The sequence below is a fragment of the Tardiphaga sp. OK245 genome (assembly GCF_900108575.1).
GTDB classification, from domain to species: Bacteria; Pseudomonadota; Alphaproteobacteria; order Rhizobiales; family Xanthobacteraceae; genus Tardiphaga; species Tardiphaga robiniae.
Genome location: NZ_FNWZ01000004.1, coordinates 704,811 through 762,481, shown reverse-complemented (window position 1 = coordinate 762,481; position 57,671 = coordinate 704,811). Strand labels below are relative to the sequence as shown.

At 62.1% G+C, this 57,671-nt stretch carries 51 protein-coding genes (1 of these 51 only partly in view); 32 read left to right on the top strand and 19 right to left on the bottom strand.

Annotation, left to right across the window (positions count from 1 at the left end; genetic code table 11):
- From BLW80_RS22215 to BLW80_RS22190, 6 genes are all read right to left on the bottom strand, one after another.
- On the bottom strand, positions 1–260 hold the 5' portion of the coding sequence (locus BLW80_RS22215) for an ABC transporter ATP-binding protein (protein ID WP_093759658.1). The gene continues 451 nt to the left of window position 1, outside the view; the window shows 260 of its 711 coding nt (coding positions 1–260); its start codon is at positions 258–260; its stop codon lies off the left edge, out of view.
- Positions 253–1,032: an ABC transporter ATP-binding protein gene (locus tag BLW80_RS22210; RefSeq protein ID WP_093759656.1), complete on the bottom strand. Its 780-nt coding sequence runs from the start codon at positions 1,030–1,032 to the stop codon at positions 253–255. The genes BLW80_RS22215 and BLW80_RS22210 overlap by 8 nt, the downstream gene beginning before the upstream one ends.
- Positions 1,029–1,967: a branched-chain amino acid ABC transporter permease gene (locus BLW80_RS22205; protein WP_093759654.1), complete on the bottom strand. Its 939-nt coding sequence runs from the start codon at positions 1,965–1,967 to the stop codon at positions 1,029–1,031. The genes BLW80_RS22210 and BLW80_RS22205 overlap by 4 nt, the downstream gene beginning before the upstream one ends.
- Positions 1,964–2,830 (bottom strand): branched-chain amino acid ABC transporter permease, encoded by an 867-nt coding sequence (locus tag BLW80_RS22200; RefSeq protein ID WP_093759652.1) that lies wholly within the window; start codon positions 2,828–2,830, stop codon positions 1,964–1,966. Before BLW80_RS22200 ends, BLW80_RS22205 begins: the two co-directional genes overlap by 4 nt.
- Before the next feature lie 6 nt (positions 2,831–2,836).
- Positions 2,837–3,997 (bottom strand): ABC transporter substrate-binding protein, encoded by a 1,161-nt coding sequence (locus BLW80_RS22195; RefSeq protein WP_170849760.1) that lies wholly within the window; start codon positions 3,995–3,997, stop codon positions 2,837–2,839.
- 110 nt (positions 3,998–4,107) lie between these two features.
- Positions 4,108–4,539 carry a nuclear transport factor 2 family protein gene (locus BLW80_RS22190; RefSeq protein WP_093759648.1) on the bottom strand — a complete coding sequence of 144 codons (432 nt, stop codon included), beginning with the start codon at positions 4,537–4,539 and terminating at the stop codon, positions 4,108–4,110.
- 268 nt (positions 4,540–4,807) lie between these two features.
- Here BLW80_RS22190 and BLW80_RS22185 point away from each other — a divergent pair, with 268 nt between their 5' ends.
- A complete protein-coding gene (locus BLW80_RS22185; protein ID WP_093759646.1) occupies positions 4,808–6,043 on the top strand; it encodes an amidohydrolase family protein in 1,236 nt (411 codons plus the stop codon).
- A gap of 32 nt (positions 6,044–6,075) precedes the next feature.
- Positions 6,076–7,260, top strand: a complete 1,185-nt coding sequence (locus BLW80_RS22180; protein ID WP_093759644.1) for an amidase — start codon at positions 6,076–6,078, stop codon at positions 7,258–7,260.
- Positions 7,261–7,354: 94 nt separating this feature from the next.
- On the opposite strand, the gene BLW80_RS22175 is transcribed toward BLW80_RS22180, so the two are convergent.
- Complete coding sequence (locus BLW80_RS22175; RefSeq protein ID WP_170849759.1) at positions 7,355–9,697, bottom strand: Tex family protein; 2,343 nt, start codon at positions 9,695–9,697, stop codon at positions 7,355–7,357.
- Between the two features lie 239 nt (positions 9,698–9,936).
- Here BLW80_RS22175 and BLW80_RS22170 point away from each other — a divergent pair, with 239 nt between their 5' ends.
- The 20 genes from BLW80_RS22170 to BLW80_RS22075 all read left to right on the top strand — a co-directional run bounded on the left by BLW80_RS22170 (position 9,937) and on the right by BLW80_RS22075 (position 34,335).
- A complete protein-coding gene (locus tag BLW80_RS22170; RefSeq protein ID WP_093759642.1) occupies positions 9,937–11,190 on the top strand; it encodes an Hsp70 family protein in 1,254 nt (417 codons plus the stop codon).
- Between the two features lie 94 nt (positions 11,191–11,284).
- Positions 11,285–11,866, top strand: a complete 582-nt coding sequence (locus BLW80_RS22165) for a TetR/AcrR family transcriptional regulator (RefSeq protein WP_089262610.1) — start codon at positions 11,285–11,287, stop codon at positions 11,864–11,866.
- A gap of 115 nt (positions 11,867–11,981) precedes the next feature.
- Positions 11,982–13,322, top strand: coding sequence for an MFS transporter (locus tag BLW80_RS22160; protein ID WP_093759641.1), 1,341 nt, complete (start codon positions 11,982–11,984; stop codon positions 13,320–13,322).
- A gap of 117 nt (positions 13,323–13,439) precedes the next feature.
- Positions 13,440–14,546, top strand: a complete 1,107-nt coding sequence (locus BLW80_RS22155) for an efflux RND transporter periplasmic adaptor subunit (protein ID WP_093759640.1) — start codon at positions 13,440–13,442, stop codon at positions 14,544–14,546.
- A 27-nt stretch (positions 14,547–14,573) separates the two neighbouring features.
- Complete coding sequence (locus BLW80_RS22150) at positions 14,574–17,714, top strand: efflux RND transporter permease subunit (RefSeq protein ID WP_093759639.1); 3,141 nt, start codon at positions 14,574–14,576, stop codon at positions 17,712–17,714.
- Positions 17,715–17,733: 19 nt separating this feature from the next.
- Positions 17,734–18,333, top strand: coding sequence for a TetR/AcrR family transcriptional regulator (locus BLW80_RS22145; protein WP_093759638.1), 600 nt, complete (start codon positions 17,734–17,736; stop codon positions 18,331–18,333).
- Between the two features lie 36 nt (positions 18,334–18,369).
- The gene (locus BLW80_RS22140) at positions 18,370–18,993 is read left to right on the top strand and encodes a flavin reductase family protein (protein WP_089262600.1); all 624 of its coding nucleotides are present in this window, start codon (positions 18,370–18,372) and stop codon (positions 18,991–18,993) included.
- 235 nt (positions 18,994–19,228) lie between these two features.
- On the top strand, positions 19,229–21,505 hold the full coding sequence (locus BLW80_RS22135; RefSeq protein WP_093759637.1) for an acyl-CoA dehydrogenase: 2,277 nt from the start codon (positions 19,229–19,231) through the stop codon (positions 21,503–21,505).
- A 13-nt stretch (positions 21,506–21,518) separates the two neighbouring features.
- Positions 21,519–22,802, top strand: coding sequence for an acetyl-CoA C-acetyltransferase (locus BLW80_RS22130; protein WP_093759636.1), 1,284 nt, complete (start codon positions 21,519–21,521; stop codon positions 22,800–22,802).
- A 7-nt stretch (positions 22,803–22,809) separates the two neighbouring features.
- Entirely contained in the window at positions 22,810–24,906 is a 2,097-nt protein-coding gene (locus tag BLW80_RS22125; RefSeq protein ID WP_093759635.1) for a 3-hydroxyacyl-CoA dehydrogenase NAD-binding domain-containing protein, read from the top strand.
- 27 nt (positions 24,907–24,933) lie between these two features.
- Positions 24,934–25,365, top strand: coding sequence for an acyl-CoA thioesterase (locus tag BLW80_RS22120; protein ID WP_093759634.1), 432 nt, complete (start codon positions 24,934–24,936; stop codon positions 25,363–25,365).
- An 86-nt stretch (positions 25,366–25,451) separates the two neighbouring features.
- Positions 25,452–25,646 carry a hypothetical protein gene (locus tag BLW80_RS22115; RefSeq protein WP_093759633.1) on the top strand — a complete coding sequence of 65 codons (195 nt, stop codon included), beginning with the start codon at positions 25,452–25,454 and terminating at the stop codon, positions 25,644–25,646.
- Between the two features lie 115 nt (positions 25,647–25,761).
- A complete protein-coding gene (locus BLW80_RS22110) occupies positions 25,762–26,580 on the top strand; it encodes a DeoR/GlpR family DNA-binding transcription regulator (protein WP_244528382.1) in 819 nt (272 codons plus the stop codon).
- Positions 26,581–26,719: 139 nt separating this feature from the next.
- Complete coding sequence (glpD, locus tag BLW80_RS22105; RefSeq protein ID WP_093759632.1) at positions 26,720–28,264, top strand: glycerol-3-phosphate dehydrogenase; 1,545 nt, start codon at positions 26,720–26,722, stop codon at positions 28,262–28,264.
- Positions 28,261–29,349, top strand: a complete 1,089-nt coding sequence (locus tag BLW80_RS22100) for an ABC transporter ATP-binding protein (protein ID WP_093759631.1) — start codon at positions 28,261–28,263, stop codon at positions 29,347–29,349. Before glpD ends, BLW80_RS22100 begins: the two co-directional genes overlap by 4 nt.
- Position 29,350: 1 nt before the next feature.
- Positions 29,351–30,436, top strand: a complete 1,086-nt coding sequence (locus BLW80_RS22095; protein ID WP_093759630.1) for an ABC transporter ATP-binding protein — start codon at positions 29,351–29,353, stop codon at positions 30,434–30,436.
- Entirely contained in the window at positions 30,436–31,338 is a 903-nt protein-coding gene (locus BLW80_RS22090; protein ID WP_093760069.1) for a carbohydrate ABC transporter permease, read from the top strand. The genes BLW80_RS22095 and BLW80_RS22090 overlap by 1 nt, the downstream gene beginning before the upstream one ends.
- Entirely contained in the window at positions 31,338–32,144 is an 807-nt protein-coding gene (locus BLW80_RS22085) for a carbohydrate ABC transporter permease (RefSeq protein WP_093759629.1), read from the top strand. The genes BLW80_RS22090 and BLW80_RS22085 overlap by 1 nt, the downstream gene beginning before the upstream one ends.
- Positions 32,145–32,153: 9 nt before the next feature.
- Entirely contained in the window at positions 32,154–32,483 is a 330-nt protein-coding gene (locus BLW80_RS22080) for a DUF2160 domain-containing protein (RefSeq protein ID WP_093759628.1), read from the top strand.
- A 61-nt stretch (positions 32,484–32,544) separates the two neighbouring features.
- On the top strand, positions 32,545–34,335 hold the full coding sequence (locus tag BLW80_RS22075) for an ABC transporter substrate-binding protein (protein WP_089262580.1): 1,791 nt from the start codon (positions 32,545–32,547) through the stop codon (positions 34,333–34,335).
- Between the two features lie 216 nt (positions 34,336–34,551).
- Here BLW80_RS22075 and BLW80_RS22070 read toward each other — a convergent pair whose 3' ends face one another.
- The 5 genes from BLW80_RS22070 to BLW80_RS22050 form a co-directional block, all read right to left on the bottom strand.
- The gene (locus BLW80_RS22070) at positions 34,552–35,652 is read right to left on the bottom strand and encodes an alkene reductase (protein WP_093759627.1); all 1,101 of its coding nucleotides are present in this window, start codon (positions 35,650–35,652) and stop codon (positions 34,552–34,554) included.
- 180 nt (positions 35,653–35,832) lie between these two features.
- The gene (locus BLW80_RS22065; RefSeq protein WP_093759626.1) at positions 35,833–36,336 is read right to left on the bottom strand and encodes a DUF1993 domain-containing protein; all 504 of its coding nucleotides are present in this window, start codon (positions 36,334–36,336) and stop codon (positions 35,833–35,835) included.
- Between the two features lie 188 nt (positions 36,337–36,524).
- Complete coding sequence (locus BLW80_RS22060; RefSeq protein ID WP_093760067.1) at positions 36,525–37,745, bottom strand: lytic murein transglycosylase; 1,221 nt, start codon at positions 37,743–37,745, stop codon at positions 36,525–36,527.
- 125 nt (positions 37,746–37,870) lie between these two features.
- A complete protein-coding gene (locus BLW80_RS22055) occupies positions 37,871–38,383 on the bottom strand; it encodes a GNAT family N-acetyltransferase (protein WP_093759625.1) in 513 nt (170 codons plus the stop codon).
- A gap of 41 nt (positions 38,384–38,424) precedes the next feature.
- Complete coding sequence (locus tag BLW80_RS22050; protein WP_093759624.1) at positions 38,425–39,870, bottom strand: helix-turn-helix domain-containing protein; 1,446 nt, start codon at positions 39,868–39,870, stop codon at positions 38,425–38,427.
- Positions 39,871–40,081: 211 nt separating this feature from the next.
- Here BLW80_RS22050 and BLW80_RS22045 point away from each other — a divergent pair, with 211 nt between their 5' ends.
- Positions 40,082–40,291 (top strand): DUF4170 domain-containing protein, encoded by a 210-nt coding sequence (locus BLW80_RS22045; RefSeq protein ID WP_068733054.1) that lies wholly within the window; start codon positions 40,082–40,084, stop codon positions 40,289–40,291.
- 250 nt (positions 40,292–40,541) lie between these two features.
- Entirely contained in the window at positions 40,542–41,090 is a 549-nt protein-coding gene (locus BLW80_RS22040) for a hypothetical protein (protein WP_093759623.1), read from the top strand.
- Positions 41,091–41,095: 5 nt separating this feature from the next.
- Here the strand turns inward: BLW80_RS22040 and BLW80_RS22035 are convergent, their stop codons facing one another.
- Positions 41,096–41,980, bottom strand: coding sequence for a metallophosphoesterase family protein (locus BLW80_RS22035; protein ID WP_093759622.1), 885 nt, complete (start codon positions 41,978–41,980; stop codon positions 41,096–41,098).
- A gap of 138 nt (positions 41,981–42,118) precedes the next feature.
- Here BLW80_RS22035 and BLW80_RS22030 point away from each other — a divergent pair, with 138 nt between their 5' ends.
- Together BLW80_RS22030 and BLW80_RS22025 are read left to right on the top strand one after the other, a co-directional pair.
- The gene (locus BLW80_RS22030) at positions 42,119–42,607 is read left to right on the top strand and encodes an NUDIX domain-containing protein (RefSeq protein WP_093760065.1); all 489 of its coding nucleotides are present in this window, start codon (positions 42,119–42,121) and stop codon (positions 42,605–42,607) included.
- 57 nt (positions 42,608–42,664) lie between these two features.
- On the top strand, positions 42,665–43,177 hold the full coding sequence (locus tag BLW80_RS22025; protein WP_093759621.1) for a GNAT family N-acetyltransferase: 513 nt from the start codon (positions 42,665–42,667) through the stop codon (positions 43,175–43,177).
- A 144-nt stretch (positions 43,178–43,321) separates the two neighbouring features.
- Here BLW80_RS22025 and BLW80_RS22020 read toward each other — a convergent pair whose 3' ends face one another.
- The 6 genes from BLW80_RS22020 to BLW80_RS21995 all read right to left on the bottom strand — a co-directional run bounded on the left by BLW80_RS22020 (position 43,322) and on the right by BLW80_RS21995 (position 53,316).
- Positions 43,322–45,676 carry a TonB-dependent receptor gene (locus BLW80_RS22020; protein ID WP_093759620.1) on the bottom strand — a complete coding sequence of 785 codons (2,355 nt, stop codon included), beginning with the start codon at positions 45,674–45,676 and terminating at the stop codon, positions 43,322–43,324.
- Positions 45,677–45,799: 123 nt separating this feature from the next.
- Positions 45,800–46,177, bottom strand: a complete 378-nt coding sequence (locus BLW80_RS22015) for a DUF2946 family protein (RefSeq protein WP_093759619.1) — start codon at positions 46,175–46,177, stop codon at positions 45,800–45,802.
- Positions 46,178–46,481: 304 nt separating this feature from the next.
- On the bottom strand, positions 46,482–48,545 hold the full coding sequence (locus tag BLW80_RS22010) for a hypothetical protein (RefSeq protein WP_093759618.1): 2,064 nt from the start codon (positions 48,543–48,545) through the stop codon (positions 46,482–46,484).
- A gap of 9 nt (positions 48,546–48,554) precedes the next feature.
- Entirely contained in the window at positions 48,555–51,368 is a 2,814-nt protein-coding gene (locus BLW80_RS22005; RefSeq protein WP_093760063.1) for a DUF4159 domain-containing protein, read from the bottom strand.
- Entirely contained in the window at positions 51,368–52,312 is a 945-nt protein-coding gene (locus tag BLW80_RS22000) for a DUF58 domain-containing protein (protein WP_093759617.1), read from the bottom strand. The genes BLW80_RS22005 and BLW80_RS22000 overlap by 1 nt, the downstream gene beginning before the upstream one ends.
- Positions 52,312–53,316: an AAA family ATPase gene (locus tag BLW80_RS21995; protein WP_093759616.1), complete on the bottom strand. Its 1,005-nt coding sequence runs from the start codon at positions 53,314–53,316 to the stop codon at positions 52,312–52,314. Before BLW80_RS21995 ends, BLW80_RS22000 begins: the two co-directional genes overlap by 1 nt.
- 261 nt (positions 53,317–53,577) lie before the next feature.
- Here BLW80_RS21995 and BLW80_RS21990 point away from each other — a divergent pair, with 261 nt between their 5' ends.
- From BLW80_RS21990 to BLW80_RS29990, 6 genes are all read left to right on the top strand, one after another.
- Positions 53,578–54,189: a DUF1285 domain-containing protein gene (locus BLW80_RS21990; RefSeq protein WP_093759615.1), complete on the top strand. Its 612-nt coding sequence runs from the start codon at positions 53,578–53,580 to the stop codon at positions 54,187–54,189.
- A gap of 35 nt (positions 54,190–54,224) precedes the next feature.
- Entirely contained in the window at positions 54,225–54,890 is a 666-nt protein-coding gene (locus BLW80_RS21985) for a CoA pyrophosphatase (protein WP_093759614.1), read from the top strand.
- Positions 54,887–55,150, top strand: coding sequence for a DUF6111 family protein (locus tag BLW80_RS21980; protein ID WP_093759613.1), 264 nt, complete (start codon positions 54,887–54,889; stop codon positions 55,148–55,150). Before BLW80_RS21985 ends, BLW80_RS21980 begins: the two co-directional genes overlap by 4 nt.
- Positions 55,147–56,400: a CCA tRNA nucleotidyltransferase gene (locus BLW80_RS21975; RefSeq protein WP_093759612.1), complete on the top strand. Its 1,254-nt coding sequence runs from the start codon at positions 55,147–55,149 to the stop codon at positions 56,398–56,400. The genes BLW80_RS21980 and BLW80_RS21975 overlap by 4 nt, the downstream gene beginning before the upstream one ends.
- A 125-nt stretch (positions 56,401–56,525) precedes the next feature.
- Positions 56,526–56,738: a hypothetical protein gene (locus BLW80_RS29995; RefSeq protein ID WP_139285881.1), complete on the top strand. Its 213-nt coding sequence runs from the start codon at positions 56,526–56,528 to the stop codon at positions 56,736–56,738.
- Positions 56,728–57,564, top strand: a complete 837-nt coding sequence (locus BLW80_RS29990) for a hypothetical protein (RefSeq protein WP_139285880.1) — start codon at positions 56,728–56,730, stop codon at positions 57,562–57,564. The genes BLW80_RS29995 and BLW80_RS29990 overlap by 11 nt, the downstream gene beginning before the upstream one ends.
- Positions 57,565–57,671: the final 107 nt, after the last annotated feature.

Sequence of the window (57,671 nt, the reverse complement as noted above, 5' to 3'; positions counted from 1 at the left end):
ATCCGACGACCTTCGGGGCAGTGTGCGAGGCCGGCCCCGACAATGGTTTCCACGGCCGTGCCATGAATGTTTTCGCCTTTCCACGAGATCGTGCCGGATGTCGGTCGCAGCAGGCCGGAGATGGTGCTGAGCGTCGTGGTCTTGCCGGCGCCGTTGCCCCCGATCAAGGCGACGATCTCGCCCATCTCGACGCTCAGGGAAATGCCGTTCAGCACTTCGATGTGGCCGTAGGAGACGCGAAGATTGTCGATCTTAAGCATGGCGATGCCGCCTGCCGAGATAGGCCTCGATCACCAACGGGTTGCGCTGCACCTCGGACGGCGCGCCTTCTGCGATCTTCTTGCCGAAATCGAGGACGGCAACGCGGTCGCTGATCCCCATTACCAGTCGCACATTGTGTTCGACCAGCAACACGGTGATGCCCTTGCCCTTCAGTTTCGCGATGGTGTCGAGCAGTGTCATGCTCTCGGTCATGTTCATGCCGGCGGCGGGCTCATCCAGCAGCAACACCTTCGGTTTCGATGCCAGTGCGCGGGCGATTTCCAGCAGGCGTTGCTGCGCATAGGGCAACTGGGTCGGGCGATCGTCCGCGCGTGCGGCGAGGCTGACGATCTCCAGCGCTTCGCGCGAGGTGCTCTCGATCTCAGCCTCGCGTTGTCGCTGCGTGCCGTTCGACAGCATGATGTTGAGCATCGACATGGGCGTGTTGCAGGCTGCAGCGACTTTCACATTTTCCAGCACGGTGAGATTGGAGAACACCCGGATGTTCTGGAACGTGCGTGCCAGCCCGAGCCGCGCGATGCGGTTGGGCCTGAGGCGGAAGATCTCCTTGCCGTCGATGCGGATCGAACCGGCATCGGCATGTGAGGCGCCGGACAGCGCATTCAGCAGCGTGGTCTTGCCCGAGCCGTTGGGGCCGATGATCGCCTGCACGATGCCTCTGGGCACATCGAGATCGACACCATCAAGCGCGACGAGGCCGCCGAAGCGCCGCGTCACGCCACGCGCAGTGATGATCGTTTGATCCGTCATCGCGCCCCTACCCAGCGCGGCAGTCGCGCAGCCAGCGAAGCAAGACCGCCGGGCGCCAGCACGATCACGGCGATGACGCCGAGGCCGTAGAGCACGAGGTACCATTGCCCGAGAAACCGCAACGCCTCCGGCAGAATGGTCAGGCCGACGGCGCCGATGATGCAGCCGGGGATCGAGCCCATGCCGCCGACGATCAGCATGGTCATCAGCAGGATGGCCTGAGTGCCGGAGAAACTGTCCGGGCTGATGAAGCGGATCGAGGAGGCGTAGAGGCAACCCGCGAGGCCGGCATAGACCGCACCGATCATGAAGGCGATCAGCTTGGTACGCGTGGTGTCGACGCCGCTCTGTTCGGCGGCGATCTCGGAATCTTTGGTGGCGATCATGGCGCGGCCGAGGGACGACTGCCTGATCCGAGCGGCCACGAGAACCGCAATCGCCAGCACGGCGATCAGCAAATAGTAATGCTGGATCTGCCCCTGCGGGCTGATGCCGAATACGCTGATCCCCGGAATGGTGCGCAAGCCCGAGGTGCCGCCGGTCACCGGTTCCCAATGCACGATGATCAACCGGACAATCTCGCCGAAGCCGATCGTCGTCATTGCGAGATAGTAGGTGCGCAGCCGTAAGGTGGGCAGCCCGAGCACGAGGCTCACCGCCATCACGATGACCATCGACAGGAACGGCGTCGTAATCCAGGGCAAACCGGCCTTGGTGGCGATGCCCGTCGTATAGGCGCCGAGGCCGTAGAATGCAGCCTGGCCGAAATTGATCTGGCCAACCCAGCCGGTGGCGAAGTTCAAGCCGAGCACGACGATGGCGTTGAGAATGGCAATGTTGAGGAGCTGGATGACATAGTTGTCCCGGGTCACTGCCGGGATCAGCAGCGCCACCACAACGCCAAGCGCGAGCGGAAACCAGTGTTTCACTGTCATACCTTCTCGCTGATCTTCTCGCCGAACAGTCCGCGCGGCCAGGCCACGAGCACGGCGATCATCACGATGAAGGCATAGGCATCGCGGAAATTCGAGGAGATGTAGCGCGCGCCGAAGGTTTCGATGAGGCCGAGAAACAACCCGCCGATCACCGCGCCCGGCAGATTGCCGAAGCCGCCGATCACGCTGACGACGAAACCCTTGAGACCTAAGCTGCCACCCATGGTCGGTTCGGCAAGAAAGATCGGCGCAACCAGCAGGCCAGCGATGCCCGACAGGATCGCGCCAAAGGCAAAGGCGACGGCGATGGTGCGGTTGACGGGAATCCCAACCAGCCGCGCGGTGTGCAGATCCTGCGCAGTCGCCTGCATCAGGATGCCGAAGCGCGTTCTGGTGAGCATCAGATATTGCAGCAGCAGGATCACGGCCAGCGTACAGAAGATGAAGAGCTGGTGCATCGAGATGACAAGGCCGGCAAAACGCAGCGGCGGACCGCGCACCGGCGAGGGCAGCGACACCGGCAGCGGCCCCCAGACGATCAGCGCGATGTTCTCCAACACGATGCCCATCGCGATGGTGGTGAGGATCACCAGGAATGGTGGCCGCCCGCGCAAGGGGAAATAGACCAGCACCATGAAGACGATGCCGATCAGCGCCATCGCCAGCATGGTGGAGGCCCAGGCCAGCGCCATCGGCAGTTCATGCGTCACCGCGCCCGAAATGCCGATAAAGGCACCGAGCATCAACAACTGTCCCTGCGCGAAATTGACGATCTGAACGGTGTTGAAAATCAGCAGCAGACCGAGCGCCACGAGAGCGTAGATGCTCCCGAGCGCCAGACCGTTGACGACGAGCTGGCCCATGAAATCTTAGAACCCGCTCTCTTTGATCGGCCCGGTGAATTCGGGGGTCTTGCCCTTGTTGCGGTAGATGCCGAGCGTATGGGTAAGATCGCCATTGGCGTCGGCCTGGTAGGAGATCAGCATGCCCTTGAAGTCCTTGGTGGCTGCAAGGGCATCACGGATCGCCGGCTTGTCGCAGCCGACTTTCTCAATGATCGACTTCAGCATGAAGACCGAGTCGTAATAGGAGACGGTGAAGTTGTCGGCCGGCACCTTGTATTTGTCCTGCACGCGCTTTGCCCAATCCAGAATTTTCGGATCGGTCGAGGTTTGGGGGATCATGCCCCCGATCGCGTAGTTGCCGTCGGCTTCGGCTGCGGACAGATTGTTCAGGGTGGTCTGCGCGACAATGCTGGTATTGCCGATGGTGGTCAGCTTGATGCCGAGATCGCCCATCTGCTTCAGCACCAGCGTGATGTCGGAGGGACGACCGAACAGGATCAGGCTGTCGGCGCCCTTGTCCTTGATCTCCAGAAGCTGCGCGCTCATGTCCTTGTCGGACGGGGCATAAGAGGCCGTCGCGGCCGGCGTGACATTGAGTTTGGCGAGTGCCGCCTGAATGCCCTTCGACGCGCCGAGACCGTAATCGTCGGCAACGACGAGAATGCCAGGTTTGGTCTTCTTCAGCGACTTCACGAGATATTCGGGGATCAGGTCGGCGAGTTGACCGTCATGGGCGTGGGTGCGGAACAGCCACCTGGAGCCCTGCGCGGTTACCTTGGCATTTGTCGCGCCGACGATGAACGGCGTCTCGGACTTGTTGACGCTCTCGGTCTGCGCGAACACATGCGGCGAGATCATCGACGACATGATGACCAGCGGCTTGCTCTCGATGATGCGGTTCATCGCATTCAGCGCGTCGGTCGACGAGGCGCCGGTATCCTCGGTGGTGAGCGCGATCTTCTTGCCGGAAATGCCGCCGGCGGCGTTGATCTCGTCGACAGCGAATTCAGCGCCGTTGCGGGCTTGGGTGCCGAGCAATGCAAGGTTACCAGTCAGCGGCGTGGTCAATCCGAACGGGATCGTCGCTGGGCAGGCCGCTGCATCGGCCTTGGCAGTGTTGGTGACAGCGATCAGGCACAGCAGCGCCGCGCCTGTCATCATGGTCTTGGAGAATCCCTGCAACATCGACGTTCCCTGGTTACACTCGGCTTGCATTGTGTATGCAAACCGAGTGCCAGATCGTCGACATTTCGAGATGCTGAACGCCGGCCCGCGATCAAGCCGCCGTGTTTGCGCTAAGCTTCGATATCCATGCGCACGAGAATGCGCTCGGCGCTGTCGTTCCAGACATCCATCCTCACGATCTTGCCGTCCCGCACCACGAAGCGATCGACATAGCGATTGCCTTCGAACGCCGTGCCGTCATGCCATTCGCCATAGAGCGTACCGGTATTGTAGACGATGGTCTCGCCATTCCCCGGCGATACGTCGGTGCGCTCCATCTTCTTCTTCACCCATTTGTAGCGCATCGCGTTGAACGCGGTGGCATCGCGCGGATGCTTGAACTTGCGACCGCCGGTGAAGGTGATCGCGACGTCGGCCGACATGAAGGTGCCGGCGGTTTCCGGGTCCGGCACCATGGAGGCGACGAGAAACCGCTCGACGAGGTCGGCAGCCTGGGCGGTTTCATCGGTGACGGGCGCAAGCGCGGTGGGGGATTGCGACATCGGGTTTCTCCTGCGGGCAGATGCTGGCGCCATCATAGCAAAACCGGTGCCCGAATTGTATTCGGTAGATGCATCAGATCGTATACAATTCTTGTGTGACGCGCCTCATTATTGGGCGTTCCTTGAAGCAAGATTTGAAGATATTGTCTTATTTTCAGATAGTTAATCAGAGGTTGAATCGCATGCGCCTTGGCACATGCCTTGCTTGCCTGCGCATATGCTTTCGCTACGTCCCGCTCGGTGGCGTGGCCTCGCCAGGAGTCCTCCCATGACCTTCGATCTCATCCTGCGCAACGCGCGCATTGCCGACCGGCCTGATGGCCCGGTGGATATCGGCATTCGCGGCGGGCGGTTCGAGGCCATCGAGATCGGCCTGCCGCGCGGCGTGGCGCCGGATCAGGATGTCGGCGGCCGGCTGCTGGTGCCGGGCTTCGTGGAGACGCATATCCATCTCGACAAATCCTGCCTCCTCGGCCGCTGCAATTGCGCGAAGGGTACGCTCGCGGAGGTGATCAGCGAAGTCTCGCGGGCCAAACGCGACTTCACCGAAGAGGACGTCTATGCACGCGCATTGCAGACGCTGGAGAAAGCGATCAAGCACGGCACCAACCGCATGCGCACGCATGTGGAGGTCGATCCGCGTATCGGGTTGACCAGTTTTCGCGCGCTGAAGAAGTTGAAGCAGGACTACGCCTGGGCGGTCGATGTGCAGCTCTGTGTGTTTCCACAGGAGGGTCTGCTGGATGATCCCGGCTGCGAGGACATCCTGCTGCAGGCGATGCGGGAGGGCGCCGATCTGATCGGCGGCGTGCCCTATATCGACAAGGATTCGAACGGCCAGATCGCCAGGATCTTCGGCGTCGCGCAGGAGTTCGGCGTCGATATCGATTTCCACCTCGATTTCGATCTCGATCCAACGCGGTCGGACTACGAAGAGGTCTGCCGCATGACCGAGGCGACCGGCTGGGGCGGTCGCGTGGCCATCGGTCATGCCACAAAGCTGTCGGCGATGCCGCCAGCGGATTTCGAGGCGGCCGCGAAACGGCTCGCCGATGCCGGCGTCGCGGTTACGGTGTTGCCTGCGACCGACCTGTTCCTCACTGGCCGCGACCACGATCACAATGTGCCGCGCGGCGTCACCTCGGCGCACAGACTCCGTGCGCTTGGCGTGAACGCCAATATCTCCACCAACAACGTGCTCAATCCGTTCACGCCGTTCGGCGATGTCTCGCTGATCCGCATGATCAATCTCTACGCCAATGTGCTGCAGGTCGGCGCCATCGACGATCTCGCCGGATGTCTTGATCTGGTGACATCGGCATCCGCCAAGCTGCTCAACCTGAAGCACTACGACATCGCCGTCGGCAATCCCGCCGATCTCGTGGTGCTCGATTGCGAGACCAAGGCAGAGGCGGTATGCGAGATCGCGCAGCCGCTGTTCGGTTTCAAGAATGGCATCAGGACCTTCATCAGGCCGGCTGCGAGTCTGCTCAAGCCCCACTGAAGCGGGCGTCCTTTTGTCGTACGGAGACTTCGATGCCGATCAATGACACGCTCAACGCCTTTGTGGATCATGGCCACATCGAAGTGCAGACCACGACAGAGGGGCCTCTCGCGGGTTTCACCTTTGCGCTGAAGGATTTCTTCGATCTCGCCAATGTGCCAACCGGCGCCGGCAGCCCGGAATGGCTGGCGACACATCCGGTGCCGACAAAATCGTCGCCGGTCGTCGATCGCCTGCTCAATGCCGGAGCGAAGTTGGTCGGCAAGACGCACACCGATGAACTGGCCTGGAGCCTGAATGGCGAGAACGCGCATTACGGCACGCCGATTAATCCGGCTGCGCCCGGCCGCATTCCCGGTGGCTCGTCCAGTGGTTCCGCTGCAGCGACCGCTGGTGCGCTGGTCGATTTCGCCATCGGCTCCGACACCGGTGGTTCGGTGCGTTTGCCCGCCAGCTATTGCGGTGTCTACGGCATTCGCACCACGCATGGTCGCATTCCGCTCGATGGCGCGGTGCCGCTGGCGCCGAGCTACGACACCGTCGGCTGGTTCGCGCGCTCGCCCGAATTGATGGTCGAGGTCGGCAAGGTGTTGCTCGACAAGGCGCGTGCCCCGCGCCGGGTGAAGAAGGTTCTGATCGCAAGCGACCTGTTTGGCGCTGTCGATGAGAAGGTTCGCAACCTGCTGCAGCCGTCGATCGATCGCATCAAGGCGCTGGTTGGCGCGAGCGAGGAGGTGGATGTCGCGAGCGGTGAACTCAACGCTTGGCGCAACACCTTCCGTGTAGTTCAGTCAGAAGAAGCCTGGGCCGCGCAGGGCGAATGGATCAAGGCGACGCAGCCGAAGCTCGGCCCCGGCGTGAAGGAGCGTTTCGCTGCTGCGGCGGTTCTCGATCCCGCCGAGATCGCGGCTGCGCAGGCCATTCGCAAGACGATCGTTGAACGCGTGCTGTCGCTGCTGACGGCCGATACGGTCATGCTGTTGCCGACAGCACCCGGTATTGCGCCGCTGCGCAATACACCGGATGCGACGCTCGACGTATTTCGTGCCCGCGCGATCGAACTGCTGTGTGTGTCCGGCCATGCCGGCACGCCGCAGGTCTCACTGCCTGTCGCCAAGCTCGACGATTGCCCGATCGGGCTGTCGATCATGGGCGCGCGTGATTGCGATGAGGATATTTTGCAGTTGGCTGTGGAGTTGGGGGAGGCGCAGGCCTAACAGCCGTCATTGCGAGGAGCATTTGCGACGAAGCAATCCAGACTTCGCTTTTGGCTACTGGATTGCTTTGCTTCGCTCGCAATGACGGGGAGAGTTACTTCGCCTTCCCCGCGCCCTTCTCGGCCGCGCGGCGCAATGCTTCCGCAAATGCACCACCGCCACTGCTCTCTTGCTTCGCCGGAGCACGCGATGTCATCTGGCGCTCGTTGAAGCGCGGGCCGCGATCGGCTTGCGGGCGATCGGCCTTGGCTCCGACGGGATCGTCCATGCGCAGCGTCAGCGCGATGCGTTTGCGGGCGACTTCGACTTCAAGCACCTTCACCTTGACGATGTCGCCTGATTTCACGACTTCGCGCGGATCCTTGATGAAGGTCTTGGACATCGCCGAGATGTGCACCAGACCATCCTGATGCACGCCGATATCGACGAAGGCGCCGAAAGCAGCGACGTTGGTCACAGTGCCTTCGAGTACCATGCCGGGTTTGAGGTCGCTCAGCTTCTCGACGCCTTCCATGAACACCGCAGCCTTGAAGGCGGGGCGGGGGTCGCGGCCGGGCTTTTCGAGTTCTTTCAGAATGTCGGTGACCGTCGGCAGACCGAAGGTGTCGTCGACGAAGGTCTTCGGCTGCACCTTGCGCAGGATCTCGGCATTGCCGATCAACGCCTTGATGTCGCTCTTGGTAGCTTCGAGAATCTTGCGCACCAGCGGATAGGCTTCCGGATGCACGCCGGACTTGTCGAGCGGATCCTCGCCGTCATTGATGCGCAGGAAGCCGGCACATTGTTCGAATGCCTTCGGGCCAAGCCGCGGCACTTCCTTGAGCGCCTTGCGTGACTTGAACGGGCCGTTGGCGTCGCGGTGCTGCACGATGCTCTGTGCCAATCCGGTTCCGATGCCCGACACGCGCGCCAGCAGCGGCGCCGATGCGGTATTCACATCGACGCCGACGCCGTTCACGCAGTCTTCCACGACGGCATCGAGCGACCGCGCCAGTTTGCTCTCGCCGAGATCGTGTTGGTACTGGCCGACGCCGATCGCCTTTGGATCGATCTTCACCAGTTCGGCCAGCGGATCCTGCAGGCGGCGCGCGATCGACACCGCGCCGCGCAGCGTGACGTCGAGCTCGGGCAGTTCTTCAGAAGCGAAGGCCGAGGCCGAATAGACCGAGGCGCCGGCTTCCGACACCACGATCTTCGACATCTTCAAATCCGGCAGCAGCTTCACCAGCTCCATCGCCAGCTTGTCGGTCTCGCGCGAGGCCGTCCCGTTGCCGATGGCGATCAGGTCGACCTTGTGCTGGACGGCGAGCTTGCCGAGGATCGCCAGCGACGCATCCCACTGGCGCTGCGGCTCATGCGGATAAATCGTGGTCGTTGCGACGACTTTACCGGTGGCGTCGATAATCGCGGTCTTCACACCCGAACGGAAACCGGGATCGAGACCCATGGTGACGCGCGCGCCGGCAGGCGCTGCGAGCAGGAGATCGCGCAAATTGGAGGCGAACACGCGGACGCCTTCTTCTTCGGCCGCAGTCCACAGCCGCATGCGCAGGTCGATGTTGAGATGCACCTGGATCTTAGTGCGCCAGGCCCAGCGGGTGGTTTCGGTCAGCCACTTGTCGCCGGGGCGGCCCTGATCGGAGACGCCGAAGCGGTTCATGATCTTCAGCTCATAGGAGCTGGGTGTGGTTGTCGGAGCAGGCGTCGCCGGTACCGGCTCGGGCTGCATCGCGAGATCGAGGATCTCTTCCTTCTCGCCGCGGAACAGCGCCAGAATTCTGTGCGACGGCAGCTTGTGCAGCGGCTCACTGAAGTCGAAATAGTCCTTGAACTTCTCGCCCTCGGTCTTCTTGCCGGTGCGCACGGTCGAGGCCATCAGTCCATTCGACCACATCTGCTCGCGCAGCGCGCCGATCAGATCGGCATCTTCGGCGAAGCGCTCGACAAGAATGGCGCGCGCGCCGTCGAGCGCAGCGGCGACATCGGCGACGTTCTTCTCGGCATTGACGAAAGCTTCGGCAACTTTCTTCGGATCGTTCTGCGGCTCGGTGAGCAGCAGTTCCGATAGCGGTTCAAGGCCGGCTTCCTTGGCGATCTCGGCCTTCGTGCGGCGCTTCGGTTTGAACGGCAGATAGATGTCCTCGAGACGGCCCTTGGTGTCGGCGGTCATAATCGCCGTTTCGAGCGCGGCATCGAGCTTGCCCTGTTCGCGCACCGATTCCAGAATCACGAGGCGGCGTTCTTCGAGTTCGCGCAGATAGGTCAGGCGTTCTTCCAGCGTGCGCAGCTGCGCGTCATCGAGACCGCCGGTGATTTCCTTGCGGTAGCGTGCAACGAAGGGCACCGTCGCGCCGCCGTTGAGCAGTTCTACCGTCGCCGCGACCTGCTGTTCGCGCACGCCAAGTTCGTCTGCGATCTTCTGATTGATGTTTGCCACGCGTAGAGATTCCTTCGAAATTCCGTGGCGGGTCATACCGCCGTCGCAAAACGCTTATGGACCGATGCCGCACGATTCATCAACCCCGGCGGATGCAGTCGATTGTTCTGTGGATCGCGTTGTTTTGCTTCGAAAATTGCAGTGTTCGATGCGCTTCATGACAGCGCGGCTGTGCAAAAATATAATGCTAGATCGCGGCCGGCGAACTGTGTAGACGGACGTTCCTTTCGGGAGCGGCAATGTCGGTTTGTGGTCTGGATTTTGGGACGTCGAACACGACGCTAGGCACGGTCATCAATGATGTTCCGGTGCTGGCGGCGCTCGAAGACTATCATGCCACAATTCCGAGTGCGATCTTTTACAAGGCCGATACCGGCGCCTTCATCGGCCGGAAGGCGATCGAGGCCTATGTCGAGGGCGCTCCTGGCCGCCTGATGCGCAGCCTTAAATCCGTGCTTGGCACGTCGCTGATCGACGAGACGACGCGCGTCGGCCGCGAACGCGTCAGCTTCCGCAATGTCATCGCCTATTATCTCGGTGCGGTGAAGCGGCGTGCGGAACAGGCCACAGGGCTTGAACTCCGCCAGGTCGTCCATGGCCGTCCCGTCCATTTCGTCGACGACAATCCGGCGGGCGATGCCAAGGCCGAAGCTACGCTGCGCGCCATAGCGAAAGACGTCGGCTTCGAGGACGTCACGTTCCAGTTCGAGCCGATTGCCGCGGCGCTGGATTACGAGCGCCAGATCAATTCGGAGGAGATGGCGCTAATCGCCGATATCGGCGGCGGCACGTCGGATTTCTCCATCGTGCGCCTTTCGCCCGAACGGCACCGTCATGCCGATCGCAAGGACGACATTCTCGCCAATGACGGCGTGCGCATCGGGGGCACCGATTTCGACAGACATCTCAGTCTCGGTGTGATCATGCCGCTGCTCGGCTATCGTTCGGCGATGAAGCGCGCCGGGCTCGATGTGCCGTCAGGCTATTTCCACGATCTGGCGACCTGGTCGAGCATCAACCGGATGTACGACTCCAAGGTCATGAACGAGGTGAAACAGGTGCGCTATGAGGCGCAGCAGCCGGAGCTGCTGGATCGCTTGGTGCGCGTACTGGACGAGCAGCGCGGCCACACACTGGCCATGGAAGTCGAGGGCGCCAAGATTGGCCTGTCCGACAAGCCGAAATCGAGCATCGCGCTGGACTGGATCGAGCCTGGCCTTGCCGCCGGCGTCGCCCGCAAGGAACTCGTCAGCCATACCCAATTGCTTGCCGATCGGATCACTGCGCGGATCAAGATCTGCCTGAATCAGGCCGGATTGAAGCCCGAAGCGATCGATGCGGTGTTCCTGACCGGCGGTTCGGTGCAGCTCGCCCATGTCCGCAAGGCGATTACGGCGGCGCTGCCGGCCGCCCGCGCCATCGATGGCGACACGTTCGGGGCCGTTGGCAAGGGTCTGACTGTCGAGGCGGCCCGGCGCTACGGGCAGGGTTAGACCCAAAGGCCAGGGCAGTAAAAGGGGGCTGAACGCCTTGTGGTTATGCGCGGCGGTCGCTTGATCCGGCGCCCGGCACAGCCATATTAAGTCCATGGCGAAGCTCTCGAATCGCGACAGGATTCTCACCGCAGGCCTCGCGGTCGTGCATGCGCGCGGCTATGCGGGGGCCAGTGTTCGCGACATCGTGCATGCCGCGGGTGTGCCGCAGGGCACCTTCACCAACCACTTTACCTCCAAGGAAGAATTCGGCCTCGAGATCATCGATCTCTATTTCGCCAAGGGGCGCGAACTGATGGCGCAGACGCTGCGCAATGAGGGCCTGTCGCCACTGGCGCGGTTGCGCGCCTATATCGATGCCAATGTGGCCCGGCTCACCGAAGACCAGATGTGCAATGGTTGCCTGTTCGGCAACTTCACGGCAGAAGCCAGCGACCACAGCGACCTCATTCGCGACCGGCTGCTGACGATCTTCGCGGATGTTCAGCAGAGTATTGCCGAATGCCTGACCTCCGCGGTGAAAGCCGGCGAGCTGCCGGCCGACTTCAAATGCGCGGAGGTTGCGGGTTTCATCGTCTCCTCGCTGCAGGGCGCCAACCTGCTGTCGAAAGCCGAACGCAGCCCGGCACCGATTGAGCGCTTCGCGCAGGTGCTGTTCACGCAGGTGCTGCGCTGAGCTGATTGCTGCTCTGCACAGACATTGCCGCTCCTCGGGTCTTTCGCTAAACCGTGCGACATGACAGCGCGGCCCGCAGAGACCGTTGCCGACAACAAGCGACCGGGAGTGAACCATGAGCCAGACCGCCGTCGGGGCGCGCGCCACGCGCAGCGCGAAATCCGACATCGAAACCTCGACCATCCGCGCCATTTCCTGGCGGCTGATCCCGTTTCTGGTGCTGGCCTATTTCCTGGCCTATCTCGACCGCGTCAATCTTGGCTTCGCCGCGCTCACCATGAATGCCGAGCTGAATTTCTCGCCCACCGTTTTTGCGTGGGGCGCCGGCATCTTCTTCATCGGCTATTTCATTTTTGAAGTTCCCAGCAATATCGCGCTGGAGAAATTCGGCGCCAGCCGCTGGATCGCGCGCATCATGGTGAGCTGGGGCATCATCTCTGCGCTGATGGCGATCGTCAGTGGCCCGTGGAGCTTCTACACGCTGCGCTTTCTGCTCGGTGTCGCCGAGGCGGGCTTCTTCCCCGGCATTATCCTCTATCTCACTTACTGGTTTCCGGCCGAATATCGCGCGCGTTTCCTCGCCGCCTTCGCGATCGCGGTGCCCGTATCCACGGTGATTGGCGCGCCGATCTCCGGCATGCTGCTGGGGCTCGACGGTGTCATGGGCCTGAAGGGCTGGCAGTGGTTGTTCATCATCGAAGGGATTCCTTCGGTCATTCTCGGCGTCGTCACCTGGTTCTACCTCACCGACAAGCCTGAAAAGGCCGAATGGCTGACGCCTGACCAGAAGATGTGGCTCTCCGACAAGCTCGAAGGCGAGCGTCTCGCCAAGGAGAGCGCCCATGGCATGACGCTGGGGCAGGCGCTGTCGTCGCCGAAGGTGCTGATGCTGAGCGTGATCTATTTCGGCTTTGTCGGCGCGCTTTATGGCATGCAGTTCTGGCTGCCGCAGATCGTGAAGGCGTTCGGCTTCACCAACCTGCAGACCGGTTTCGTCACCGCGATCCCCTATCTGTTCGGCTCCATTGCCATGGTGCTGTGGGCGCAGCATTCCGACAAGACCCGCGAACGCGTCTGGCATGTCGGCCTGCCGCTGCTGCTGACCGCCGTGGCGCTCGCGCTGTCCGGCATCTCCACCAATCCGACCCTGACCATGGTCGCGCTGACGGTCGCTGCGATCGGCGTGTTCTGCACCTTCGCACTGTTCTGGACGCTGCCGACGGCGTGGCTGAGCGGCACGGCGGCGGCCGGCGCCATCGCGCTGATCAATTCGATCGGCAATCTTGCGGGCTTCGGCGGTCCCTATCTGATCGGCTGGGTCAAGGAATTGACCGGCAGCACCTCGACCGGGCTTCTGGTCCTGGCGGCCATGCCGCTGGTGGCCGGAATCCTTGTGCTGGTCGGCAATCACGGGACAGCAACGGAGTTCGCAGCTACCGGCAAACCGGCACGGTGAAATAAGGCCGTGATGCGGTGCGGCAATCTGGCGAAATCGTGATCACTGACGAATATTGACATTCGTCAGTGATCACGCCTAAGTTCCCTTCGAACATTCATTCGAAGGACGCTCGTGATGCTCGGCCACACCAAAGTCAGCGCTTTCCGCAAGCCATTCGCCGCTGCGCTCCTGCTGATCCCGGCCCTTGCTCTGGCCGGCTGCGGCAAGAAGACCGAAGCTGAGGCCAAGCCGACCCGCCCCGTGCTGGTCGCGACCGTGCATTACGAGCCGGAATCGCCGCAGCGCAGTTTCGTCGGCACCATCCGCCCGCGGATCGAGACCGATATGGGCTTCCGGGTCACCGGCAAGGTCGCCAAGCGCCTTGTTGAGGTCGGCCAGAACGTCGAGATCGGCCAGCCGCTGGCTACGCTCGACGAGGTCGATCTGAAGCTGCAGGCCGAGCAGGCGGTCGCCGAACTCAACGCATCCACGGGCGTGCTGGCCAATGCCACTGCAGCCGAGGGCCGCGCCACCGAATTGCGCGCCAAGGGCTGGTCCACCCAGGCACAGCTCGATCAGGCCAAAGCCACGGGCGACGAAGCCCGGGCGCGTCTCAATCGCGCCGAACGCTCGGTCGAACTCACCAAGAACAGCCTCTCTTATGCGACGCTGATCGCCGACACCCGCGGCGTTGTCACCGCGACGCTGATCGATGCCGGTCAGGTCGTCGCCGCAGGGCAAGCCGCCATCCGTGTCGCGCGTTTCGGCGAGAAGGAGGCGGTGGTTTCCATTCCGGAAACGCTGGTTGGCCGCGCCAAGGAAGGCAAAGCCAGCGTGACGCTGTGGTCCGAGCCCGGCAAGCAATATGCCGCCAAGCTGCGTGAACTGGCGCCCAATGCCGACACCGCGACGCGCACTTATCTCGCCAAGTTCTCGCTGCCCGAGGCTGACGACAAGGTGTCGCTCGGCATGACGGCGACGCTGACGCTCTCCGATCCCGCCACCGAACGCGTTGCGCGCGTGCCGCTCTCGGCGCTGTTCAGCCAGGGCAACAACCCTTCGCTCTACGTTGTGAGCGCATCGGGCGACGTCGCGCTGCAGCCGGTCAAGGTGAAGTCCTATGAGAGCAACGACGTCATCATCTCAGGTGGCGTCGATGAAGGTGCCAAGATCGTGACACTGGGCGTGCAGAAGCTCGACCCGGCGCTGAAGGTTCACGTCGTCTCCGCATTGTCGTTTTAAGACGCTCGCATTCAAAGGACGAAGCCGATGCATCGCTTCAACCTCTCCGCCTGGGCCGTCGCTCATCCCGCGCTGATCCTGTTTCTGATCATCGCGCTCGGCGTCGGCGGCTTCTTCTCATACGAGAAGCTGGGCCGCGCCGAAGATCCGTCATTCACGGTGAAGGTCGTCAACGTCACGGCGATCTGGCCGGGGGCGACGGCCAAGGAAATGCAGGAACAGGTTGCAGATCCCATCGAGAAAAAGATGCAGGAACTGCCTTACTTCGAAAAGGTGCAGACCTATTCGAAGCCGAACTTCACGGCGCTGCAGGTCACGTTCAGGGATAACGCGCCCGCCAAGGAAGTACCGTTCCTGTTCTATCTGTTGCGCAAGAAGCTTGCCGACGTGCAGGGCAGCCTGCCCGCCAATCTGATCGGGCCGACGGTCAATGACGAATTCAGCGACGTCGATTCCATTCTTTACATGATGACGGGGGACGGCGCCGATTTCAAACAGTTGAAGGTGGTCGCTGAAGGCCTGCGGCAGCGCCTGCTGAAGGTGAAGGGTGTCACCAAGGTCAATCTCTACGGCACCCAGGACGAGCGCATTTTCGTCGAATTCTCCCACGCCAAACTGGCGACGCTCGGCATTACGCCGCAGACGCTGTTCGACTCGCTCGCCAAGCAGAACGCGATCCAGCCGGCGGGCACGGTGGAAACCTCGTCGCAGCGCGTGCCGCTGCGCGTCACCGGTGCACTTGATGGCGCCAAAACCGTCGCGGAGACGCCGGTCGAGAGTAACGGGCGCACGTTCCGCCTCGGCGATATCGCGACGGTCAGCCATGGCTTCGTCGATCCACCGGATTTCAAGGTCCGGCAGAAAGGCCAATACGCACTCGGCATCGGCGTGGTGACGGCGAACGGCGCCAACATTCTTGAACTCGGCAAGGACGTCGAAAAGGCCAAGAACGAGTTCATGGTCGCCGTCCCGCAGGGCGTCAATGTCGAGCAGATCGCCGATCAGCCGCTGGTGGTCGAACACGCCGTTGGCGAATTTACGCACTCATTCATCGAGGCCCTGGCGATCGTGCTGTTCGTCAGCTTCCTTGCGCTCGGCTGGCGCACCGGCATCGTGGTAGCGCTGTCGGTGCCGCTGGTGCTCGGTATCGTCTTCATGGTCATGAATGCGATGGGCATGGACCTGCATCGCATCACGCTCGGCGCGCTGATCATCGCGCTCGGCCTCCTGGTCGACGACGCGATCATCGCGGTCGAGATGATGGTGGTGAAAATGGAGCAGGGCTGGGACCGCGTGCGCGCGGCGTCCTTCGCCTGGGAATCGACGGCGTTTCCGATGCTCACGGGCACGCTCATCACGGCCGTCGGCTTCCTGCCGATCGGCTTCGCCAATTCCGCGGTCGGCGAATATGCCGGTGGCATCTTCTGGGTGGTCGCGGTTGCGCTGATCGCTTCATGGTTCGTCGCGGTGATCTTCACGCCCTATATCGGCGTGAAGCTGCTGCCGAACTTTGCTGCCCACGGCAAGGCCCATCACGATCCGCATGCGGTCTATGAGACGCGCATCTATCGCGGTCTGCGCAGTGTCGTGCAGTGGTGCGTCACGCACCGCATCAAGGTGGTGGCTGCCACGGTCGGTATCTTCATCGCCGCCATCGTTGGCTTCGGCCATGTCCAGCAGCAGTTCTTCCCGCTGTCTGAGCGCCCCGAACTGTTCCTGCAGCTGCGCCTGCCGGAAGGCACGGCCTTTGGCGTTACCGAAAAGGCGGTCAAGGACGCCGAGAAGCTGCTCAAGGACGACAAGGACATCGCCACCTATACGGCCTATGTCGGCCGCGGCTCGCCGCGCTTCTGGCTCGGCCTCAATCCGCAGCTCCCGAACGAGGCCTTCGCCGAGATCGTGATCGTGTCCAAGGATGTCGAGGCACGCGAGCGCATCAAGTCCAAGATCGAGAAGGCCGTCGCCGATGGCCAGCTGCCGGAAGCACGCGTGCGCGTCGATCGCTTCAATTTCGGTCCGCCGGTCGGTTTCCCCGTCCAGTTCCGCGTCATCGGGCCGGATACCGCGACCGTGCGGGATATCGCCTACAGGGTGCGCGAAGTAATGCGCGCCAACAAGAATATGGTCGATCCGCAGCTCGACTGGAACGAACAGACGCCTTCCCTCAGGCTGGTGGTCGACCAGGATCGCGCCCGCGCCCTCGGCCTGACGCCGCAGGAGTTGTCACAATCCCTGGCGATGCTGATCTCCGGCGCGTCGGTCACGAACGTGCGTGACGGTATCGAGAAAGTGGGTGTCGTTGCCCGGGCCGTGCCGTCGGAACGCCTCGATCTCGGCCGTGTGGGCGATCTCACCATCATCTCGCGCAACGGCGTTCCGGTGCCGCTGTCGCAGGTGGCGAAGATCGAATACGCCCATGAGGAGCCGATCCTCTGGCGCCGTAACCGCGACATGGCGATCACCGTGCGCGGCGACGTCGTCGACGGCGTGCAGCCGCCGGACGTCACCAACCAGATTTGGCCGCAGTTGCAGCAGATTCGCGACAGCCTGCAGCCGGCCTATCGCATCGAGATCGGCGGCGCAGTGGAGGAATCCAGCAAGGGCAATGCCTCGATTGCCGTACTGTTTCCGCTGATGATGATCATCATGCTGACGCTGCTGATGGTGCAGTTGCAGAGCTTCTCGCGCCTGATCCTGGTGTTCCTGACGGCGCCGCTCGGCATCGTCGGCGCCTCTTTGGCGCTGAACGTTGCCAACAAGCCGTTCGGCTTCGTGGCATTGCTCGGCCTGATCGCGCTGGCGGGTATGATCATGCGCAACGCCGTTATTCTGGTGGATCAGATCGAAACCGACGTGCGGCACGGCCTGACCCGCCGCGAAGCCATCGTCGAGGCGACCGTGCGCCGTGCGCGTCCGGTCATCCTGACGGCGTTGGCCGCCATTTTGGCGATGATCCCGCTGTCGCGCTCGGCCTTCTGGGGCCCGATGGCGGTCACCATCATGGGTGGATTGTTTGTGGCGACGTTCTTGACGTTGTTGTATCTCCCGGGCCTCTATGCCCTATGGTTTCGCAAGAGCCTGGATGAACGCGGATCGGGTGAGGATGTGGATCATCACGCACCGCACCATCACGACAAGAAGCAGGCCTTTCCGCTTGCTGCCGAATAGCTAAAGACTGTTATCCGAGATGACTCTGATTTCTGAACACGTCGAAGCCGATATGCGGGGCCGCATCGTTGTGGTCGCGGAAAAGCTGTTTCGTGAAATTGGCTACCAGAAGACCACCGTCGCCGACATCGCGAAGGTGCTGCGGATGTCACCGGCGAACGTCTATCGTTTCTTCGATTCGAAGAAGTCGATCATCGCGGCTGTGGCGCAGCGGTTGATGGGGGAAGTTGAAGAGGCCGCTGGAGCGATTGCTGAAAATCCGCAGCCGGCCGCCGCGCGGCTCCGCGAACTGCTGACGTCGATCCATGAGATGAATGCCGAACGCTATGTCGGCGATGCCAAGCTGCATGAGATGGTCGCCATCGCCATGGAAGAGAGTTGGGATGTCTGCACTGCTCATATGGAGCGCATCACCGTTACCATCGGCGGTGTCATCGCGGACGGTGCTGCCAAGGGTGAGTTTCAGGCTCCGGACGTCGAATTGGCAGCCATGTGCGCCTGCACCGCCATGATGCGGTTCTTTCACCCGCAGATGATCGCGCAATGTGCGACGAAACCTGGCCCGACCCTGGACCAGATGATCGACTTCGTTCTTGCCGGGTTGGCCCCGCGGGGCTAGACGATCTCTCTGACGTCAATTCAGGGGATCTTCCGCGTGACCGCATTCGATCTGCATTCTTACGAACCCGTCAACGGCCACGGCCTCAAGCACGATCCCTTCAATGCCATCATCGGTCCGCGTCCGATCGGGTGGGTCTCCTCCCGGGATGCCAATGGCCACGTTAATCTGGCGCCATACAGCTTCTTCAACGCCTTCAACTACACGCCGCCGCTGATCGGCTTTTCCAGCATCGGGATCAAGGACTCCGCCCGCAACATGCAGGCGACGAAGGAATTCGTCTGGAATTTGGCCACCATGGATCTGGCCAAGCAGATGAACGCCACGGCGGCGCATGTCGGCCCGGAAGTCGATGAATTCGAGATCGCCGGCCTGACGCCGGTGCCGAGCAAGCTGGTGAACGTACCTCGTGTCGGCGAAGCCCGCGTTGCTTTCGAGTGCAAGGTGACCCAGATCATCGAACTCAAGGGCGCCAACGGCGCTTCGGCCAACGCCTTCCTCACCATGGGTGAAGTCGTCGCCGTGCATATCGACAAAACCCTGATCGTGGATGGCGTGTACCAGACCGCATTGGCTGGCCCGATCCTGCGCGCCGGCCGCCGCGGCGACTATTTCCACATCAAGCAGGACGCCATGTTCGAGATGAACCGGCCGGACTGAGGCCGGCTATTCTTCCGGCATTTCGGTCGCGCGACCACTGGTCACGCGGCGGGAAATCGCCTTTCGGGAACCGTTGCGGTATCCTGTCGTTAATGATGGCTCGATGCTGTCAAATTTCGCTTGAATTTCAATGCGAAAGCTAAGGTGACACCGACACCGTCCTGCAAGAGCGTCTGCCTTTTGGCGCCCGTGGTCCGCCCGGACTGCTTGTCGTCTCGATCGAGAGGAAGCCTCCATGAGCTCGTCCAGCTTGCGCCGTGATTATCTCACCAAGCCGATCTTTGGCTGGGCCAAGGGCGTGCTACCGAAAATGTCGGATACCGAGCGCGAGGCGCTGGAAGCCGGCGACGTCTGGTGGGATGCGGATCTGTTCACCGGCAATCCGGACTGGGCCAAGCTGCTCGCCGTCAAGCCGGCCACACTGACGGACGAAGAACAGGCCTTCATGACCGGGCCGGTGGATCGCCTCTGCGAGATGATCGACGACTGGAAGATCAATTGGGAATTGCGCGATCTGTCGCCGGACGTCTGGGAGTTCATCAAGCGCGAAAAGTTCTTCGGCATGATCATTCCGAAGGAATTCGGAGGTCTCGGCTTCTCGCCTTATGCGCATTCGGAAGTGGTGCGCAAGATTTCGTCGCGGTCGGTGGTCGCCGCCGTCACCGTGATGGTGCCCAACTCGCTCGGCCCCGGCGAACTGCTGATGAAGTTCGGCACCGACGCGCAGCGCCAGCGCTGGCTGCCGCGCCTTGCCGACGGACGCGACATTCCCTGTTTCGGCCTCACCAGCCCGGAAGCGGGCTCGGACGCGGCCTCGATGATCGACAGCGGCATCATCTGCAAGGGCACGTTCGAAGGCCAGGAGGTTCTGGGCCTGCGCCTCAACTGGCACAAGCGCTACATCACGCTCGGCCCGGTCGCGACGTTGATCGGTCTCGCCTTCAAGGCCTATGACCCCGATCACCTCGTGGGCTCACAGGATGAGCTTGGCATCACAGTTGCGCTGATCCCGCATGATCTTCCGGGCGTCGAGATCGGCCAGCGCCATCTACCGTCGATGCAGGTGTTCCAGAACGGCCCGAACTGGGGCCGCGACGTTTTCATTCCGCTCGACTACATCATCGGCGGTCAGGAGCGCCTAGGACAGGGCTGGAAGATGCTGATGTCGGCGCTCGCCGCCGGCCGTGGCATCTCGCTGCCGTCCCTGTCTGCGGCCGGTGCCGCCTATGCCGCGCGCACCACTGGTGCCTATGCCCGCATCCGCGAACAGTTCAACATTTCGATCAGCAAGTTCGAAGGCATCGAGGAGCCGCTCGCCCGCATCGCCGGCACGGCCTATCTGCTCGATGCCGCGCGACGCCTGACCTCGGCGGCGCTCAATCTGGGCCATCATCCCGCGGTTATCTCCGGCATCATGAAGCTGCATGCCACCGAGCGCATGCGCATCGCCATCGATGATGCCATGGACATCCATGGCGGCAAGGCCGTCATCGACGGCCCGCAGAACTATATGGGCAATCTCTATCGCGCGATGCCGGTGGGCATCACGGTTGAGGGTGCCAACATCCTGACGCGCAATCTCATCGTGTTCGGGCAGGGCGCCATCCGCGCGCATCCTTATCTGTTGCAGGAAATGAATGCGCTCGGCGATCCCGACAAGGCGAAGGGCTTAGAGGCCTTCGACACCGCGTTCTGGAAACATATCGGCCACAGCATTACCACGCTGTTCCGCGCCTGGGGCCGCTGCTGGACTGGTGGCGTATTCGCGCCTGCGCCGGATGCCGGCGATGCTACACAGTTCTATCGCCAGCTCTCGCGTTATTCCTCGGCCTTCGCATTGTGCGCCGACATGGCGTTGCTGACGCTCGGCGGAGCGTTGAAGCGCAAGGAAATGCTGTCGGCGCGGTTCGGCGATATTCTCTCCGAGCTTTATCTGCTCTCGGCTGCGCTGAAGCGCTGGGAGGACGAAGGCCGCCAGCAGGACGACCTGCCGGCGCTTGAATGGTGTATGGCGTCCGGCTTCAAGACCATCGAGAACCGCTTTGCGGAGATTCTGGCCAACCTGCCGAACCGCTTTGTCGCCGGCATCCTCAAATTCATCGTGCAGCCATATGGTGCATCGGTGCTCGGGCCTTCGGACCGCGTGGTGCATCGCTGCGCGCAGATGATCCTGGAGCCGTCGGCGACGCGCGATCGCCTGACGCCGGATCTGTCGCATGTGGATGATGACCGCGGTCTTGCGCGGCTTGAGAAGGCGTTCAAACTGGTGACATCGAGTGACGATATTGCCAAGCGCATTCGGACGGCGAAGCTCAAGAACTGGAAGGATGCAGTGACACAGGGCGTCATCACTCAGGCCGAGGGCGAAAAGCTCGCCGCTGCGCAGGAAGCCGTCAAGCTGGTGATCGAGGTCGATCACTTCGCACCGGAAGAGCTGTCGCCCGGTTATAAGAAGTCCGATAACGTGCACCAGTTCTTCCAGGAACTTGGTGAGCAGCGGGCAGCAAGCTGATGGCAAGACTTTCATGACAAGACCAGTCTATATCGTCGACGGCAGCCGCACGCCGTTCCTGAAGGCGCGCAGCGGCCCCGGCCCATTCACCCCTGTCGATCTCGCCGTGCAATGCGGACGCCCGCTGCTGGCGCGGCAGCCATTTGCACCCGATGCCTTCGATCAGGTGATCCTCGGCTGCGTCAATGTCATTGCCGATGAGATGAATCCCGCGCGCGTCGCAGCACTTCGGCTCGGTATGGGCGAGGCGATGGTGGCCTTCACCGTGCAGATCAATTGCGGCTCCGGCATGCAGTCGATCGACACCGGCTATCGCTATATCCGTGAGGGGAATGCCGATTTGATTCTCGCTGGCGGTGCCGAAGCGCTCAGCCACGCGCCGCTGGTCTGGCCGCAGAACGGCGTACGCTGGTTCGCCGGGCTTGCTATGGCCAAGGGTGTGCTCGGCAAGGTGGCGGCGATCGCTAAGGCCCGGCCGGCATATTTTAAGCCGGTCATAGGCCTTGAGCGCGGTCTCACCGATCCGATCACCGACCTCAATATGGGCCAGACCGCCGAGAAGGTCGGGCATCTGTTCGGCATCACGCGTGCACAGGCCGATGCCTATGCCGTCGAAAGCCACAAGCGCCTTGCGCATGCGCAGGAACAGGGCTGGCTGAAGGGTGAGGTCGAAACCGCCTTCGATCGCAAGGGCAATTTCTACGACCACGATGACGGCGTCCGCGCGGATTCGTCGATCGATAAGCTCGCGACACTGAAGCCGGTATTCGAACGTCCGTGGGGGCAGGTCACCGCCGGCAATTCTTCGCAGATCACCGATGGCGCATCATGGACGATTCTTGCGTCCGAAGAAGCGGTGGCGAAACATGGTCTCACGCCGAAGGCGGTGATCATCGACAGCCAGTGGTCTGCGCTCGATCCGTCGATCATGGGGCTCGGTCCGGTGTTGTCGTCGAACGATCTGTTGAAGCGCAACAACATGACGATTCAGGACATCGAGACCTGGGAGCTCAACGAAGCCTTCGCCACGCAAGTACTCGGCTGTCTCGCCGCCTGGAAGGACGAAAAATTCTGCCGCGAGGTGCTCGGCCTTGATGGCGCCGCGGGCGAGATCGATCGCGCCAGGCTCAATGTCGATGGCGGTGCGATCAGCCTCGGCCATCCCGTCGGCACGTCCGGTAACCGTATTGTGCTGCATCTCGTCAATGCGATGAAGCGGCTCGGCACCAAACGCGGCATCGCAACCGAATGTATCGGCGGCGGCCTCGGTGGCGCGATGTTGATCGAGACGGTGTGAGGGCGTCATGGACAGCAAGATCATGGACGTTCTTGGGGATCGCGTGCTCGAACTCGGGCCGGGTCCCGACACATCAGGCGCTTATCGCCACTTCAAGGTGACGCGCGACGCCGATGGCATCGCGTGGCTGTTGTTTGACCGCGCCGATGCGAGCGCCAATACGCTTTCGGCTGTGGTGCTGGAAGAATTCGATCAGGTGCTGAATGCGCTGGAAGCCCAGCGCCCGACCGGCATCGTGGTTCGTTCGGCCAAGACGTCCGGTTTCATCGCCGGCGCCGACGTTAATGAATTTCGTGGCGCCAGCGATCCATTGGAAGTGGAAACGCAGATCAGCCGTGCTCACGCGGTGATCGACCGCTTCGAGGCGCTGAAGATCCCGACGGTGGCCGTCATTCACGGTTTCTGCCTGGGCGGCGGCCTCGAAGTGGCGCTGGCCTGCCAGATGCGCATCGCCATCGATGGTGCGCGTTTCGGTTTTCCTGAAGTGATGCTCGGCCTGCATCCAGGTTTGGGCGGCACGGCGCGTTTCACGCATCTGGTCAATCCGATGCAGGCGATGCCGCTGATGCTGACCGGCAAGACCATCGACGCGCGCAAGGCGAAAGCGATCGGCCTTGTCGATGCGGTGACCGAGGAACGCCATGTCCGCAACGCCGTGCGCGATGCGGTGTTCGGCAAGCTCAAGCGCGCCAAGCCGAGTGCGCTGATCCCGATCATGAACTTCTCGCCGGTGCGCGGCATTCTCGCCTCGCGCATGGTCGCGGAAGCCTCGAAGGCTGCGCCGCGCGAACATTACCCCGCGCCCTATGCGTTGATCGAGCTGTGGGAGAAGCATGGCGGTGACCGTGCGGCGATGCTCAATGCCGAGAAGGCGTCCTTCGCCCGGCTAATGGTGACGCTGACGGCGCAGAACCTGATCCGCGTCTTCTTCCTGCGCGAGCAGATGAAGAAGCTTGCCGGTGACGGCAACACCATCAAACATGTCCATGTGATCGGCGCCGGCGCCATGGGCGGCGACATCGCGGCGTGGTGCGCACATCAGGACATCCGCGTCACGCTGGCCGACATGAAGCCCGAGCCGATCGCGGGCGCCATGAAGCGCGCCGCCGATCTCTACAGCAAGATCATCCGCAAGCGCACCGAGCAGCGCGACACGCTGGATCGCCTGATCCCCGATATGGACGGCGAGGGCGTACGCAATGCCGACCTGATCATCGAGGCGGTGTCGGAGAAGCTCGAACTGAAGCAGAAGGTCTATGCCGGCATTGAGCCGCGCATGAAGCCGGATGCGATCCTCGCCACCAATACGTCGAGCATTCCACTACAGGATCTGCGCAGCACGCTGGCGCGGCCGGAGCGGCTGCTGGGGTTGCATTTCTTCAACCCGGTGTCCCGCCTGCAACTGGTCGAAGTCGTCAGCCATGACGGTGTGGATCAGGATATGCTGAAGAAGGCCACGGCTTTCGTCGGCGCAATTGATCGCCTACCGCTGCCGGTGAAGAGTTCGCCGGGTTTCCTCGTCAATCGCGCGCTGACGCCTTACATGCTTGAGGCGATGATGCTGATGGAGGAGAAAGTCGACAAGGAAACCATCGACGCCGCCGCCGAACAGTTCGGCATGCCGATGGGGCCCATCGAACTGGCCGATCAGGTAGGCCTCGATATTTGTTTGGCCGTCGGCGACATGCTGCGCTCCAAATTCGGCGATCTGCTGCCGCCGACGCCAGCCTGGCTGCGCGAGAAGGTCAACAAGGGCGAGCTCGGCAAGAAGACCGGCCGTGGCTTCTATACATGGCGTGACGGCAAGGCTGAGAAGAGTTCCAGCGCGGTCGCCACCGCGCGGCCGACGCAGGAGATGATCGATCGCTTGGTGCTGCCGATGTCGAATGTCTGCGTCGCCTGTCTGCGCGAAGGCATCGTCGACAATCCGGATGTTGTCGATGGCGCAATGATTTTCGGAACAGGTTACGCGCCATTCCGCGGCGGCCCGCTGAACTATGCGCGGGCGCGTGGAACCGAGAATATCACCGCCACGCTGCGCACGCTGGCGGCCCGGTTCGGCGATCGCTTTGCGCCGGATGCCGGCTGGGAAACCTTTAAATGATGACTCAATTTGCGGCAGGCTTTGCTCATGACTGAATCAACGACGCAGCCAGTGACAGGGCTGGATGCGGAACCGACCGGCGATCTCACCATCCGCACGGTGGCGATGCCAGCAGATACCAATGCCAATGGCGATATCTTTGGCGGCTGGCTGCTCAGCCAGATGGATCTCGGCGGCGGCATCTTTGCCGCCAAGGTGGCGAAGACGCGCACCGTCACCGTCGCCATCGAGGCGATGACCTTCCGCAAGGCCGTTCATGTCGGTGACGTCGTGTCCGTGCATGCGGAACTGGTGCGGATGGGCCGCACGTCACTTACCGTGCATATCGAGGCCTGGGTGCTTCGCCGCAACGAAAACGCCCCGATCCTGGTGACCGACGGCAATTTCACCTTCGTGTCCATTGACGAGGCGGGGCGCCCGCAGGTGATCAAGCGTCCGGACGCGACGATCTCGACCTGAGCAATTCTAAACACCGGCGGGAACGAAATACCTCCTCTGCAGTTAGTGGCCCGGAATATGCATCGCCTATCACGTAGGGGGCCGCCATGTCAGACACTTACATCATCGAAGTCTCATCGCAGGCTGCCGGCATCGTGGTTCGCGATCCCGGTGGGTACAGGTTCTTCGCCGCGTCTCACCGTTTCAACCCGATGGAAGGCCAACTGTTTCGCAATGCGCGCGAAGCTGAACGCGCCGCCTTTCAATTCGCGCAGGGTATCCAAGCGGCTGTGACGCCCTAGAGGGCGACTCTCTTACGACATCGCGGCGGCGACGCGCATGGGGCCTGCGCCGGTGATGCGTTGACCATTGCCGTCAACACCCGCACCATGGAACCGTTCGATCCGAGGTGCTGTCGTGACTGCTGGCCTGACCCATCGCCAATCCGAAATCCTGAATCACGCGCGCGCCTTTGGCCGCGTGATGGTCGACGACCTGGTGCGGCGCTTCGAGGTGTCCGCACAGACCATCCGCAAGGATCTCAACGATCTTTGCGACCAGCGCCTGCTGACGCGCATTCACGGCGGCGCCATCGTCGCCTCCGGCGTGGAAAACCTTGCTTACGAAGCGCGGCGATTCGTAGCCGCCGAAGAGAAGAAAGCCATCGGCGTCGCTGCCGCGGCGCAGATTCCCAATGGCTCGTCGCTGTTCATCAATATCGGGACCACCACGGAAGAAGTCGCCAGCGCTCTGACCAATCACGAAAACCTGCTGGTCATTACCAACAACCTCAATGTTGCGATGATGCTCTATCGTCACCCGCATATCGAGGTGATTGTCGCCGGTGGCACCGTGCGCCGCTCCGATGGTGCGGTGATCGGCTCCACGGCGATCAAGCTGATTGGCCAATTCAAGGTCGATTACGCCATCATCGGCGCCTCGGCGATTGACGAGGAGGGTGCGCTGCTCGACTTCGACTATCGCGAGGTGCAGGCGGCGCAGGCGATCATCGCCAATGCCCGCAGTGTCATGCTGGTCTGCGATTCGACCAAGCTGCGGCGCTCGGCGGCCGTGCGCATCGCCCATATCAGCCAGATACAGACCTTCGTCACCGACGTGCCGCTGCCACCGCCCTTGCAGGAGATCTGCCGAAGCCGGGGCGTGCAGGTCATCGCCGCCTTGCCGGGCTCCGCCGACGATGCGGACGACCTGGAACCCGAGCCGACCCCGCTTTAGACCCTGTTCAGACCCCGAAAACGCCAGTTGCTTTCGTTTTAGGTTGTGGTTTAATCGAAAACGAAAGCCAAATCGCTGAAAGCGAAGATGGCGCGTCCGAAGGAAGGCGCCAGACAATTGGCGCAGGAGGGGAGACGGGGTGGGTCAGATCTACGACCTCGCAATCATTGGTGGTGGTGTGAACGGCTGCGGCATCGCCCGCGACGCCGTCGGCCGCGGCAATTCCGTGTTCCTTTGCGAGATGAACGATCTGGCCAGCGGCACCTCATCCTGGTCGACCAAGCTGATACACGGCGGGTTGCGCTACCTCGAATATTACGATTTCAAACTGGTGCGCCACGCGCTGTTGGAACGCGAAGTTCTCTGGCAGATCGCGCCGCATATCATTCGCCCCTTGCGTTTCGTGCTGCCGCATCACGCCGGTCTGCGGCCCGCCTGGCTGCTGCGCTTGGGCTTGTTCCTCTACGACTATATCGGCGGCCGTAAACTTCTGCCGCCGACGCGCACGCTCGACCTCACCCGCGACGAGACCGGCAAGCCGCTGGCGCCCGGCCGGTTCAAGCGTGGCTTTGAATATTCCGACTGCTCGGTAGATGATGCGCGTCTTGTCGTGCTCACCGCGCGTGATGCCGCGGACCGGGGCGCTGACATCCGCACGCGCTCGCGCGCAACCGAGATCAGGCAGGCCGACGGGATGTGGCAGGTCACGGTTCAGGATACGGCGACGGGCGACCGTTCGACCATCAGCGCGCGCACGCTGGTCAATGCCGGTGGTCCGTGGGTCGAGAATGTTCTGGCGGTCGGTGCCGGCGTCAATGCGAAAGCGAAAGTTCGCCTCGTGCAGGGCTCGCACATCGTGGTGCCGAAACTTTACAACCACGACCGTGCCTACATCTTCCAGAATGCAGATGGTCGTATCGTGTTTGCGATTCCTTATCAGGACGATTTCACCCTGATCGGTACCACCGATATCGATTATGACGGCGATCCCGCCGATGTGAAAATCTCTGCCGACGAGATCAATTATCTCTGCAAGTCGGTGAGCGAATATCTCGCCAGGCCCGTGCTGGCCGAAGACGTGGTGTGGACCTATTCCGGCGTGCGCCCGCTCTATGACGATGGCGCCAACGAGGCCAAGGCGGCGACGCGCGACTATGTGTTCGAGCTCGATCTGCCCGGTGGCCTGCCGCTGCTGTCGATCTATGGCGGCAAGATCACGACCTATCGCCGCCTTGCCGAAGAAGCCTTGCAGAAGCTTGCGCCGTATCTGAAGGGCACCAAGGCCAGGGAAGGCTGGACGGCCCATGCCACGCTGCCTGGCGGTGATTTCGATGTCTCCGCGGTCGATGCGCTGATCGCCGAATTGTTGCGCGACTATCCGTTCCTCACCCCGGCCCATGCCAACCGCCTGGCGCATGCCTATGGCACGCGCGCAGCGAAGATGCTGGGCACCGCGAAATCGCCGGCCGATCTCGGTCAGGCCTTTGGCGCAATGCTGACCGAGCGCGAAGTACGTTATCTCATAGCGCATGAATGGGCCGTCAGCGCCGAGGATATCGTCTGGCGTCGCTCGAAGCTCGGCTTGCGCCTGTCGAAGGAAGAGATCGCGGCACTCGATCAATGGCTGCAAGCCAATCGCGCGCAGCCCGCCAATCCGATGCGTGAAGCGGGGGCGCGATCATGAGCGTCGCACTGGATCACGTCTCGCAGATGGTCGATGGCGTCACGACGATCCGTGACGTGTCGCTGACGCTGGAAAGGGGCACACTGAACGTGCTGCTCGGGCCGACATTGGCCGGCAAGACCTCGATCATGCGGCTGCTGGCCGGGCTCGATAAGCCGACCCAAGGCCGTGTGCTGGTCGATGGCAAGGACGTCACCGGCGTTGATATCCGCAAGCGCTCGGTGGCGATGGTCTATCAGCAGTTCATCAATTACCCTTCGCTGACGGTCTATGAGAATATCGCCTCGCCGCTGCGCGTGCAGGGCAAGCCGAAAGCCGAGATCGAAACCCGCGTGCACGAAGCTGCGGCCTTGCTCAAGCTTGAGCCCTATCTGAAGCGCACGCCGCTGCAACTCTCCGGTGGCCAGCAGCAGCGCACCGCCATTGCTCGCGCGCTGGTCAAGGGCGCCGATCTCGTGCTGCTCGACGAGCCGCTCGCCAATCTCGACTACAAGCTGCGCGAGGAATTGCGCACCGAACTGCCGAAGATTTTCGAGGCCTCTGGTGCGATTTTCGTCTATGCGACGACGGAGCCCTCCGAAGCGCTTTTGTTGGGCGGCAGCACCGTGTGTCTGTGGGAAGGCCAGGTTTTGCAGGTCGGCCAGACTTCCAAAGTCTATCGCCACCCCGAGACTCTCAAGGCCGCCGAAGTGTTCTCAGATCCGCCGCTCAATCTGGTGGCGATCGAGAAGAAGAATGGCAATGTGCATTATGCCGGCGGCGCGACGGCGCCCGCCAGCGGGCTCTACGCAAACCTCGCCGACGGCAGCTATCGCGTTGGCTTCCGCGCGCATCAGCTCGAAGTCGCCAGTGGTCTCGCCGGACGGCATGCATTTCCTGCGGAAGTGACCGTGACCGAAATCACCGGGTCGGAAAGCTTCGTTCATCTGAAGCGCGACGCGTCGAATTGGGTTGCGGTGCTGCAGGGCGTGCATGAATTCCTGCCCGGCCACATGCTCGACGCCGTGCTTGATCCCGCCAATCTGTTCGTCTTCGATGGCAGCGACCGTCTGGTCGCCGCTCCCAACACTGTGCAGGGAGCGTAATATGGCCCGCATCGATCTCGTCGATCTCGCGCAGTCCTACAGCGGCGCCGATGCCGATTTGGAGAGCTTTGCCCTCAAGCCGATCTCCATGACCTGGCGGCAGGGCGGCGCCTATGCGCTGCTCGGCCCATCCGGTTGCGGCAAGACCACGCTGCTCAATTTGATCTCCGGTATCGTGACGCCGACGCGCGGCCAGATCCTGTTCGACGGTAAGGACATCACGCCGCTGTCGACCCAGAAGCGGAACATCGCGCAGGTGTTCCAGTTCCCGGTCATCTACGACACCATGACGGTCGGCGAGAATCTCGCTTTTCCGCTGAAGAATCGCGGCGTGCCGAAGGCGCAGATCGATGCACGTGTCGCCGAGATCGGCGAACTACTCGATCTCACGCCTTATCTGGGTCGCAAGGCGACGCGGCTAACGCCCGATGCCAAGCAGAAGATCTCGCTGGGCCGCGGTCTGGTGCGCTCCGATGTCGCCGCCGTGCTGTTCGACGAGCCGCTGACAGTGATCGATCCCGCCCTGAAATGGGAATTGCGGTCGAAGCTGAAGGCGCTGCACCGCGCGCTGGATCTGACGATGATCTATGTAACTCACGACCAAACCGAAGCGTTGACCTTTGCCGATACGGTGGTGGTGATGCATGACGGCCGTGTCGTACAGTCCGGCACGCCGCAGGAATTGTTCGACAAGCCCGCACATACATTCGTCGGCTATTTCATCGGCTCGCCCGGCATGAATATCGTGCCGGCCGAAGTCAGCGGCCGCGAGGCGCGTATCGGCGGGCACGTGATCGCGCTGCAGCGCAGCTACGACAAGTTGCCAGCGGGCGCGACAATCGAAATCGGCGTTCGCCCCGAATTTGTCCATGTTGCGACGCCCGCACCGGGCTTGCTGTTGGCGCAGGTCGAGCGGGTCGACGATCTCGGCCGTATCAGTTTCGCGCGCGTCCGCATCGGCGGCGTCAAGTTCGCCGCGCGCGTACCTCAGGGATTTTCTGTTGCGGGGAGCGATGTCGGGCTGGTGTTCGATCCCGGCCGGGTGCACGTTTATGCTGACAGCCGCCTTGTCGAAGGGGTTGCATGATGGACAAAACCGTCAATCAAAAAGCCTGGTTCCTCGTCCTGCCGGTGTTTCTCATCGTGGCGTTCTCCGCGGTGTTGCCGCTGATGACGGTCGTGAACTATTCGGTGCAGGACACCTTCGGCAACAACCAGTTCTTCTGGAACGGCGTTGGCTGGTTCAAGGAGTTGCTCGATCCGTCCAGCGATCTCGGCGGGCGTTTCTTCGCGTCGCTGCTGCGAAACCTGGCTTTCTCCGCGATCATCCTCGCCATCGAAGTACCGCTCGGCATTCTTGTCGCGCTGTCGATGCCGCGTGACGGCTGGCGCGTCGCAGTCTGCCTCGTGATCCTCGCGCTGCCGCTGCTGATTCCATGGAACGTGGTCGGCACCATCTGGCAGATCTTCGGCCGTCCCGACATTGGCCTGCTCGGCTATACACTCAACCACATGGGTATCGACTATAATTACGTGTCGAACGAGTTTGATGCCTGGGCCACCGTCATCGTGATGGATGTCTGGCACTGGACCAGCCTCGTCGCGCTGCTGTGTTACGCAGGCCTGAAATCGATCCCCGATGCCTATTATCAGGCGGCACAGATCGACGGCGCGTCGCGCTGGGCGGTGTTTCGCGCGATCCAGTTGCCGAAGCTCAACCGTGTGTTGCTGATCGGCGTGCTGTTGCGTTTCATGGATAGTTTCATGATCTATACCGAGCCCTTCGTGGTCACCGGCGGCGGCCCCGGCAATTCGACCACCTTCGTCTCCATTGAGCTTGTCAAGATCGCGCTCGGCCAGTTCGATCTCGGCAAGGCTGCGGCGCTGTCGCTGGTCTACAACATCATCGTGCTGATCGTGTGCTGGATATTCTACACCGTGATGACCAATGCCGGCGTCGATCACACCAAGCGCGAGGGAGCGGTCTGATGCATACGATCCCTGGACGCCGCATTATCCTGTTGCTATTTTTGGTATTCCTGCTGTTGCCGATCTACTGGCTCGTCAATATGAGCTTCAAGACCAATGGCGAGATCGTCTCGACCATGACGCTGTGGCCGCACCAGCCGACGCTGGAGAATTACACACGCATCTTCACCGATGAGAGCTGGTATTCCGGTTATATCAATTCACTGAAATACGTCATCATCAACACCGTCCTGTCGATCTCCTTTGCCCTCCCGGCGGCTTACGCGTTCTCGCGCTATCGTTTCCTCGGCGACAAGCACCTGTTCTTCTGGCTGCTGTCGAACCGGATGGCGCCGCCCGCCGTATTCGCGCTGCCATTCTTCAATCTCTATTCGGCCATCGGCCTGTTCGACACGCCATGGGCCGTGGCGCTGGCGCATTGCCTGTTCAACGTGCCGCTCGCAGTATGGATCCTCGAAGGCTTCGTGTCCGGCGTGCCGCGCGAGATCGACGAGACGGCATTTCTCGATGGCTACTCATTCCCGAAGTTCTTCGTGAAGATTCTCGTGCCGTTGATCGCGTCGGGCATCGGCGTCGCTGCCTTCTTCTGCTTCATGTTCTCCTGGGTCGAACTGCTGCTCGCGCGCACGCTGACCTCGGTGAATGCCAAGCCGATCTCGGCGGTTATGACGCGCACAGTGTCGGCCTCGGGCATGGATTGGGGCCTGCTCGCCGCTGCCGGCGTGCTGACCATCATCCCCGGTGCCCTCGTCATCTGGTTCGTCCGCAATTACATCGCGCGCGGTTTCGCGCTTGGCCGGGTCTAGGAGGCCGTCATGGAAAATATTGCATGGATGGCCTGGACACCGCCGACGGCGATCTTCTTCGGCCTGCTGGCACTCACGCTGGGCACTATGACTTGGCTCGCAGTCGCCTATCCCGAGGCCGAGCGCATCGGCATCCTGCGCATTCCCACCACGCGCGGCGACCGGCTGTTCCTGTCGCTGATCGCGGCGGCCGTCATCCACCTGTTGTGGATCGGCTTCGTCGGTTCCGACCCGATCGCGACGCTGCCGATCGGCGAGGAGGGAGTTGAAATCTCGAATCTGTGGTTCGCGACATTGATTTCGCTGGTCTCGGCGGTGGCAATTTTTCGCACCGTCTGACCGGCATGGACTGCAGTCCCGGGATGAACCCGGGCCTGAAACAGAAGTGAGGGAGGAAGCTATGAGGCACCTGACGACACAGGCACGTCGCCCGACGCGCCATATCATGATGACCAGCGCTGCTGCGTTGATCACGGCGACTGCGTTGCTCGCCGCACCGGCCAAGGCCGACGACGCCACCATTCAGAAGTGGATCGACAGCGAATTCCAGCCATCGACGCTGTCGAAGGCAGAGCAGCTGAAAGAACTGCAGTGGTACGAGAAGGCCGCGCAGCCGTTCAAAGGCATGGAGATCAATATCGTCTCCGAAACCATCACCACGCACGAATACGAATCGCGCACGCTGGCCAAGGCGTTCTCCGAAATCACCGGCATCAAGCTGAAGCACGACCTGATCCAGGAAGGCGACGTGGTCGAGAAGCTGCAAACCCAGATGCAGTCCGGCAAGAACGTCTATGACGGCTGGATCAACGACTCCGACCTGATCGGCACGCATTTCCGCTACGGCCAGACCATCGCGCTGTCGGACTACATGACCGCAGAAGGCAAGGACGTCACCAGCCCGACGCTCGACGTCAAGGACTTCATTGGAACGTCCTTCACCACCGCGCCGGACAAGAAGATGTATCAACTGCCCGACCAGCAGTTCGCCAACCTTTACTGGTTCCGGTACGACTGGTTCACCAATCCCGACTACAAGGCCAAGTTCAAGGCCAAGTATGGCTACGATCTCGGCGTGCCCGTGAACTGGTCGGCCTATGAAGATATTGCCGAGTTCTTCACCAACGACATCAAGGAGATCAACGGCGTCAAGGTCTATGGCCACATGGACTACGGCAAGAAGGATCCGTCGCTCGGCTGGCGTTTCACCGACGCCTGGCTGTCGATGGCCGGCAACGGCGACAGGGGTCTTCCGAACGGTCTGCCCGTCGATGAATGGGGCATCCGCATGGAAGGCTGCCGTCCGGTGGGCTCCTCCGTCGAGCGCGGCGGCGATACCAACGGTCCGGCAGCGGTCTACTCGATCGCGAAATACCTCGACTGGATGAAGAAGTATGCCCCGCCGCAGGCGCAAGGCATGACCTTCTCGGAGTCGGGGCCGGTGCCGGCGCAGGGCAATATCGCCCAGCAGATGTTCTGGTACACCGCCTTCACCGCCGACATGGTGAAGCCGGGTCTTGCGGTCATGAATGCCGACGGTACGCCGAAGTGGCGCATGGCCCCGTCGCCGCATGGCTCGTACTGGAAGGAAGGCATGAAGCTCGGCTATCAGGACGTCGGTTCGGGCACGCTGCTCAAGTCGACCCCGGCCGATCGCCGCAAGGCGGCCTGGCTCTATCTGCAGTTCATCACCTCGAAGACGGTGTCGCTGAAGAAGAGCCATGTCGGTCTCACCTTCATTCGTGAGAGCGATATCTGGGACAAGTCGTTCACCGAACGTGCGCCGAAGCTCGGCGGTCTGGTCGAGTTCTATCGCTCGCCGGCCCGCGTGCAGTGGTCGCCGACCGGCAACAACATCCCGGACTATCCGAAGCTGGCGCAGTTGTGGTGGCAGAACATCGGCGATGCGTCGTCCGGTGCGAAGACGCCGCAGCAGGCGATGGACTCACTGGCCGCAGCTCAGGATTCTGTGCTCGAACGTCTTGAACGATCCAAGGTTCAGGGCGAATGCGGACCGAAGCTGAACAAGAAGGAGACCGCCGAGTTCTGGTACGCGAAGTCCGCCAAGGACGGCAACATCGCGCCCCAGCGCAAGCTGGCCAACGAGAAGCCGAAGGGCGAGACGGTGGACTACGACACGCTGATCAAGTCGTGGCCCGCGACCCCGCCGCAGAAGCGCGCATCGAACTAAGCGCCTTCCTGAACAAACAAAAAAGGCCGGGAGCGATCCCGGCCTTTTCTTTGTTACGCACCATGTTGCCCAACACTGCATTGTCATCACTCGCGAAAGCGGGTGATCCAGTAAATACAGGCGTTCATAGATGAACACGCATGCCGTCGTTTACCGGGGCGCCCGGTCCAAGCGCGCTATTGCGCGCAAGGGCGGGCGACGACAGTCAGAGTGTCGTTACTCCGCTGCCTGCTTCGCGCCCAGCACCGGATAATCCGTGTAGCCCTTGGCGCCGCCGCCATAGAACGTCGCCTTATCGGCATCGTTGAGCGGCGCGCCGATCTTCAGGCGCTCGACCAGATCCGGATTCGAGATGAACGGCTTGCCGAAGGCGATCAGGTCGGCGGCATCGGCCGCGAGCACCTTGTTGGCCAGCGCGAGATCGAAGCCGTTATTGGCGATATATGTGCCCTTGAAGCGCTTGCGCAGGCTGGCATAGTCGAACGGTGCGACGTCGCGCGGACCGCCGGTCGCGCCTTCGACGACATGCAGATAGACCAGCTTCTCGGCGCTGAGCCCGTCAGTGATGTAGTCGAACAGCTTTTGCGCCTGCGTATCGGCGGCGGCATCGTTGGCCGGCGTCACCGGCGAGATGCGAATGCCGGTTCTGTCGCCGCCGATTTCCTTGGCAACTGCCGCGGCCACTTCCAGCATCAGCTTGGCGCGGTTCTCGAGCGAGCCGCCATAGGCGTCGGTGCGCTTGTTGGTACTGTCACGCGCGAATTGCTCAAGCAGATAACCGTTGGCGCCATGAATCTCCACGCCGTCGAAACCGGCTTCGACCGCATTGGCAGCGCCGCGGGCGAAACTGTCGATGACGCCTTGAATTTCACCCAGCTCAAGTGCGCGGGGCTCCGAGACGTCGGTGAAGGTGTTGTTGACGAAGGTCTTGGTGTTGGCGCGGATCGCCGAAGGGGCCACCGGCGCGCCGCCATTCGGCTGCAGGCTGACATGCGAGATGCGGCCAACGTGCCAGATCTGCATATAGATATGACCGCCCTTGGCATGCACGGCCTCGGTCACCTTCTTCCAGCCGGCGATCTGCTCCTTGGTGTAGACGCCCGGGACGTCCTGATAGCCCTGGCCCTGCTGCGAGACGGGTGTGCCTTCGGTTACCAGAAGGCCGGCGCTGGCACGCTGGCTATAATATTCGACCGCTAGCGGATTCGGTACGTTGCCCGGCAATGCGCGATTGCGCGTCAGCGGGGCCATTACCGTGCGATTGGTCAGCGTGTTCGCGCCAAGCTTGTAGGGTTCGAAGAGTTTGGACGTGCTCATGATGAATGATCCAGTCGATGAAAGGTGAAATCGAATTGGGCATCATGCAGCGCATTGGCAATACCGCTGCGCTGCATGTCGTTGGTTCAGGATAAAACAATCGTGGCGATGACGGATTGAATGATCATGATCTCTCTATCGGTCGGCCAGCAGCCGAATATCCTGCGGTGATGGCGCGGCTTACTGCGCGCCGAGGAAGTCGCGCTTACCAATCTCGATGCCGCTATGCCGGAGAATGCCGTGGGCGATAGCGACGTGGAAGTAGAAGTTCGGCAGCGAGAAGCTGCTCAGATACTGCTGGCCCGTCATGGTCGTGGTCTTGCCGCCGCCGATCGGAAACGTGACCTCGCGTACGTCGGCGCCTTCGAATTGAGCCGGCGTGAAGCCCTTCACATAATCCATCGCCTTGGCCAGACGCTGCTTCAATTCGCCAAAGGTTTTCTCGGTGTCCGGCACCGACTGCGGTTCGTTCTGGGTGAGTCGGGCGCAACCGCGCATGGCCTGATCGCAGGCAACCTGAACCTGGCGAGAGAGCGGCAGCATGTCGGGATAAAGCCGCGCGCCGAGCAAGGCTTCCGGCTCTATCTTCTTCGCGGTGACGTGGGCCTCAGCCTTGTCAAGAATGGCGGAGAGGCTGCCGAGCATCTGCAGATAAGCAGGCACGGCGGAATCGTAAAATGACATGTGATGCTCTTTTTCGGTCGATTGCGGCTGCGCAGCGGTGACGACCCGGAAGGGTCAAGAAAGATGCTGCTGCATGGACTTGGGGCGCGGCCAGCCAAATTCAACCGCCCCAACCTTACAAAAGAGAAGAAATTTCGAGCGTGATCCCGAGACGTGGATACCGTTTCTCGGATCAGATAAATCAGGCTCTAGCGCCCGGATCTCAGCGCCGCCAACAATTCAGCCGTCGGCCAGGAGTCCGCGGGCAGGCCGAACTTGATCTGCATGGCCTTCACCGCCGTGCGGCTCTGCTGGCCGAGGATGCCGTCGATCTTGCCGACATTGAAGCCGCGCTTCGCCAGCAGTTGTTGCAGCTCGCGAAGTTCGGGATGTGACAGCTGGGCGACAGGGGCGGAGGGCTGCCGCATCTTGGAGGCGCCATTGATGCGGGTGGCGAGATAGGCTGCTGTCGTCGAATAGATCAGCGAATTGTTCCATTCGGTATAGGCGGCGAAATTCGCGTAAGCGAGGAAGGCGGGGCCGTGCCGGCCCATCGGCAGCAGCAGCGATGCCGGCATGCTGTCGTTCGGCAGTGGCCGTCCGTCGGGATAGCTGACGCCGAATGACGCCCATTTCGCGCGGGGCAGTTGGATGGTGAGATCGGCCTGATCCCACGGCACGTTGTCGGTGACCCGCACCTCCTGCAGCCATGGCTCGCCGCGCCGCCATTTAAGGCCCGTGGAAATGTAATGCGCCGTCGAACCGATCACGTCGGCCGGGCTGCGCAGCAAATTGCGATGGCCATCGCCGTCGTAGTCGACGGCATAGTTGAAGTAGTGCGTCGGCAGAAATTGCGTCTGGCCGAGTTCGCCGGCCCATGAGCCGATCATCTCCGCCGGCGACAGATCACCGCGATCGATGATCTTCAGCGCGGCGATGGTCTCGTCCTGAAACATTTTCGAGCGCCGGCAGTCATAGGCCAGCGACACCAGCGAGCGCAGCGTCTGCAGATTGCCCATCTGCACGCCGAAGTCGCTCTCCAGCGCCCAGAACGCGGCGATGACCGCTGGCGGCACGCCATACTCTTTCTCTGCACGTGCAAAGGCTGCGGCGTTCTGCTTGATCTTGAGCTGCCCGTTCTGCATTCGGTAATCAGCCGCCATGCGACCGGCGAATTGCGTGAACAACTGCCCGAACACCCGCTGCCCGCGGTCGCGATTGACGATGCCCTGATCGTAGACGAGATAGGGCGCCGCTTCCGCCATCGCCCGCTGCGATACCCCGCTAGCGACAGCCTGCTGTTTCAGCCCGGCAAGGAATTGGTCGAAGCTCTGGCCGCCATGACAGGACGCTCCGCGCTGCGCGGAAGCGGGGGAGGTGAAGGAGATAAGGGCAGATGCTGCAACGAGAATTGTGAATCGCACAGACATTCGCAGCATGAACCAGACCTCTCCGCTGTCGTACCCGGACTTGATCCAGGCATCCATCTTTCTCCCACACTAACATTCAAGATGGATGGCCGGGTCAAGCCCGGCCAGGACATGTCATACAAGCATCAACGCTCGAGGACCCACCGTGTCACGGCCTGATGAAAATTCAACGGTCCGGGCACTGTCATATGGGTCTTCAGATATTTGAAGCCGGCCTTTTGCAAGGTTCGGTTTGGTCCGACATTGAAGGCATTTGGCTCGCAGAACAGCGATTTGAGTTTCAGCATGTCAAAGTAGATCGCCGCGCTTCGGCGAACGCATTCTGTACCGATTCCGGTTTGTCGTCTGTCCGGGTGCAGCACGTGAAGATGCATGGTGGCGCTTTCGCCATAGACAATCTTGTCACAACTGGAAAACCCGATGGGCTGATCATCCATTAGCCACAGCGCGACAACGGCGGCGCGGCGTTCCGGCGGGAGTGCATATTGTTGGCCGATACGCTCTTGCCAGATCAGCGCCGGCGGCATCCTGGTTGGATCGACGCCCATCGTTTCCAGGAATTCCGGCGTGGCATTGTGGAAATAGGTGCTGACGACGTGAGCTTCGGACGGCAGCATTTCCCGGACCAGCAACGTCATCAATGGCCTCAATGTTAGGGGCGATCGGGAAGACCTTGCAATTATAGTTCCCGCGCATTGCTGAAAGCAAATGACGACACCCGCCGTGTGTTCTCATCGAGGATCAGGCTGCGCGTGATCGGCGGCTCCGCGCGCTGGCTGCAATTCTCGCGCTCGCACAGCCGGCAATTGACACCGATCGGCGTCCCCTCGGTTTTTTCTAGATCAAGGCCGGCCGAATAGGCCAGCTTGCCGGCGTGGCGGATCTCGCAGCCGAGGCCGATGGCGAAGCGCGGTTGCGGCTGCGGATGCGGCGCTGCGGGCCGGCGTAGCGTCTGTGCGATGGAGAAATAGCGGCTGCCGTCGGGCAGTTCGATCACCTGGCTCAGCAGGCGGTCCGGCGTGTCGAAGGTCGAATGCACGTTCCACAGCGGGCAGGTGCCGCCGAATTTCGAAAACGGGAAGGTGCCCGACGAGAACCGCTTCGATACGTTGCCGGCATTATCGACGCGCAGCATGAAAAAGGGAACGCCGCGCGCATTCGGCCGCTGCAGCGTAGTGAGGCGATGACAGATCTGCTCGAAGCCGACATTGAAGCGCTGGCCGAGCACTTGCACGTCGTAGCTCAGCGCTTCCGCCGCAGCATGGAACGCCGCATAGGGCATCAGCGTCGCTGCTGCAAAATAGTTGGCCAGTGTAATTCGATAGAGCCGCCGCGTGGTGTCATCGAGCGGACCTGCGCGGCCGATGATGGTCTCGAAATGCGATGAGCACTCGACGAGGCCGATTTGGAATGCGACCTGAAAGGCGCGGCCGGGCGCATCGACCATTTCCGAGATCAGCAGCTGCCGGCGATGTCGGTCGAAACGTCTGAGCGTCTCGCGCATCACATCCACCGGCATAATGCGAGTGACGATCGAATATTTGTCGCGCAGTCGCGTGCTCAGCGCCGCAAACAGATCCTGCGACGGCACGTTGATCTCGTCGCGCAGGCCTTCGGCGGCCGCTTCGAGTTCGGGGAAGTAGTTGCGGTTGGCTTCGATCAAATCACGCACGCGCTCGATCGGATTGGCTTCGAATGGCGCGCCTTCATGCCGATCGGCCATCTGCGCCGCCACCATGGTCTCGCCGCGCCGCGCTTCGGTATAAGCCGCATAGAGCCGCTGCAGCGCATGCGTGACACCGGGACAGAGTTCGGCAAGGTCGCGCAATTCCTGTTTCGGCAAATCGATCTGGCGAAACAGCGGATCGGAAAAGATCTCGTTCAGCTCCGCGAAGAAGCGGTCTTCATCCGCCGTCGCGAGATCGCGGAGATCGAGGTCATAGGTCTCGGCGAGGCGCAGCAGCAACTGCGCGGTGACCGGCCGCTGGTTGCGCTCAATCAGATTGATGTAACTCGGCGAAATGCCGAGGCCCTCTGCCATCTGGGTCTGGGACAGGCCCTGTTGCTGCCGGATCCGCCTGAAGCGCGGCCCCACGAACAGCTTCTTGCCAGACTCGCCCGCCATCCGCGCCAATTCCTGGTTCCCCGAGTCGCCACTCGGTCGTTGATTGTGACAAAATTAACAAAATGACATTTATTACAAGTCGCGATGTTACATCACATCACCATTCAACACAAGGTGTCTGGTGGTTTTGTCTGACATGGCGTTATCTGTTCACACGGTGAATGCATCGCATGTCACGAATGTCGATTTAAGGAATGAACAGGAGCACGACATGTCACACGGTAGCAATTTCTGGGTCATCGGCGGCGAGTTCGGTTCGATGAACTTCCACAAGCTGGTTGAAGGCTCGGCCCAGGTGCAGGGCCCGTTCAAGACGCGCAAGCAGGCCGAAGAAGCCTGGAAGACCGTGTCGGAAGAGAATCGCCACCGCGCCGGCGTCCGCTTCTCCATCGTCGAAGAGCCGAGCCGCCAGGTCGCTTAGGACCGAGGGTTCGCCTGAGGCTGAGACCCCGAGCGGCGTCAGTGCCGCCGGCTCGCCTAAAGCCTGTCGCTGATTTGCCCATAAGAAGACGTCCAAGGATATCAGCGGCCTCATCCGGGAAACCGAGTGGGGCCGTTGATGCGTTTAGCGGCCAAGCCTCTGGAAACAAACGGCCTTTCCGGCACTCGTGGTTACTGATAGGTTACTGCCCGATGGATGGCGCGCTCAGGCAGCCAGAAAGGGGTCCAGCGTGGCGAGTAACGGGACGAAGCCTGTCGAGGAAGCCAGGCCGCAGCGGCTGCGCGACGCGTTGCGTCAGGCCCGCATCGAGGCGGCCGATCGCACCGGTGTCGTCGTCGAGCTGCGCGATGCCGAAGTGGCGCGGCTGGAGATCCTCAATGAAGCGCTCGACCCGCTGTTCGCCGAGATCCCTGTTGGCATCGAGATGTTCGACCGGGGCATCAGCCAGGGCGACACGCCGCGGCTGTGGATCGACATGGTCGCCCATGTCGCGATGGGTCGCGACAAGCGCATGTATCGCTTCGTGCAGGACACCCGCCACGGTCGCGTGGTGCTGGCCGAGGCGCATGACGTTCCGACCATCGTAAAGGCGGTCACCGACTATATCGCGCGCCGCATGATTGAGCGCGAGCACGCGCTGGTGACAATGTCGGCGCCGGAGGTAGCGACGGCGGTGAAGAAGCCGCGCAGCAGATTCTGGCCGTTCGTGTTCGGTGTGATTGTCGGCGTCGTGGGACTATTTGCGCTCGCGCTGTTCGTGTCCGTGCGCGGACATTAGTCACGCTACACCAGCATCGTCCGCGTCAGCTCGTGCACCATATTGCTGCCCCCGAATCCTCGCACCGTCTGCTCGCAGCGCCAGCGTTCGCCGTCGCGTTCGATGGCGAACAGATTGTAGGCCGCTGCCGGCTTGTGGCCGTGTGCAACCGATGACGCCGATGGCACGCCGATTGCGGGAATGCGCCGCTGTGGGCCGTCGAACCACATGGTCGAATGAATGTGGTCGTGGCCGTGCAGGATCAGTTCGACGCCGTGGCGCTTGAGCACAGCTTGCAGCGCGTCGGAATCCGTCAGTCGCTTCATTTTCTGCTTTGAGCGTAGCGGATGATGAATCAGCAATACGCGAAACAGATGAGCGTCGGCGAGGCCGCCAAGCATAATGTTGAGCGCCCTAAGCTGTGCGTCGCCGAGCGAGCCCGTCGCCATGAACGGCGCGGTTGGCACACTCGACGACACGCCGATCAGAGCCAGCGGGCCGCGGATACGCAGAAATGGAAAGCGCGTATCGGGGGTGCCGTCACTGCGCATATAGTCGCCGAAAGTCTCGGCGAAACGTTCGGGTGCTCCGCGCACATAGGCGTCGTGATTGCCGGGTACCAGCGAGACATTGTCCGGTGTGCCGACGCTTTCGATCCAGCGGCGCGCGCGCGGGAATTCGGCATCCAGGGCGAGATTCACGAGATCGCCAGTGACGGCAATATGGTCCGGCTGCTGCGCCTGCATGTCGCTGACGATGACATCCAGCATATCGCGGCGGTGGATCAGATGCCGGTTACGCCGCCAGTTCAGATAGCCGAGCACGCGCTGCCCCAGGAGCTCGCGCCAGTGCGGCTCTGGCATCGGCGGAACATGCGGATCGGACAGATGGGCGAGGGTGAAAGCGGTCATGAGAAGCGATCTGCCCCTGCGCGTATGTGAACAAGCCGGCTCAATGCGCCCTCATGCCTGTGAAATCCCTGCATGTTTTGGCAAGGTGGGGCATATGACGCAAGCACCCACCGTGTCGCCAGCCAGGAATTTGCCGCGATGACCTCACCGACGTTGCGGCAGCGGCTGGAGCCGACCCTGCGCAAATTCGTGCATCTGTATTTCCGCTTCGCCCGCGGCATGACCTTGGGCGTCCGCGCCGTGGTGCTGGACGCTGACAATCGCGTGTTTCTAGTCCGGCACACTTATGTCACCGGCTGGTATCTGCCCGGCGGCGGCGTCGAAGTCGGCCAGACCTTTCGCGAGGCGCTAGACATGGAGCTGCGGGAAGAGGGGCGCATCGAACTCACGGGAGAGCCGGTTCTGCATGGTGTCTTTCTCAACAGTCACGTCTCGATCCGCGATCATGTGGCGGTCTATGTGGTCAGGCAGTTCCGGCAGGACTGGTTGCCCGAGCCCAATCGCGAAATCGCCGAAACCGGTTTCTTCGCCCTCGATGCCCTGCCTCACGACACCACCGAGGGCACCCGGCTGCGGCTGGCCGAGATCTTCGACGGCAAGCCGATCAGTGCTACCTGGCGGGTCTGATCCCGTCCGCCCGGGCAATGGACCGCGCGCCCGCCAAATGCTATCCCGCCTCCCGACATGAATGACCTTTCTCTGACCATCCTGGCGGAAACCGCCAACGACGCCCAGATCATCGAACGGCTGCATGCCCGCACCTTCGGCCCGGGCCGTTACGTGCTATCAGCCTACCGGCTGCGTGAACATGTCGGTCATCTGCTCGACCTGTCTTTCACGGCACGGATCGGCACGCTGCTGGTCGGCTCGGTCCGGCAATTGCCGATCTGTGTGGGTGATACGCCGGCACTGCTGCTCGGGCCGCTGACCGTCGAGCCGCCATTCCGCAGCCGCGGCGTCGGCCGCAAGCTGCTGGACCGCGCCATCGCCGATGCGCGCAAGAAGGGGCACAAGCTCATCGTGCTGGTCGGCGACGAGCCCTATTACCGCCGGGTCGGCTTCAAGGCGATCCCTAAGGGCAATGTGACCATGCCGGGTCCGGTCGATCAAAACCGGTTGCTTGTGCTCGAGCTGGTGGAGGGCGCCGCTACGGGTCTCGCCGGCGCCGTTCGGCCGGATTGGGACGCGGCGAAGTAATTTTTTGATCCAAGCCGTCATTCCGGGGCGCGCGCAGCGTTAGCTGCGAGCGAACCCGGAATCTCGAAGTGATAGAACCGCATGAGGTTCCGGGTTCGCGCATTCAGCCGCGCTGAATGCACGCCCCGGAACGACGAGTACCAATCAGAACTTCACACTAGCAAATGCCCGCACGTTCAGCCCGGGCTGCAGCACATTGTCCTTGTTATAGGACACCGCGTTGCGGATGGTCTCGTTCAACAGATTGTTGCCGACCACGCCGAGGGTCATTTCCTTAGCGCCGTAGATGCGCGGATCGAGCAGCGTCTTGTAGCTCACTTCCGCTTTCAGCAGGTTGTAGCCCGATGTCGGCGTCTCCGCGATCTCAGCGATGTCGTTCTGCGCGAAAGCGTGCAGCAAGTTCACGCGCGCGAACCAGTTGGCATCGCGCCAGAACAGGCCGCCGCCGGCACGCACCGGCGGAATGCGCGGCACATTGGTGCCGTCGCTGAAGGTCGCGCGCACGATGTCGGCCTGGGTCTCGATACCCCATGTGCCGCCATAGATCTGCGCAACATCGAGCTGGCTCTGGAATTCGCCGCCGCGGAAGGTGGCGTCACGCTGCGAATAGATCGCCTGGTTCAGTTCGAGGCCAAGCCCCGCCTGGCAGACTCCGTCTCCGCAGGTGTTGCCGGTCAGGCGGCGATAGATGAAGCCGCTATATTGCGTGTAGTAACCGGTGAGCTCGAAGCGGAACGGACCGGCGGCGCGGCGCAGGCCGAGTTCGACCGACTTCGCCGTCTCGATGCCGAGATTGGGATTGCCGATGTCGAAGGTCTCGGTCGCATCATGTCCGCCGCGCGAGAACAGTTCGGCGGGCTTCGGTGCGCGCTCGGTATATTGCGCGGTGATGCTGGCGGAGAGCCCATACCAGGGCAGGTCCTGGATCAGGCCGATGCTGCCGCTCTTCGGCGTGAAGGTGAGGTTACGCCCGACCGCCGGACCGATCGCGCCAGGATCGGCATTGAGATCGAACTCGTTCGGGATCGACGATGGCGTCGTGCCTGACAGTTCGACATGCTCGATGCGGCCGGCGATCTGCGCCTTCGTGGTTTCGGTGAACTTGAACTCGTTGAAGCTGTAGCCGGCAATCCTTGTGTTCTTATTCGGATCCCACAGACCATTGAGCGGGCTGCCGATGTCATCGGGGCTCGGTGCCGTCAGCTCCTGATGATTGACCTGCAGGCCGAAGGCCGACGTGATCGTGGCGAAACGTGCGTTGAAGGGCATCATCTGCACTTCGAGCCGGCCTTCCTGCTCCTTGTTGGTGAAGGTCTGGCGCACGCCATCGGACAAGAGGTCGCTGGCGTCGGCAAGGCCGATCTCGTTGTGCTTGTAGTTGGTCGCGCCGACCCAGAAGCGGATCGCTTCGACCGCCGCGGCGTCCGGGCGATATTCGCCCTTGGCCGTGAACTTGGTCTGCTGGCCGGCGATACGGGTGCCGACCTGCGCGCCTTCAACGCCCGGAATGCGATAGGTCGTGTTGTTCTGGGTGATCGCCGCGCCGATATAGCCGCCGGTGAAGAAGTAGGAGCCGCCGACCGATGCGCCGGCCGACTGGTTAGCCGAGTTCGGCTGACGTCCATTGAAGGCAAGGCCGGGATCGGCATAGGGATAGCTCGGCACATTGTAGTCGCCGGCCTTGCGTCCATAGACATCGGCATGAACCGCGACATTGCCGCCGCCGGCATCGAGCAGGATGCCGCCATCAACACCGCGATCCACCGAACTGAACGAGGTGCGGACTTCGGCATTCATGCAGCCCGGCGCCGCGAGACCGGCGGCCGGCGCCTTCACCGGCATGCCGTAGCTCTGGAACGGCGCCGCCACGGCGCAGTTCGGCAGCGCATCGGGAATGCGATTGTTGGACGCGCTGACCACGCCGCCGATCGATTGCGAGCCATAACGCAGTGTCGCCGGGCCGCGGATCACCTCGATCTGATTGGCGGCAAACGGATCCACCGGCACGAAATGATCTTCGCCGAGGTCGGATGCGCCGTTGCTGCCAATGCCGTTTTCGACGATGCCGACACGATTGACGTCGAGACCCCTGATGATCGGCCGGCTTGATGCGCCCGGTGCGTAGCCGGAGCCGGTTATGCCAGGCTTGTTGGCGAGCAGGTCGCCGAGCGTCGAGGCACCGGAACGGCGGATCTCGTCATTCGGCACCACGGTGACGGTGGCGAACTGATCGGTAACGATCGGGAGTTCGCCCTGCTGCGCCTGCACGGCCGGCTCTGCCTCGACGGGCACCGGCGCGGCATTGCGGTTCGGCGCGGGGCGCGTGACATGAGTATGCGCGGTGCGTGACGGCACCGGCTTGCGGCGCACGATCGGGCTTGGCGCGGTGACTTCCACGGCGGGAAGCTGCGTCTGCGCCAGCGCGGATTGCGGGAGGCAGCTCAGTCCCACCACGGCAGATGTGCCGAGCAGGAGGGCGCGCTTGAATTGAATCGACATAGGTTTGTCCTGACTTCACCGGCCGCGCGCTCGGGCGCTTGCGCCGGGACTCGCGGTGATGCGAATCTGACTTCGGTTACGCCGTTCGCGAGGAATTCGCGGCAGCGATCGTCAAAGGTCGTGTCAGGAAACAGGAGGGCCGCGCGGCTGCGATGCGCCGCTGATGGCGTCGAGATGGTCGAACTCAGCCTCGGTGATCCGCTGCAGCAGGACGGCAGCCTGCGGCAACAACAGGACCGGCGGCGCGGCGAACAGCGCTGTACCGGCCATCCCCATGACGGCGCAGATGGCGCAGGGATCGGCGGCGCGGTGATGGTGGTCAGGATCGGGAGCGGCCGGTGTCTGCGCAGCTTCGCCGGCAGAGAAGGCGATGGCGGTGTCGAGAGGGGCTGCATGGACCGTCCCGCCGTGAACGTGGCCGAACGACAGAATGAGCTGCACGGCCAGCGCGAACAGCGCCAGCTTTGCCCCATGTCTGATATTCGTGCGAAACCACTTCATGCCGACAAGCCGCCCCGCATCGGCTGGCGGAGAGGTCTGCCAGTACCGATGTTATAATGTAACATCGCGCGACAGGCGGCCGGGTGTCAACGGCCAGTCATCGCCGGACATAGAAACCGCGCAGGCTGTGGGATTACGGCAACGCTGCCTTCTTCCCTCTCCCCGCTTGCGGGAGAGGTCGTCATTCACGCGTTAGCGTGGTGACGGGTGAGGGGGAGCCGGTGTTTCATTCGCTGGCTTCCCCTCACCGGTCGCGGACTTCGTCCGCGCCACCCTCTCCCCGCAAGCGGGGTGAGGGAAGAAGCTACCGGCTTTCCCGCAGCCACGTCGCGGCAAAGGCGCCGAGCAGCAGCAGCAGCCCGATCAGGCCGGCAAACATCGGCAGCACGCCGACGCCGCGGACCACGCTGGCATCGCGCATATGCACGCCCATCCAGCCGTCGCCACGGAAGACGGTCGAGGAGCGCACCGGCACGATGCGCGGCAGCTCGACGCCCGAGCCTTCATTGATCCGTCGGGCGTCGCCACCACTGGCCTGCGCCAGCGGCTTCAGCATCTCGGTGGTCGAGGTGACCTCGGAGAATTCCTTCGGGTTGATCGGGCCGACATTGATCAGCGCCTTCAGCGTGCCGTCGGTGGCCTGCCACAGGCCGAGTTCATCGGCCGGCGTGGTCGCGCGCCACAGACCGGGCTCGCCGGCTGACAGCGTCAGTTCGCGGGTCTTGCCTGATGGTGAGGTCACAGTCACGGGCTGCACGGCGTCGCCCATGGTCTGGCGCAGCACAACGAGATCCTTGCCCTGACTCTGCAGCTTGAGTGCTTCCTCGTCGAGATCCGGCTGCTTCATCAGCCAGTGCGACGTGCGACGAAGCAGATCAAGATGCGGGCCGCCGCCTTCATAGCCGCGCGCCCACAGCCAAATGTGATCCGACAGCAGCAGCGCGACGCGGCCTTCGCCGGACCGCGACAGCAGCAGCAGCGGCTGACCGTCGGCACCGGTCATGACAGGGGGAGTGGTGGTGTTGCGGGTCTCGACGGTGCGGAAGAAGCGGCTCCATTTCGGTGGCTCGGAATTGGAGCCTTCGAGGCCGCGCGTTACCGGGTGACGTTTGCCGATGTCGCTGAGATGCGCATAGAACGGTTTTTCGCTGACACCGACAGGTTCGGCAGGGAGCACCGAATCCAGCGGCGTGCGCCAGATCGAGGTGTTCGACGCGTAATCGGGGCCGGCCGAGACCAGCACGGCGCCCCCGGCGCGGACATAGCGCGCGATATTGTCGAAATAGGCAATCGGCAGCACGCCCTGGCGGGCATAGCGATCGAAGATGATCAGCTGGAATTCGTGAATCTTCTGCTGGAACAGTTCGCGGGTCGGAAACGCAATCAACGACAGCTCATTGATCGGCGTGCCGTCCTGCTTCTCCGGCGGGCGCAAAATCGTGAAGTGGACGAGATCGATCGACGCATCGGACTTCAACAGGTTGCGCCAGGTGCGTTCGCCGGAATGCGGTTCGCCGGACACCAGCAGCACGCGGAGTTTGTCGCGCACGCCATCGATGGCGACCACTGCGCGGTTGTTGACCAGTGTCAGTTCATTATCGAGCGGCGAGGCTTCGATCTCAACGATATTCGGGCCAGCATGTTTGATGTCGATATCGACCGACACGGTCTGGCCCGACAGCACCGTGCGCTCGCTCAGCGTATCGCCGTCGCGGCGGATCGCGACACGGGCGCGCTCGCCGGTGACGCCCTGGTCGTCGAGCCGGAACGTGACGCGCTGCGACTGGCCGACAATGCCAAACCTGGGAGCGGCAGTGATGGCGATGCGGCGATCGCGTTCGTCCTTGCGGCCGGTGATCAGCGCATGCACAGGCGCATTGAAGCCGAGACCTGCGACATTGGCCGGGATGTCATGGACACGGCCGTCGGTGATCATGAAGGCACCTGCAACGCGGTCGGTTGGGACGTCGGAGAGCGCCGATGAGAGAGCGCCGAACAATTTGGTGCCGTCGGTCTCACCGTCAGCCTGTCCGGCTTCGACGACACGAACTTCGAGGCCCTTGACCTGCTTCAGCCGGTCGACGAGCTGCTTCTGTGCTTCCTCGGTTTCCTTGGTGCGCTCGCCGAAATTCTGGCTCGGGCTCTTGTCGATGACGACGGCGGCGACCGAGGACAGCGGTTCGCGCTCCTCGCGCGTAAAGGAGGGATTGGCCAGCGCCAGCAGGATCAGCGCCAATGCGGCCACACGCACTGCAGCACCGCGTGCACGGCCGAGCAATAGCAATGCTGATATCGCCACGATGGCGGCGAGGCCGATCCACAGCACGATGGTCGGGACGAGAGGCGTAAACGCGATGCCGTATTGCATGTCGCGCTCCTATTGTCCGAGACGTTCGATGAGTGCGGGCGCGTGGACCTGATCGGCCTTGTAGTTGCCGGTCAGCGTGTACATCACGATGTTGACGCCGGCGCGGAACGCGAATTCGCGTTGCCGCGGTTCGCCGGGCGTCAGCGGCAGCATCGGCTGTCCGTCGGGGCGCATGGCCCAAGCGCCGGCAAGATCGTTCGAGGTGATGATGATCGGCGATACGCCGTCGCCGCCGCGAGCCGGACGCGAGGCAGCGTCATCGCCATCGTCGCGCGGCAGGGTCTCGACCCAGGTCGGTCCGGAATTGAAGCGGCCGGGGAAGTCGCGCAGAAGATAGAAGGTCTTGGTCAGCACATGTTCGCGCGGCACCGGCTCGAGCTCGGGCACATCGAGCGAGGACAGGATATTGCGCAGCGTCAGCATGCCCGGCGTCTGCGACTCGCCGTTCGGTCCAGGAGGGGCTTCGACCGCGTCGCGGGTGTCGAACAGCACCGTGCCGCCTTGCTTCATATAGGCGTCGATGCGGTTGATGGCTTCCTGCGGCGGCTTGGCCGCGCCGGGAATGATCGGCCAGTAGATCAGCGGGAAGAATGACAGTTCGTCGCGAGAAGGATCGACGCCGACCGGCTCACCGGCTTCCAGCGCGGTACGCTGCGCGAGAAACAGCGTCAGTCCGGTCATGCCCGACTTCACGATCGAGTCGACATCGGCATTCCCAGTGACGACGTAGGCGAGACGTGTCTGCGACACGGCTTTGACGGCGAAATCGTCACTGGCTGGATCGGCCCGCGATGGCACCGGCGATCCCATGACGGTGCCGAGCGCGAATGCCACGGCGAGGGCAGCCGAGACGGCACGGCGGCGGAACATCGCAGCGATGGCGCCGCCGAGCAGCGCAACAATGATCGCGTCGACCAAAAACAGCGCCAGCGCCGTGGAGAGCAGGATGCCGCGGAGGTCGCGCGGTTCGGCATTGGTGTAGCTGGCGCGGTTGGCCTTCAGGCCTGAGAAATCGATAGGCTCAATGCGATCGGCCGATGCCAGTGCATTCACCGCGAGCGGGCCATCGGCAGGGCCATAGAAGCCCGGCGGGTGATCGAGCGTGGCGCGGTCGCGATAGTCAGCGGCGAGCGGCTTGGCCGTCGATGGCGGCGGGGTGAAAGCACCGAAACCATCGAGCGTGCGCAGCGGCGCAACCGTTTCCGCGCGAGTCTCGCCGGCGACACCTGCGCCGGGCGTGGACGTATAACCGGAGATATCGACGACCCTGCGCAGCATTTCGACGAAGGTGCCAGACAATGGCAGATCGGACCAGCGCATATCGGCGCTGACATGGAACAGGGTGACGAGACCCTTGCCGCGGCGTTCGCCGGTGACCAGCGGCGTGCCATCCACCAGCGACGCCCAGCTCTTCGAGGCCAGCGCAGCGTTCGGCTCGGCGAGCACCTGACGATTCACGGTGATGTCTTTCGGGACAGGGAGACCGGCGAACGGCCCATCGGCGGCGAAGGACGCGAGATGTTGCGGCTTCTCCCAGGTCAGGCTGCCGCCGAGGCTGCGGTCGCCGCGGCGCAGTTTCACCGGGACGAGATCGTCGTCGCCTTGCGCGAGGCGCGGGCCGGCGAAGCGTACCAGCACGCCGCCCGCATCGATCCAGGCATTCAGACGCTCGCGGATTTCCGGCGACAGCGTGCCGACATCGGCCAGGACGATCATCGGCAGTTTCTGATCGAGGAACTGCGTGATCGCCTGCTGCGGCGCGCCGCGATCGCCGAGGCGGACGTCAGCGAACGGCGCCAATGCGCGGGTGAGATAGAAGGTCGAGGCTAGCAGCGGCTGCGCGGTATCGTTGGTCGCGCCCGAGACGATGCCGATGGCGCGACGGCGCCAGCGCTTGTCCAGCAGTTGCACGGCGCCGGCGGAGCGTTCGCCGGTGATTTCAAGCCGCGCGATGTCGTTGCGCAGTTCCACGGGCAGATCGAACGAGGCTTCGGTCTCGCGGTCGTTCGGTGTGAACAGGAATTTGGCTTCGCCAACCGGCGAGCCCTTCTGGTCGAGGCCGCGCACCACGCCGCCATCCGGGCCGCCGCTATTGGCGCGCAGCACCTTCACGGTCATTTTCGCCGCGGCATTTTCCGCCGCGACGAGCGCATGGGCCGGCGTGGCGCCGCCGTCATAGATTGTCAGCATGCGGTCGCCGATGGCCTTGGCAAGGCCCTGCGTGAAATCCGCGCCACGGCCGGTGTCAACGCCATCCGAGAGCCAGACGATTTCGCTGTCGCCGGTGGCTTTCAAAAAGCGCTCCAGCGCCGGCAGCGTATCGACGCGGTCGATCGCATAGGGCTTCGGCGAGAGCTGACGCAACGCGACGCGGGCGGTGCCGCCGGGCAGCAGCGTGATGTCGCGGTTCGGTTCCGACAGCGGAACAAGGGCCACGCCGCGGCGATTGCTGTCGGCATTGGCAATCAGCTCATCCGCCGCCTTGACGCGAGCGTCCCAGCTCGCCGCGGCGCTCCAGCCATCGTCCAGCAAAATCGTCAGCGGCGCATTGCTGCCAGCCGTGCCGGTCTGCGGATTCCAGATCGGGCCGGCGGCAGCGAAGATGATGAGCGCCGCAGCCAGCAGGCGCAGCAGCGTCAGCCACCAGGGCGAGCGCGACGGAGTTTCTTCCTTCGGCGTGATATCGAACAGCAGACGTGTCGGCGGAAACGCGATGCGCTGCGGGCGCGGCGGCATCACGCGCAGCAGCCACCACAGCACCGGGAGACTGATCAGGCCGAGCAGCAGCAGCGGTTGGGCGAAGGCGAGCGGGAAGCCAGGAATCATGCTGAACGTCCTGCCTTGACCATGCTGCCGCCGCCGGCAGATTTGTTGACCATCATGCCGCCATGCAGGAACAGCAGCAGCTCAGCCGCCGAGCGGCTGGTGGTGTGTGTCGAGAACAGCCAGCCGAGCTTGGCGGTCTCGGCGCGAATTTCCTCGCGATGCGCGGCGACGCGCGCCACGTAATCCTCGGCCCAGGTCTGCGCCCGTCCGGCGGTGATCACGTTGCCGCTTTCCGGCTCGACGAATTCGACGCGGCCGGAGTAAGGGAAACTCTCCTCGGCGGGATCGACGACCTGCACCAGCGCGCCATGCGCGCCGGATGACGACAGACCGGCCAGCATCTCCTTGATCTCCGGCATCGGCGACCAGAAGTCGCCGAGCACCACGATCTCGGCCAGTGCTGAGGGCACAAACGAAGGTGGCAGGCTGGCGCGGTTCGTCGTGTCGTGCAGCATCGCCTGCGCCATCTTGTCGATGACGCTGCGGCTGGACGTCGGATTCATCAGGCCGGGCACGCCGACGCGTTCACCGCCGGCCACCAGCAATTCAGCCAGTGCGAAGGTGACGATCAGCGCGCGTTCGAGCTTGCTGTCGCGCGCGCCCTTGGAGGCAAAGGCCATCGACAGCGACCGGTCCGGCCACAGCCAGACTGTGTGCGCGGCTTCCCATTCCTGCTCGCGGACATACAAATGATCGTCGCGCGCCGAACGGCGCCAGTCGACATTCTGCGACGGTTCGCCGGAGACGAAGCGACGATATTGCCAGAAACTTTCGCCATGGCCGGCGCGGCGCCGGCCATGCAGGCCATGGATCACCGTCGCGGCGATGCGCCGGGCCTCCAGCACCAGACGCGGCAGCGATGCAGCAAGCGTACGGCTTTCACCATCGGCGCGGCGGACTGCGATGATCTCCTGCGTGGCGTGATCCGGCGCTGCGGCCATTAACCGATCCGCGTCTTGAGCTGACGGATGACGTCGGGGACTGTGCGACCTTCGGCGCGTGCCGAGAATGTCAGCGCCATACGATGCTTCAGGATCGGTTCGGCGAGATAGAGCACGTCGTCGATCGACGGCGCAAGACGACCATCGAGCAATGCACGGGCACGCACTGCCAGCATCAGCGACTGTGACGCGCGAGGACCTGGGCCCCAGGCGATCAGCTTGCTGGCATCGCCTGCGTCCGGTCCCGGACGTGCCGAGCGCACCAATGTAAGAATCGCTTCGACCACGCTGTCGCCGACCGGCAGGCGGCGCACCAGGCGCTGCGCTGTGATCAGCGTGTCGGCAGTCACGGCAGCCTTGGCGATGGTTTCGTCGGCGCCGGTGGTTTCGAAGAGGATGCGGCGTTCGGCATCGCGATCCGGATAATCGACGTCGATCTCCATCAGGAAGCGATCGAGCTGCGCTTCCGGCAGCGGATAGGTGCCTTCCTGTTCCAGCGGATTCTGCGTGGCCAGCACGTGGAACGGTTTCGGCAGGTCATGCCGTGCGCCGGCCACCGTAATGTGCTGTTCCTGCATCGCCTGCAGCAAGGCGGACTGCGTGCGCGGCGAGGCGCGGTTGATTTCGTCGGCCATCAGAAGCTGTGCGAAGACAGGTCCCGAGATGAAGCGGAACGAGCGCTTGCCGGCGACGCTCTCGTCCAGCACTTCGGCGCCGAGAATGTCTGAAGGCATCAGGTCGGGGGTGAACTGGATGCGCTTGGCATCGAGGCCGAGCGTAACGCCCAGCGTTTCCACCAGCTTGGTTTTGGCGAGGCCCGGAACACCGATCAGCAGCGCATGGCCGCCAGACAGGATGGTCACCAGCGTGTTTTCGACGACGCGTTCCTGGCCGAAGATGACAGTGGAGATCGCTTCCTTGGCGGCGCGCATCTGGCCAGCCACCTGTTCCGCGGAGCGGACAATCACGTCTTCGAGTTTCTCGACACTGTCAGCGCCAGCCATCCATTGCTCCTTCGGGTGAACGGCGCCTGAAACACGCCGCCGCATTTGTCGTCACGCCATCTTAGTATTCCATGGACCTGATGCTAAACTTAAGCGAAGGCCATGTATTTGTTGAATTAAACTATCCCCACAATATCGGGATGCGGCTATGAACTGCATCACGTTGTGGCGAGTTTGAATGTGACACCGCACGTTTCAAGACTTGAGGTTCAAGACTTGCACCAAACGTGCCAAATGGCAGTGGTAAAGTCAGGGCAAACAATGGCGAAGCAAGGGCAGATCGCAAATCAGGGGCTGGATGGCCTGACCACTGCGGCGAGGGATGCGGCGGCCAACGGTAAAGCCGGCAGGGGCCTGCCGCCGGTGCATCTGTGGAATCCGCCATTCTGCGGCGATCTCGACATGCGAATCGCTGGCGATGGTACGTGGTTCTATTTGGGAACGCCGATCGGCCGGCCCGCATTGGTGCGGTTGTTCTCAACGATCCTGAAGCGTGAGGGCGGCAAGCACTTTCTCGTGACCCCCGTGGAGAAGGTCGGCATCACCGTGGACGATGCCCCATTTCTCGCCGTCGAGATGCTCAAGGAGCAGGACACGCGTGGCACGGTGTTGAAGTTTCGCACCAATGTGGACGATTGGGTGGAGTGTGACAGCATACACCGGCTACGATTCGAGATGGCTGAAGACGGCGGGCTGACGCCCTACCTGCATGTCCGCAGTGACCTGTGGGCCAAGGTGACGCGGGCGGTCTATTACGATCTGGTTGACATGGGCGAGGAGCGGATGGTCGATGGTATCGCGATGTTCGGCATCGCCTCCGCGGGCACGTTTTTCGCCATGGCCGATGCGGAGCAGGTCAGGGAAGCTACATAAGTGAGCCGATTGAAGTGAGCCGGGCGAATGAGCCGATGCTGAAGACCGACGCGGATGCCGCGGATATCGGTTCAGTTGAGTTTTTCAAGCGGGCGAAGGCACGCCTGAATTTCGATGTGCCCGAGGGGCTCACCGACGCCAGCATCGTTCCCGTCACCGGCGATGCCGGCAACGACCGCATGATCCAGATCGTGGCGCAGGAGCGGCCGATCCGCCCGGCCGCGGTCCTGATCGGCATCGTCGAACACGAACAACCAACTGTGCTGCTTACCCAGCGCTCCGCGCATCTCAACGATCATGCCGGACAGATCTCGTTTCCCGGTGGCAAGATCGATCCGACCGATGTCTCGCCGCTGCACGCCGCGTTGCGCGAGGCCGAGGAGGAAATCGGTCTCGATCGCTCCTTCGTCGAGCCGATCGGCTATCTCGATCTCTATGCAACCGGCTTCGGCTTTCGCATCCTGCCGACACTGGCGCGGGTGAAGCCGGGCTTCAGTCTCACGATCAACGAGAACGAAGTCGAAAGCGCGTTCGAGGTGCCGCTGGCGTTTCTGATGGACCCCGCCAATCATCAGCTGCATAGCAAGGAATTCCGCGGCATGGAGCGGTCCTACTACGCGATGCCGTTCGCCGAACGTTACATCTGGGGCGCCACCGCAGGCATCCTGCGCGTACTGTATGAACGGATCGTGCTCACATGATCCGTCCGGTTCTGACCGAAGTCGGCATTTTCCTCATCCCGTTTGCGCTCTATGCCATTTTCCTCATCGCGACCAAGAATGGCGTGACACTGAAATCGTCATGGCCGATGCCGGTGATGATCAGGCTCGCCGTCGCCGCCGCCGTGCTGGTGATCGTCAGTCTGGTGCTCCTGGCTCAATTCTCTGGCGCGCCGCCGGGATCGACCTATGTCCCGGCGCATATCGAAAATGGCAGGCTCGTTCCCGGGGTCGAAAAATGAGCGTGCGCAAACTGCACGACGCGCCGTGGCTCACGTCAGGACCGTCCGGGCAGGTGCTGGCGCTGCTCAATGGCAATGGCGAGGAAGCCCGCGCGGTCGGCGGCGCTGTGCGCAACGCTCTGATGAAATTGCCAGTGGGCGAAATCGATATAGCCACGACGGCCGTGCCCGATGAAGTGATCCGCCGCGCCAAGGCGGCCCATATCAAGAGCGTGCCGACGGGCATTGACCACGGCACGGTGACGCTGGTGGTCGATGGCGCACCGTTCGAGATCACGACATTGCGCGAAGACGTCGAGACCTTTGGCCGCAAGGCCAAGGTGGCATTCGGGCGCGACTGGAAGCGCGATGCCGAACGACGTGATTTCACGATGAACGGTCTTTCCGCATCCATCGACGGCGTAGTGCACGATCATGTCGGCGGCCTGTCCGATCTCGATGCCCGGCGGGTGCGCTTCATCGGCGATCCCGATAGGCGCATCGCCGAAGACTATCTGCGCATTCTCAGGTTCTTCCGCATTCATGCCGCCTATGGCGCCGGGGCGCCGGATCGCGAGGGCTATCTCGCCAGCATTCGCGGCCGCGATGGACTGGCGGGAATATCGGCCGAGCGTATCAGGATGGAGTTGCTGAAGCTGCTGGTGGCCGATGGGGCCTTCGCGGCGGTGGATGCGATGGTCGAGGCCGGCCTGATGCTGCGGATCGCGGGCGGCGTCACCTACAAGGGACCGTTCGCCGCAATGATCGCCATCGAGCAGGCTCTGGGGCAGAAACCTAATGCGGTTCTGCGGCTTGGCGCGCTTGGCGTCGCAGTTACGGAAGATGCGCGCCGGCTTGCGCAAAAGCTGCGGCTCTCCAATGACGAAACCAAGGCACTGGATTCCATGGGCCATCGCTGGTGGCGGCTGAAGGGCATGGATGAATCCCATGCCCGGCGGCGGCTCTATCGGCTCGGCGAGGTCCGCTATCGCAACCGCATGATGCTGGCCTGGGCGCGCGCCGGCCGCGATGCCGACAGCGAGGCCTGGAAGGCGCTCGTAACCTTGCCGGAGCGATGGACCCCGCCGGTGTTTCCGCTCAGGGCCGCCGACTTCATGGCGCGCGGCATCGCCAAGGGCCCGGCGCTCGGCCATGTGCTGGCGCTGGCGGAAGATGCCTGGCTGGCGCTGGACTTTCCGATGGAGGTCGATGTGTTGACTGTTATCGCCGACCAAACGATTGCGCGATTCAAGCACGACCATCAGCTGTAAGAACATCTAAGCTATGCTGCAGCTTCATGCTGCATCCGCGAGAGTTTCTTATTGATGTCTCCTTTAGGTTGCGCTTCGAATATTTTTAGAGTTTGATGGAATTAGGTCAAATAGGGAGGGATCAAGTGAACGTCGACGATCTCAGGCGACTATTGAAGAATTTTGCGGCAGATGCGCGTTTATCAAAAATTGGTACTAGTCCAACTAGAAATCGGTCCCTTGCCGATCTTGCCGAACAACTTGAAAAGCAACTCGGTAGTGCGGAAGTTCTAAAAGAAGTTAGAGGCTCTGATACTATTTCCTTTAACCCTGGCCGATGCCCGACTTGTGGCAAGTAATTCTAGAAATGTCGCGGGGTGTTTTCTCGTATTTCCTTATCCCCACGAAGCGCAGTATCCGCACGATATAGGATTTCAATTAGAGGAAAACGTTCGCGGCAAAATCCCTGTTGAACAGAGCCGCTTAAAAATAGAAGTAGAGCGGACTTTAGACGTGTTGCGTCAAATCTTCTCCTCGGATCACTCGAAGTTTCGAGGCTATTTCGAGGAAATCCTAGCTCTATCGCGCTACGGCTTGGTCGGCCCAACGGCTCAACCAAGTCAAGCGATAGATACACTTAGAACATTGCAATCTCGTATTTTGACGTCGGAAAAAGGTGCCGCGATTAGCGCGCATATGCGTCGTGTCATAGTTTCTCAAAGCAAATTGCTTTTGGGCGCAATTCTTGTTCTTGTTGTAGGCGTGTATCTAGGTTTCTATTTTGGCTCGTTCGCGATTCAAAATTTTAACATTCTAGCGGTTGTGCCTGGACTATGGGTCGGTTTAATTTTCTCGTCTTTCCTAAGATGTAAGGCGCTTACGTTCTATGAATTGCACGCGATAGACGCTGATAGATTCTCTCCATTTATGAAGTCAGCGTTTGCTTTGGTTGTCCTGGTTCTTATAGCAATCTTGTTGAAAGCTGGGATATTCGAGGTTGCGGTGGGCAAGATAAGGCTGTCTGCATTTGAGAGTGATGGGATGTCAGCCTTGGTGCTCGGGGTTGTCGTAGGACTCGCTCAAGAGGCAGCGATTTCGCGGATCGAGGCCATCAAGCGACATGTTTCGCCTACTGCGAGACCTGAGCGAAATCGGCGTGCAAGTGAGACTGATCTTGAGCCTTAATTCTCGTTACAGCGCGTTATTGGAATGCAAATTTTTCTTTTGTTGCGAATCTCGACCCGTATATGAATTTGACATTCAATCTAAGCAAGCTGCCGCCGGACATTTGC

What these genes read in the sequence shown, in the direction of transcription:
- BLW80_RS22195 (WP_170849760.1), bottom strand. Translation starts at nt 3,997, where the DNA reads ATGTTGCAGGGATTCTCCAAGACCATGATGACAGGCGCGGCGCTGCTG.
- BLW80_RS22190 (WP_093759648.1), bottom strand. Translation starts at nt 4,539, where the DNA reads ATGTCGCAATCCCCCACCGCGCTTGCGCCCGTCACCGATGAAACCGCC.
- BLW80_RS22090 (WP_093760069.1), top strand. Translation starts at nt 30,436, where the DNA reads ATGGACAAAACCGTCAATCAAAAAGCCTGGTTCCTCGTCCTGCCGGTG.
- BLW80_RS22055 (WP_093759625.1), bottom strand. Translation starts at nt 38,383, where the DNA reads ATGACGTTGCTGGTCCGGGAAATGCTGCCGTCCGAAGCTCACGTCGTC.
- BLW80_RS21985 (WP_093759614.1), top strand. Translation starts at nt 54,225, where the DNA reads ATGCTGAAGACCGACGCGGATGCCGCGGATATCGGTTCAGTTGAGTTT.
- BLW80_RS22010 (WP_093759618.1), bottom strand. Translation starts at nt 48,545, where the DNA reads ATGCAATACGGCATCGCGTTTACGCCTCTCGTCCCGACCATCGTGCTG.
- BLW80_RS22065 (WP_093759626.1), bottom strand. Translation starts at nt 36,336, where the DNA reads ATGTCATTTTACGATTCCGCCGTGCCTGCTTATCTGCAGATGCTCGGC.
- BLW80_RS22125 (WP_093759635.1), top strand. Translation starts at nt 22,810, where the DNA reads ATGGACAGCAAGATCATGGACGTTCTTGGGGATCGCGTGCTCGAACTC.
- BLW80_RS22050 (WP_093759624.1), bottom strand. Translation starts at nt 39,870, where the DNA reads ATGGCGGGCGAGTCTGGCAAGAAGCTGTTCGTGGGGCCGCGCTTCAGG.
- BLW80_RS21975 (WP_093759612.1), top strand. Translation starts at nt 55,147, where the DNA reads ATGAGCGTGCGCAAACTGCACGACGCGCCGTGGCTCACGTCAGGACCG.
- BLW80_RS22075 (WP_089262580.1), top strand. Translation starts at nt 32,545, where the DNA reads ATGAGGCACCTGACGACACAGGCACGTCGCCCGACGCGCCATATCATG.
- BLW80_RS22045 (WP_068733054.1), top strand. Translation starts at nt 40,082, where the DNA reads ATGTCACACGGTAGCAATTTCTGGGTCATCGGCGGCGAGTTCGGTTCG.
- BLW80_RS22145 (WP_093759638.1), top strand. Translation starts at nt 17,734, where the DNA reads ATGACTCTGATTTCTGAACACGTCGAAGCCGATATGCGGGGCCGCATC.
- BLW80_RS22100 (WP_093759631.1), top strand. Translation starts at nt 28,261, where the DNA reads ATGAGCGTCGCACTGGATCACGTCTCGCAGATGGTCGATGGCGTCACG.
- BLW80_RS21980 (WP_093759613.1), top strand. Translation starts at nt 54,887, where the DNA reads ATGATCCGTCCGGTTCTGACCGAAGTCGGCATTTTCCTCATCCCGTTT.
- BLW80_RS22150 (WP_093759639.1), top strand. Translation starts at nt 14,574, where the DNA reads ATGCATCGCTTCAACCTCTCCGCCTGGGCCGTCGCTCATCCCGCGCTG.
- BLW80_RS22185 (WP_093759646.1), top strand. Translation starts at nt 4,808, where the DNA reads ATGACCTTCGATCTCATCCTGCGCAACGCGCGCATTGCCGACCGGCCT.
- BLW80_RS22200 (WP_093759652.1), bottom strand. Translation starts at nt 2,830, where the DNA reads ATGGGCCAGCTCGTCGTCAACGGTCTGGCGCTCGGGAGCATCTACGCT.
- BLW80_RS22080 (WP_093759628.1), top strand. Translation starts at nt 32,154, where the DNA reads ATGGAAAATATTGCATGGATGGCCTGGACACCGCCGACGGCGATCTTC.
- BLW80_RS22115 (WP_093759633.1), top strand. Translation starts at nt 25,452, where the DNA reads ATGTCAGACACTTACATCATCGAAGTCTCATCGCAGGCTGCCGGCATC.
- BLW80_RS22155 (WP_093759640.1), top strand. Translation starts at nt 13,440, where the DNA reads ATGCTCGGCCACACCAAAGTCAGCGCTTTCCGCAAGCCATTCGCCGCT.
- BLW80_RS22085 (WP_093759629.1), top strand. Translation starts at nt 31,338, where the DNA reads ATGCATACGATCCCTGGACGCCGCATTATCCTGTTGCTATTTTTGGTA.
- BLW80_RS22205 (WP_093759654.1), bottom strand. Translation starts at nt 1,967, where the DNA reads ATGACAGTGAAACACTGGTTTCCGCTCGCGCTTGGCGTTGTGGTGGCG.
- BLW80_RS22130 (WP_093759636.1), top strand. Translation starts at nt 21,519, where the DNA reads ATGACAAGACCAGTCTATATCGTCGACGGCAGCCGCACGCCGTTCCTG.
- BLW80_RS21995 (WP_093759616.1), bottom strand. Translation starts at nt 53,316, where the DNA reads ATGGCTGGCGCTGACAGTGTCGAGAAACTCGAAGACGTGATTGTCCGC.
- BLW80_RS22020 (WP_093759620.1), bottom strand. Translation starts at nt 45,676, where the DNA reads ATGTCGATTCAATTCAAGCGCGCCCTCCTGCTCGGCACATCTGCCGTG.
- BLW80_RS22165 (WP_089262610.1), top strand. Translation starts at nt 11,285, where the DNA reads ATGGCGAAGCTCTCGAATCGCGACAGGATTCTCACCGCAGGCCTCGCG.
- BLW80_RS22060 (WP_093760067.1), bottom strand. Translation starts at nt 37,745, where the DNA reads ATGTCTGTGCGATTCACAATTCTCGTTGCAGCATCTGCCCTTATCTCC.
- BLW80_RS22030 (WP_093760065.1), top strand. Translation starts at nt 42,119, where the DNA reads ATGACCTCACCGACGTTGCGGCAGCGGCTGGAGCCGACCCTGCGCAAA.
- BLW80_RS22035 (WP_093759622.1), bottom strand. Translation starts at nt 41,980, where the DNA reads ATGACCGCTTTCACCCTCGCCCATCTGTCCGATCCGCATGTTCCGCCG.
- BLW80_RS22025 (WP_093759621.1), top strand. Translation starts at nt 42,665, where the DNA reads ATGAATGACCTTTCTCTGACCATCCTGGCGGAAACCGCCAACGACGCC.
- BLW80_RS22170 (WP_093759642.1), top strand. Translation starts at nt 9,937, where the DNA reads ATGTCGGTTTGTGGTCTGGATTTTGGGACGTCGAACACGACGCTAGGC.
- BLW80_RS22095 (WP_093759630.1), top strand. Translation starts at nt 29,351, where the DNA reads ATGGCCCGCATCGATCTCGTCGATCTCGCGCAGTCCTACAGCGGCGCC.
- BLW80_RS22015 (WP_093759619.1), bottom strand. Translation starts at nt 46,177, where the DNA reads ATGAAGTGGTTTCGCACGAATATCAGACATGGGGCAAAGCTGGCGCTG.
- BLW80_RS22120 (WP_093759634.1), top strand. Translation starts at nt 24,934, where the DNA reads ATGACTGAATCAACGACGCAGCCAGTGACAGGGCTGGATGCGGAACCG.
- BLW80_RS21990 (WP_093759615.1), top strand. Translation starts at nt 53,578, where the DNA reads ATGGCGAAGCAAGGGCAGATCGCAAATCAGGGGCTGGATGGCCTGACC.
- BLW80_RS22070 (WP_093759627.1), bottom strand. Translation starts at nt 35,652, where the DNA reads ATGAGCACGTCCAAACTCTTCGAACCCTACAAGCTTGGCGCGAACACG.
- BLW80_RS22180 (WP_093759644.1), top strand. Translation starts at nt 6,076, where the DNA reads ATGCCGATCAATGACACGCTCAACGCCTTTGTGGATCATGGCCACATC.
- BLW80_RS22210 (WP_093759656.1), bottom strand. Translation starts at nt 1,032, where the DNA reads ATGACGGATCAAACGATCATCACTGCGCGTGGCGTGACGCGGCGCTTC.
- BLW80_RS22135 (WP_093759637.1), top strand. Translation starts at nt 19,229, where the DNA reads ATGAGCTCGTCCAGCTTGCGCCGTGATTATCTCACCAAGCCGATCTTT.
- BLW80_RS22000 (WP_093759617.1), bottom strand. Translation starts at nt 52,312, where the DNA reads ATGGCCGCAGCGCCGGATCACGCCACGCAGGAGATCATCGCAGTCCGC.
- BLW80_RS22160 (WP_093759641.1), top strand. Translation starts at nt 11,982, where the DNA reads ATGAGCCAGACCGCCGTCGGGGCGCGCGCCACGCGCAGCGCGAAATCC.